Below are 57,671 nucleotides of genomic sequence, written 5' to 3'. Positions count from 1 at the left end.
GTTCCGCCATCGCCGGCGCGATCACCGCGATGCCCGCGCAGGAGTGGTAGATCCGGCGCATGGTGGCGGTGAGCAGGCGGTCCAGCGCCCGGCCGGCCACCCCGCTCGGCGCCATCCCGGACGTCGTCACCGACTCCGGCCACAGGTCCTGCACGTGCAGCACTGTCGGTACGCCCCGCAGCAGGCTCAGCAGGCCGGCGGCGGCGTACGAGGTGGGCGGCGGGTGGTAGACGTACAGCGCGTCGACGCCGCGCAGGTGTCGTGGGGCGGCAACGGTGCTGGTGGCCGCGAACGAGAGATAGCTCGCCGCCCGGCGCAGACCGGACCGGTCGTGACTCGGGTACGCCGGCACCCGGCGTACGGTCACACCCCGGTCGGAGGCCCGATGGTTCCACCGCTGCCGCCAGCCGGGATAGGTACGCCCCAGCGGCAGGCTCGGAAAGGTGGTCAGCACCCGGACGTCGTGGCCGCGTCGGGCCAGCTCCGTGGCCAGTTGACCGGGCACGAACGTGCTCTCCGGCGGATACCACTGACTGATCAGTCCGATTCGCATGCCCGGCTCTCCCGTCGACTCGGCCACCCGGGGCACACAACGGACGGACGGCGACGAAAGACACGCGACACGAGGTCCGTTTTGCGTGACTTGCGGGAACAGGGCTCGTTGTCACACTGGTGGGCCGTCGCGGTCACCGCCACCGTGCCGCCGGGCGGGCATCGCGCCGCCGGGCGGCTCGCCAGCCGAGCCGAAACGGGGAGATCGTTGAGAGTAGTGGTGACCGGGGGCGCCGGCTTCATCGGCGCCAACCTGGTGCGGGCGCTCGCCGAGACCCCACAGGTGACCGAGATCGTGGTCGTGGACGACCTCTCCACCGGCCTGCTCGACAACCTGGACGGCCAGCCGGTCCGGCTGCACCGGGGCACCGTGCTCGACCCGGATCTGCTCGACGAGGCGTTCGCGGGCGCGTCCAGCGTCGTGCACCTGGCCGCCCTCGGGTCGGTGCCGCGCTCCATCGACCGGCCGCTGCCCAGCCACCACGCCAACGCCACCGGGACGCTGATGGTGCTGGAGGCGGCCCGCCGCCACCACGTGGGCCAGCTGATCCTCTCGTCCTCCTCGTCGGTCTACGGCACCAATCCGGTACTGCCCCGGCAGGAGGGGCTGCGGCCCATACCGGTCTCGCCGTACGCGGTGTCCAAGCTGGCCGCCGAGGCGTACGCGGTCGCCTACGCGGCCTGCTACGACCTGCCGGTGCTGCCGTTCCGCTTCTTCAACGTCTTCGGCCCACGGCAGGCCGCCCACCACACGTACGCCGCGGTGCTGCCGCGCTTCGTCACCGCCGCGCTCGCCGGCGAGCCGCTGCGGGTGCACGGCGACGGCCTGCAGACCCGCGACTTCACCTTCGTCGGCAGCGTCACCTCGGTGATCGTCGACGCCATCGTGCGCCGGGTATCCACCACGGACGTGGTCAACCTGGCCTTCGGCGTGCGGGTGTCGCTGCTCGACCTGGTGGCCGAGCTGGAGGACATCCTGGGTCGGCCGTTGTCGGTGGTGCACGAGCCGCCGCGCGTGGGCGACGTGCGGGACTCCCAGGCCGACTGTGCCCGCCTGGGGACGCTCTTCCCCGCCGTACGCCCGGTGCCGCTGCGCGCCGGCCTCGAACGCACGGTGGCCTGGATGTCCGATCACGTGCTCGCGGGTCAGTAGGGACGCCGATGTCGTCCGGGGTCGCCGAGCGGACCCGGCGCACCCGTCCACCGGGGGCACACCGCCGCCGCCCCGACCGTGGCCGCCGACTGCTCTCCGGAGTGGCCACCGCGCTGCTGAGCCGGTTGGCCGGGCTCGTCGTGCCGATCGTGCTGGTGCCGGTGACGCTGCCCTACTTCGGCAACGACCTGTACGGCCTGTGGATGGCTGTCGCCGCGCTGGCTGGCATGGCGGCCTTCGCCGATCTGGGGCTGGGCAGCGGGCTGATGACCAAGCTGGCCCCCTGCTACGCCCACGGCGACACCGTCCAGGCTCGTCGCTACGTCTCCAGCGCCTACCTGACCCTGTCGGTGCTCGCGCTCGTCCTCACCGGTCTGCTCTGGACCTGCTCCGGCGCGGTGCCGTGGTCGGCGCTGTTCAACGTGACAGGTCAGGTCACCCCGGAGCAGACCCGGATGATCTCGCTGATCTGTCTCACCGCGTTCGCGCTGAACGTTCCGCTCAGCCTGATCGCCCGGGTCCAGTACGCCTACCAGCAGGTCGGCCGGAGCAACGTCTGGCAGACCACCGGCAGCCTGGCCGCGCTCGGCGCGGTGCTCGGCGTGGTCCGGGCCGGCTGGTCGCCGATCCTGGTGGTGGCCGTCTCGGTCGCCACGCCGCTGCTTGTCAACCTGCTCAACACGCTGTGGTTCTTCGGCCGGCAGGAGCCGCGGATCCGGCCCGCGCCCGGCGCCGTGCGTCTCGACACCGCGGTGGAGCTGACCCGACTCAGCGGGCTGTTCTTCGTGCTCACCGTGGTCATCTCGTTCGCCACCAACGCCGACACGCTGATCATCGCGCATGCGCTCGGCCTCTCCGCGGTGGCCGGCTACGTGGTGCCGGCCAAGCTGCTGTCCCAGCTCGGCCAGCTCGTCGTCCTGGTCAACGTGCCGCTCTGGCCGGCCAACGGCGAGGCCCTGGCACAGGGGCAGGTGGACTGGGTGCGGCGGACCACGCGGCGGATGACAGTGCTGTCCGTGCTCGCCGCCGGCCTGCCCGCGGTGGCGGTGGTGGCCGTCGGCGACCGGCTGTTCGCCGCCTGGCTGCCGGTGCCGATGGGCGGCGACCGGTGGCTGCTCGCCGGCCTGGGCGTCTGGTGGCTGTTGCAGTCGGCGCTCTCGCCCCGGTTCATGGTGCAGAACGCCGGAGGCGTCCTCGTCCCGCAGTTGTGCGGTTGGGGAGCGTTCCTGGTGCTGTCGGTGCTCGGCAAGTGGTTCGCCGCCGACCGGCTCGGCGTTGCCGCCGTGCCCTGGGTGGGCGCCGTCGGGTACGCGCTTACCGTCGCGCCGGCGGCGCTGTACGGATATCGCCGGACGCTGCGGCGCCACCGCGGCCCGGCCGTCGAGGAGGAACTGGTGGACAGTGCACGCTGACGACCATCCCCGCGTGCTCGTGGTGAGCGCGGCCGTGTTCGACCGCTCCACCGGCACCGGCATCACCCTGTCGAACCTGTTCACCGGCTGGCCGGCGGACCGGCTCGCGCAGCTCTACGCCGAGGACCGCGCCCCGGGCCCGGACGCCGTCGGCGCGTTCGCCCGGTTCGCGCCGCGCAACGCGCCTGTGGAGTACCACCTGTTCCGGCAGTGGGAACGCGTCCGCCGGCCGCTGCGGACCGTCCTGAAGGCACCTGTCGACGTGGTGGGTACGCCCAGCCCGGCAGGTGGAACGGTCGCCGTGGCCCAGGTTCCGGCGCCGGGTGCGCTGCGTGTCCACCTGCGTACCCAGCTGCGGGCCTTCGTCGACCTCAGCCCGGTCCGCGTTCCTCCGGACGTCCGTCGGTGGCTGCGTGACCAACGGCCGGACGTGGTCTACACGACGCTGGGAAGCATCCGGATGATGCGCCTCGCGGTCGCCGTCGCGCAGGAGTGCCGGGTGCCGCTGGTCCCGCACTTTATGGACGACTGGCCCACGACGCTCTACACGGGTGGCCAGGTGCTGGGTCTGCCCCGGCTCGCCGTCCGCGCCGGGCTCCGCGACGTTCTGCGGCACTCGTCGTACGGGATGGGGATCAGCGAGGCGATGGCGCGGGAGTTCGCACGCCGCTACGGGTTGCCGTTCGCCGCCTTCGGCAACTGTGTCGACGCCGCCGACTTCGCTGATCCCCGTCAGCCCGCGCCGGATCGGCCGGCGGGGACCCCCGTCGAGCTGGTCTACGTCGGTGGGCTGCACCTGGACCGGTGGCGGTCGCTGCGCCAGGTCGGTGCGGCGGTCGGCCGGCTGGCCGCCCGGGGCACGCCGGCGCGGCTGACCGTGCACGCCCCGGCCGTCGACGTCGGCCGCTACGGTGGCGCGTTCGCCGGGATGCCCGCCGTCCACCTGGGCCGGTCGCTGGCCAGCGGGGAGGTCTCCGGGGTGCTGCGCCGGGCCGACGTGCTGGTGCACGTCGAGTCGTTCGCCGCCGAGCACCGCAGGTACACCCGCTACTCGCTCTCCACCAAGATCCCGCAGTACCTCGCGGCCGGCCGTCCCGTACTCGGGTTCGGCCCGGCCGAGGTGGCGTCGATGGCGCACCTGGCGGCGGCCGACGCCGGTGCGGTGGTCGGACACGACGACCCGGCCGCCCTCGCCGAAGCGCTCGGCCCGCTCTGCGCCGACGCGGAGTTGCGGGCCCGTCTGGGCCGGCGAGGGCTGGCGTACGCGGAGCGTCATCACCGCACCGACCGGGTGGCGGCCCGCTTCGCCCAGGTGCTGCGGGAGGCGGCGGGTCGACCGGCTGGCGCGGCGGTGACGCCCCGACCCGGGCGGGCTGCCGCGTTGGAGGGGTCGGACGTCGGTTGAGGACCCGTCCCGCCGGCGGTGCTACCGGCTGGTCGCCACCGTCCGCCCGCCGACCGTGACGATCGGCGCGACGGTGCTCGGGCGTCGGCGACGGCTGCGGGCGTGCCGCGCGACGATGCCCGCGTGACGTCGCGGGCCCCAGATCCCCGGCAGGACTGTGACAAGCGCGAGCACCAGCCAGAAGGCGAGCGACGTCTCCCACTGGCCGGTCAGCCAGATCGGCAGCATGACCCCGACGCACGCGCAGGCGGTCAGGAGCCCGGCCCGGCCCGTGCGGGCGGTGCCGACGAGCGCCCCGGCCATCGTCGCGAAGTAGAGTGCGACGCCGACCAGACCCAGATCGTTGCCGACGGTGAGCAGTAGGTTGTGCGGGCCGATCTCGAAGGGGTTGGTGCCGATGAACACGCCCGCCCCGGAGCCGGCCAGCGGCGACTCGGACCAGGTCGACAGCGCGTACGGCCAGATCGACAGGCGGCCGGAGATGTCGCCGGTGGGCCGTCCGTAGAGGCCGTCGAGCCAGAGCAGCTCGGCCCTCGGCGCCAGCCCGAACGGCACCAGCGCGACAAGCGCGGCGGCGAAGCCGGCCAGGGTGACCGCTGTCAGTCGGGGCGCGATCCGGGTGGCGAGCGCGACGACGAGACCGAACCCGACGCCGATGGCGGCCCCCCGCGAACCGGTGAGCAGCACGGCGTACCCGAGCAGGACGATCAACGCCAGTGGGGCCAGGCGCAGCAGCGGCCGGTGCGCGCCGGCCGCGGCGAGCACCAGGGCCAGCACCACCCCGGCGGCCAGGGTGTACGCGGTGACGTTCACCTCCTTGCCGGCGACGCCGTACCGCTCGGCGAAGAGCAGCACCTGCCCCTGGGACCGGGCGCCGGTCGCCACCTCGACGGCCACCACCGCGCATCCGCCGAGGAACGTCCAGCCGACCAGCAGCAGGTCCCGCCGTCCCCGCACGACGTGCCGGCAGGCCACGAACAACACGCCTACCGAGATGTAGCGGTAGGCGGCGGGGCCGGTGAGGTCGGTCCGGCTGCTCCAGAGCAGGCTGGCGGCGGCCCAGCCGCCGGTGAGCAGCGCGGCGACGTCGAGAGGGCGCAACCTGGGCAGTCGGCCGGTCAGCACGATCGCGAGGACCGCGAGGAGCGCGCCGTAGTTGAACGACCACCACGGCGGGCGGGCCGCCAGGAAGGCGACCACGCACAGGGCCAGGACGGCGGGCAGGCTGCCGGCAGGTGGGGATGGTGGGGATGCGGGGCGGGCATCCGCCGCCCGGCGGCGTCGACCGATGGCCGGCGCCAGCGGTTCGGTGGTGGCGCGGTAGCGGGGGCCGGTGGTGGGCCCGCTCTCCGTCGGCGCCGCGCTCATCGGCCACGCTCCGACTCAGGGTCCCGCATCGGGCCGGAGAGGTGACCGCGCGGCATGGGACTCCTTCTCTGGAACGACCGGGTGCCACCCCTCCTGGCGGCGGACCCGGGAACGGTCCGCGGCGGCCAGGGCCGGGCAGCGGCACGGGACCGTTTCTATCAGGTAACGGGCCACGAAGAGGTCAATTCATCGCATAAGCGTATGGTCTTTATGGCTCTGATGGGTAATTGCACCCCTTTGCCACTGAACGCGTATCTGCTCCTCAGAGCACTCGTTGACCCGGGTGCCGAATCCGTCGCGGAGTCGAACCTGACCGCCGGAGGCCGGTGCCCCGGAACGTGGCGCGTCGTGCTCCGCCCGGGGGTGGCGGGTGGAAGCCGCCCGTCGGATGACGAACGGGAGAACCAATGAGCGTGATGACCGCGGGTCGCCGGGTGCTGATCACCGGCGGGACCGGATCCTTTGGACAGACCATGGCCCGGCGGTTGCTCGACCGTGACGTCGCCGAGGTGCGGATCCTCAGCCGGGACGAGGCCAAGCAGGACGCCATGCGACGGTCGATAGGCGACGAGCGGGTGCGCTACCACATCGGCGACGTCCGCGACGTCGACACCGTGGTGCGCGCCACCCGGGGCGTCGACTTCGTCTTCCACGCGGCGGCGCTCAAGCAGGTGCCCTCCTGCGAGTTCTTCCCCCTCGAAGCGGTACGCACAAACATCCTCGGCAGCGGCAACGTGGTCGAGGCCGCCGCGTACAACGGGGTCAGCTCGGTGGTCGTCCTCAGCACCGACAAGGCCGTCTACCCGGTGAACGCCATGGGCATGAGCAAGGCGCTGATGGAGAAGGTCGCCCAGGCGTACGCCCGGAACAACCCGAACAGCGCCACCACCGTCTCCTGCGTCCGGTACGGCAACGTGATGTACTCCCGCGGCTCGGTGATCCCGCTGTTCATCGAGCAGATCAAGGCCGGCCGCGCGCCCACCGTCACCGAACCCGCGATGACCCGCTTCCTCATGTCGCTGGCCGACTCGGTCGACCTGGTCGAGCACGCGTTCCACCACGCCCGTCCCGGCGACGTGTTCATCCGCAAGGCCGCCGCCTGCACCATCAGCGACCTCGCCGAGGCGGTCTGCCAGCTCTTCGACGTGCCGTTCAAGCTGGACGTGATAGGTGTACGGCACAGCGAGAAATGGCACGAGACCCTGGCGAGTCGCGAGGAGTTGGCCCAGGCCGAGGACTTCGGCGACTTCTTCCGGGTGCCGCTTGACGCCCGGGACCTCAACTACGCGCTCTACGTCTCCGAGGGCGACCTGGGCGACACCCCCCGCGAGGACTTCAACTCGGCAAACGCCACCCGGCTCGGCGTACCCGAGGTGGTGGAGCTGCTCCGCGCGCTGCCGGAGGTCCGGGCGGAGCTGGCGCTGCGCGATCCGGTGTTGGCGTGCTGAGGCTCGCCCTCACCGGCGGCGGCGGTTTCCTCGGCTGGCACGTGCGCGTCCTGCTGCACGCGCTCGGCTGGCCCGAGCCGACCGTGCTCACCCGCGCCGACCTGGCCGACCCGGCGGTGGTCGCCCGCAGGATCGCCGGGGTGGACCGGGTGCTGCACCTGGCCGGAGTCAACCGCGGCGAGCCCGCCGACGTGGCGGCCGGCAACGTTCAGCTCGCCGCCCAACTCGCCGACGGCCTGCGGGCCTGCCCGCAACCGCCGGCCGGAGTGGTCTTCGCCAATTCGGTCCAGGCCGGCAACGGCACCCCGTACGGCGACGCCAAGGCCACCGCCGCCGGCATCCTCGCCGAAACCGGCGTGGCCCTGGACGACGTGCTACTGCCCAACCTGTACGGCGAACACGGCCGCCCCTGGTACAACTCGGCGGTCGCCACCTTCTGCCGGGTGCTCGCCGAGGGCGGCCGGCCCGAGGTGCACACCGATCGGGAGATGGACCTGGTGCACGTCACCGACGCGGCGGCCCGACTGGCCACAGTGGCGGCGGGCGGCTCCTGGGACCCGGGAATGCCGGCGCTGCGCATCGGGGTCCGCGATCTCGCCGACCAGCTCACCTCGTACGCCGACATCTACCGCACCGGCGAGATCCCGCCGCTGCGTGACAGGCACGACGTACGGCTGTTCAACACGTACCGGTCGCACTGCTTCCCGGCGCACTATCCGCTCGCCCTGCCCCGCCGGGCCGACGCCCGTGGCGCGCTTGTCGAGACGGTCAAGACCCACGGGGGAGCGGGGCAGACGTTCTGCTCGACGACCCTCCCCGGCGTCACCCGCGGTGAGCACTTCCACCTGGCCAAGGTGGAACGGTTCGTGGTGCTGCGCGGCAGCGCCGAGATCAGCCTGCGCCGCGTCGGCGACACCGATGTCCTCCGGTTCCCGGTCAGCGGCGACGAACCGGTCGTCATCGACATGCCGACCATGTGGGCGCACAACATCACCAACACCGGCCCGGACGAGCTGCTCACCCTCTTCTGGACCAACGAGCTGTTCGACCCGCAGCGACCGGACACCTGGCCGGAGCCGGTCGGCGGCGAGCACCGCGTGCCAGCCGGCGTCCGGTGAGCGACAGGCCAAGGGAGACCCCATGACCCGCGTGATGACAGTCGTCGGCACCCGCCCGGAGATCATCCGACTGTCCCGGGTGCTCGCCCGGCTCGACGAGACGGTCGACCACGTGCTGGTGCACACCGGGCAGAACTGGGACAGCAGCCTCTCCGACGTGTTCTTCTCCGAGCTGCGCCTGCGCGAACCGGACCGGTTCCTGCGCGTCGACACGTCCTCGCTGGGCCGGGTGCTCGGCGGGGTACTTGTCGGCATGGAGGCGGCGATCGCCGAGGTGCGGCCGGACGCCCTGCTGGTCCTCGGTGACACCAACAGCTGCATCGCCGCCCTGATGGCCCGCCGGATGCGGGTGCCGGTCTACCACATGGAGGCCGGCAACCGCTGCTTCGACCTCAACGTGCCGGAGGAGACCAACCGCCGGCTGGTCGACCACGTGGCCGACTTCAATCTCGTCTACACCGAACACGCCCGGCGCAACCTGCTCGCCGAGGGTCTGCACCCGCGCCGGATCCTGCACACCGGCTCGCCGATGCGGGAGGTCCTGGAGCACTACCGGGCGCCGATCGCCGGCTCGACGATCCTGCGTCAGCTGGAACTCGACCGAGGCCGGTACTTCCTGGTCAGCGCGCACCGCGAGGAGAACGTGGACCGGCCCGACCGGCTCCAGCGGCTGCTCGACTGTCTCGTGGCCGTCCGCGACAGGTGGGGTTTCCCGGTGCTGGTCTCCACCCACCCCCGCACCCGCAAGCGCCTGGAGGCGCTCGCCCCGGACGCCACCGCCCTGGACGGCATCGCCTTCCACGACCCGTTCGGCCTGCTCGACTACGTACACCTGCAGACCGCGGCGTACTGCACGCTGTCGGACAGCGGGACGATAAGCGAGGAGGCGGCGATCCTCGGCTTCCCCGCGGTGACCCTGCGCGAGTCGATCGAGCGCCCGGAAGCGCTCGACGCCGGTGGCATCATCATGACCGGCCTGGACCCGCAGGGGGTCGTCGAGGCGGTCGAGGTGACGGTGGCCCAGGTCGCCGCCCAGGGCGTGCCCTGTCCGGTCGACTACCAGGTGCCCGACACCTCCCGGCGGGTGGTCGACTTCATCCTCTCCACCGTGCGCCGCCACCACGACTGGGCCGGCATCCGGCACTGACGCGCGGGGGCGGTCGGTGGTCCGGCGGGACCGGCCACCGGCCGCCCGCCGTCGTGCACAGCGCCACTGTGCACGACGCCGTCGTGCGCAGCGCTCAGCGCCGTCGGGCCGCCACGTCCTCCACTATGTCGGCCACCTCCGCCGCGGCCCCCAGGTCGTCGAAGGACGCCAGCACGTGCCGACGGGCCAACCGGCCGCGCAGGCGCAACGTGCCGCCGGCCCAGGCGCGGTACGCCGCGTCGAGCGCGTCCACCAGAGCCGCCGGGTCGGCCGGCGGAACCACCCAACCGGAGCGGTCGGTGACCGCCTCGGGCAGGCCGCCGGCCCCGCTGACGATGCTCGGTACGCCCATCGAACCGGCCTCCACCGCGGCCCCCGGTCCGTCGCAGAGCGACGGGGAGACGCTGACGTCGGCCGCGGCGTAACACGGTCGTACGTCCGGGACGGATTCCACCCAGGTCACAGCCGGATCGTCGGTGACACCGAAGCGATCCCCGAGCTGCCGCCGGTAGCTCTCCCCGGCGGCCGTCCAGCCGCCCCCGACGAGCAGCAGGTGCGCGTCCGGGTGTCGACGGCGAAACGTCCGCCAGGCGGTCAGGAGCACATCGTGACCCTTCACCCCGCGACCGGAGTGGACCAGCCGCTTGGGCGGGTAGACGTAGCTGACCAGCACCGCCAGGAACGCGGACTGGTCGATGCCCAGCTCGGCGCGGAGCTTCGCCCGCTGGTCCGGACCGGTGGCGTCCGGGCTGAACGCGTCGGTGTCCACCCCGTACACGGCGACCGGTCGCCGCTGCGGCGGACAGCCCAGCTCCCCGTACCGGGCGGAGGCGTACCGGCAGCCACACACCACCACGTCGTCGAGCCGCCACAGCATCCGCTCCACCGAGCGGACCAACCGCGACTCCAGGTACGCCGGGCCGGCCACCATGTGCACCCGGCGCACCGGCAGGCCCAGCGTGGCCAGTCGCACCGCGTACGCCGAGGCGATCAGGTGGTACTGCACCACGTCGGAGCGCAGCCGACGCAGCAGCGACCGCAGTCGCAGCAGCCCGATCGGCGCCGACCACCCCAGTGTGAAGTCGTACGGCGACGGCAGCACCTCGACGCCCCGGCGCTCCAACTCGTCGGTCAGCCGGCCGGCGCCCGCGGGCAGCACGACAGTCACCTCGTGGCCGCGATGGCGCAACTCGTCGACCTGGGGCAGCAGCCAGGTCCCGCCCGCGTTGGTCTTGACCAGTACCGCGATCCGTAGCCGGCGCACACCGTGCGGGTGGCCCACGCGTGGGCCACCGGAGGCGCCGATCGCGCTCACCGGGCCGGGACTCCCTTGACGACGACGCCGGCCGGCACGTCCCGAACCACGCAGGCGCCCGCGCCGACTGTGGCGTCGGCCCCGACCCGCAGCCCTTGCAACACCACCGCGCCCGCTCCGATCAACACGCCGTCGCCCAGCCGGCAGTCGCCGGAGACCGCGCCGAGCGGGTTTACCGACACGTGGTCCCCGACCTCGCAGTCGTGTGCCACGGCGCTGTTCTGGTTGAGGTGCACGTGCCGCCCGAGCGTGACGTTCGTGGTGACCCGGGCGCCGGGAAACGCGATGAGGCCCTCGCCGTAGACGGCGTCCGGGCCGACCGTCGCGTCCGGGTGGATCAGCACCGCCGCGGGCAGTCCGTGGGCGGCCACCCGCCGGTCCACCGTCCGCCGGGAGGCCGGGTCCCCGATGCCCAGCGCCAGGTACGTGCCGGCGGGCTGGTCGGCGAGACGAGCAGTACCTCCCAGGTAGGGCACCTCCAGCCGCTGTACCCGCTTCAGGTTGACCTCGCTGGGCCGGTCGTCGACGAAGCCACGGACCCGCCAGACCGGGTCCCCGCCGGTGGCGGCGTTGACGGCCCGGACGATGCCCAGCACCTCCCGGCCGTGGCCTCCGCAGCCGACGACGACGATGTCCAGGCTCACCGGCGACCCGTCGTCGGAGCGTGACCGGTGCCGGCGGTGGCCAGTTCGGACGGGCCGAGGTACTCGCGGGCGGTGGCCACGCCCGGCGCCGTGATGCCCTCGCGGCGCAGCACGATCCGTACCGTGCGGAGCAGGATGCGCAGGTCCAGCGCGAGCGACCGGTGCCTCACGTAACGCACGTCGAGCGCGAACCGTTCCTCCCAGCTCAACGCGTTGCGCCCGTAGACCTGCTGGAGGCCTGTGATGCCGGGTCGGACGTCGTGGCGGCGGAGCTGCTCGGGCGTGTACCGGGTCAGGTACGCCGGCAGCAGCGGACGCGGCCCGACCAGGCTCATCTCGCCGCGCAGCACGTTCCACAGCTGGGGCAGCTCGTCCAGGCTTGTGGTCCGCAGCCACCTGCCGAACGGGGTGAGCCGCTCGCCGTCGTTGGCCGGCGCGCAGTCCTCGCCGCCGACGGTCATCGAGCGGAACTTGACCAGGTCGAACAATCGGCCGTGCCGACCCGGCCGGGCCTGCCGGAACAGCACCGGCCGGCCCATGGTGACAAGCACGGCAAGCGCCACGGCGGTGAGCACCGGGGCTGCCAGCAGCAGACCGGTGGCGGCCAGGAGCACGTCCAGCGCGCGCTTGAGGGCGTCGTAGGGGCGGGTTCCGCTCGTCATCGGTGCTCCTGGAGAAACTCGCTTATCGTCGCGAACACCCGGTCGACCTGGTCGTCGGTGAGCGCGGAGCCGCTGGGCAGGGAGAGGCTGGAGGCGAAGAGGCGGTCGGCTGCCCCGGTCAGGGCGGCCGGCTGGTCGGCGTACACCGGTTGGCGGTGCATCGGTTTCCACATGGGGCGGCTCTCCACGCCGCGGGCGACCAGGTGCTCGGCCAGGTGACCGGCCTGCCAGCCGGCACGTTCGGGCTCGACCACCACGGAGGTCAGCCAGCAGTTGGAGCCGGGGTCGCCGGCGCCGAGGATCCGGGTGCCGGGCACGGTGGCGAAGAGCTGGGCGTACCGGTCCCGCAGCGCCCGCCGTCGGGCGACCATCGCGTCCAGCCGGCTGAGCTGCGCCCGGCCGAGGGCGGCCAGCAGCGTGCTGAGCCGGTAGTTGTAGCCGACGTCGCGGTGCTCGTAGTGCGGCACCGGCTCGCGCGCCTGGGTGGCGAGGTGGCGGGCCCGGGCCACCAGGGCGGGGTCGTCGGAGACGAGCATCCCGCCGGCCGAGGTGGTCATCACCTTGTTGTGGCTGAACGAGTAGATCCCCACCCGGCCGAGGGTGCCGGCGTGTCGGCCCCGGTAGGTGGAGCCGAGGGCCTGTGCCGCGTCCTCGACGACTGGTACGCCGGTCGAGGCGCACAGCGGCAGCAGCCTGTCGTAGTCGGCGCACCGACCGTTGATGTCCACGCTCAGCACGGCGGCGACCCGCCGGCCGGCCTCGGCGAGTCGCCCGAGCAGGTCGGAGAGCAGGTCGACGTCGAGGTTGCCGGTGGCCGCGTCACAGTCGACGAAGACCGGTTCGGCGCCCGTGTAGGTGACCGCGTTGGCGGTGGCGGCGAATGTCAGGGTGGGCACGACCACCACCGAACCGGGTCCGGCTCCGACGGTGAGCAGCGCCAGGTGCAGCGCGGCGGTGCCGGAGGAGAGCCCCAGCGCGTGCCCGACGCCGACCCGCGCGGCGATCTCCCGCTCGAACGCGCCCAACTCCGGGCCCTCGGGGTCGAAGCGGCCGGCGCGGAAGGCGCGCAGCAGGTAGGACTCCTCCAGTTCGCCGACGTCCGGCGGGGAGAGGAAGACCGGGTCGGTGACAGCCGGGCCGCCCCCGCGCGCCTCGGGCGGACGGTGGTGGATGAGATCCACGGACGGCGCCTCCGATCAAAGGTGCTGAAAGACCACAATGGTTGTAGCAGCCGCTATAGCGGTGGATGGGCGGTTTAGCCGATCCTGCTCCGTTTCTACCCGATCGGCCTTCGCGTTCCGACGCCACGGCGCGGCCGGTAGAGTGCTGCCCGCCGCGGTACGTCCACACCAGGGAGAACGAGTGCTGCACCTGAGGGTGATCGTCCCGCCGGATCGGTCTGACCAGGTCGTCGACCTGCTGTCCGCGAACGCCGGGGTGACCCACCTGGCAGTGCTGCCCGGTGTGGCACGGCAGCCGAAGGGCGACCTCGTCCTCTGCGACGTGGTGCGGGAGAGCGCCGACGGGGTGCTGCACGGGCTCCAGCGCATCGGGGTGGACACCAGCGGCGGCATCGCCGCCGACGACGTCGAACTGACCATCTCGGCGGCGGCCGACCGCGCGGCCGAGCGGGCGCCGGGCAGCGGCGCGGACGCGGTGGTCTGGGACGAGATCGCCGCGAAGACCGGTGAGCAGACCGAACTGTCCGGCACCTACCTGGTGCTGATCGTGGTGGCCACCATGATCGCGGGCATCGGTGTGCTGCTGGACCAGCCGATCCTCATCGTCGGGGCGATGGTGGTCGGGCCGGAGTTCGGCCCCCTCGCCGCGCTCTGCGTGGCGCTGCTACGCCGCCGACTGTCGGTGATCGGCCGATCGGTACAGGCCCTGACCGTGGGCTTCCTGGCGGCCATGGTGGCGACAGTGCTGAGCACCTGGGCGCTTACCGCGGCCGGTCTGGTGAGCGAGGAGATGCTGCTCGCCAAGCGGCCCCTCACCGACTTCATCTGGCGACCGGACGCGCTGTCCTGGGTCGTCGGCCTGCTCGCCGGGGTCGCCGGCATGCTCTCGTTGACCTCGAAGAAGTCGGGCAGCCTGGTCGGGGTGCTGATCTCGGTGACCACAGTGCCCGCCGCGGCGAACGTGGCGGTCGCCGCCGCCTACGGCGTGTGGGGCGAGGCCGGCGGCTCGGCCCTCCAGTTGGTGATCAACCTGTGCGCGATAGTCCTGGCCGGGCTGCTCACGCTTCTGGTGCAGCAGCTCTGGTGGTGGAACCTGGGTCGTCGGTCCCGTCGTCAAGCAACCGGGTGAGCAGCGTCCGCAGCGGGATCGACTCGCCGTCGCGCCCTCCCGCCCCGACGACAAGCGGCGCCGGGCTGGGCTGCGGGTCGACGCCGAACAACCGGGCCCGCAGGCCACCCGGCACGGTCAGCAGGTGGAACCGACCGGCCGTGTCCACCGCCCGGGTCCCGGCCCGGTCGACGTACCAGCCGGTCAACCGGGTCCGGTAGCGACCGCGTCCGTCGTAGCCCCGGGCGACCAGCCGCGTGGTGGGCAGACCCCGCCGGGTCGCCTCGGCCACGAACCAGGCCACCAACTCCGCCGCCTGCGCCTGCTCGGCGGCCCGCCGCCGCGCCTCCGCGTCGGCGTGCGCCCGCACCGCCCGCTGCTGCCGCTCCCGCCACTCGCGGCCGTCGCCCTCACCCACGAGCCGACGGTACGCGACGCGACTCAGTCGAGCACGGCCCGCAGGGTGTGCCGGGCGATGCCCGCCATCACCGGGTTCGTCTCGACGTAGTACGGCAACGCGTTGATCGCCTGCGCCAGGGCCCACCCGCGCCCCCGCTCCCAGGTGGCGTCGTCCACACCCAACGCCCGCCGGTACGTCTCCCGCGACCCCGTTTCGAGCAGGTTCCACGCCGGCATCAGATCCACCGCCGGGTCGCCCACTCCGACCGTGCCGAGGTCGATGACCGCCACCAGTCGACCGTCGCGAACCAGCAGGTTGCCCGGCATCAGGTCGGCGTGGATCCACACGTCGGGGCCATCGCGGCGGACATCCCGGCACCGGCCCCACAGCTCGGCCAGCGCGGCGGTGTCGGTCAGTTCGCCGCTGACGGCCAGGGCTGCCCGCACGTCCGCGTCCTGGTCGGCGAGGGGACCGCCCCGACCGGTTCCCGGCCAGGACCGCCCGCCGGTGTCGATGCCGCGCAGGGCCACCACGACGGCGGCCAGGTCACTGGCGAACATGTCCGAATCGCCGACCCGGTCGAGCTGCGCCGTCGTACCGGGAATCCAGCGGTACGCCGCCCACGGCCCGGGGTACCCGTCGCCCGGCTCGCCCAGGCCGAGCGGCTCGGGCACCGCGACCGGCAGGTGCGCGGCGAGCAGCACTGCGTACTCCTGCTCCCGCGCCAGTTCCGCGCGCAGGTCGGCATCGGCCTCGGGGCGCAGCGGGAACCGCAGCACGACCTCCGCCCCGACCCGGAACAGGGCGTGCACGGTGCCCCCCGAGGGGAGCGGGCGGATGGGCAGGCCCCGCCAGTGGGGAAACTGCGCGGCCACCAGCCCGGCGACCACGTCCACGGGCACGTCCACCTGGTCGGCATGCATCCTCACCGCGAGATCATCACTCCGGCGCCCACCCCCGCGCGAGCCGATTTCCGGCCGCCGCGCCGCGCTCCCGCGCCGCTCAGCTCAGCTCAGCTCCAGATCTTGGACAGTTTCCGTTCGCGGGGCGGAACGGAAACTGTCCAAGATCTGGACGGCACCGCGCGAGGTCGACGGATCAGGCCAGTCCGGCGCGGCGCAGGGCCTCGGCCATCGCGTCGTTGGCCGGCGCCGGCGCGCCCTGGCGCTGCTGCCCGCCTCGGCCACCCTGCCCGCCTCGGCCACCCTGCCCGCCGCGTCCGCCGGACCCGCCCTGGCCACCCGAACCGCTCTGGCCGCCGCGTCCGCCGGACCCGCCTCGGCCGTCCTGGCCGCCGCGTCCGCCGGACTCGCCGCGGCCGCCCTGTGGTCCGCGCTGCGCCGGGCCGCCTCGACCCTCCTGGCTCGTCCGCCCGCCACCGGCGGCGGCCGGCTCGTCCTCCAGACGCAGGGTCAGGGAGATCCGCTTACGGGGTACGTCGACGTCGAGCACCCGGACCTTGACCACGTCGCCGGACTTCACCACCTCGCGGGGGTCCTTGACGAACGTCCGGGACATCGCCGACACGTGCACCAGACCGTCCTGGTGCACACCGACGTCGACGAACGCGCCGAACGCGGCCACGTTGGTGACCACGCCCTCCAGCACCATCCCGGGCGTCAGGTCACCGATCTTCTCCACCCCCTCGACGAAGGTGGCGGTGCGGAACTCCGGCCGCGGGTCACGGCCCGGCTTCTCCAGTTCGGCGAGGATGTCGGTGACGGTGGGCAGGCCGAACCGGTCGTCGACGAAGTCGGTGGCCCGCAGTCCCCGCAGGATCGCGCTCTTACCGATCACCGCGCGCAGGTCCTGGCCGGTGCTGGCGAGGATGCGCCGCACCACCGGGTACGCCTCGGGGTGCACGCTTGACGAATCCAGTGGGTCGTCCCCGCCGGGGATGCGCAGGAAGCCGGCGCACTGCTCGAACGCCTTCGGCCCGAGCCGGGCCACCTTCTTCAGTTCGGTCCGCGAGCGGAACGGGCCGTTGGCGTCCCGGTGCAGCACGATGTTCTCGGCCAGCCCGGCGCCGATTCCGGAGACCCGCGTCAGCAGCGGCGCGGAGGCGGTGTTGACGTCCACCCCGACCGCGTTGACGCAGTCTTCCACTACCGCGTCCAGCGACCGGGAGAGCTTCACCTCGGACAGGTCGTGCTGGTACTGGCCGACCCCGATCGACCGTGGGTCGATCTTGACCAGCTCCGCGAGGGGATCCTGGAGGCGGCGGGCGATGGAGACCGCGCCGCGCAGCGACACGTCCATCCCGGGCAGTTCCTGCGAGGCGTACGCGGAGGCGGAGTAGACCGACGCGCCGGCCTCGGAGACCATCACCTTTGTCAGGTTGAGCTGCGGGTGCCGGGCGATCAGATCACCGGCGAGCTTGTCGGTCTCGCGGGAGGCGGTGCCGTTGCCGATCGCGATCAGCTCCACGCCGTGCGCGCCGGCCAGCCGGGCGAGGGTCTCGACCGACGCGTCCCACTGCCGGCGCGGCTCGTGCGGGTAGATGGTGTCGGTGGCGAGCACCTTGCCGGTGGCGTCCACCACTGCCACCTTGACGCCGGTCCGCAGGCCCGGGTCCAGGCCCATCGTCGGCCGGGTGCCGGCCGGCGCGGCCAGCAGCAGGTCCCGCAGGTTGGTGGCGAAGACCCGGACAGCCTCCTCCTCGGCCGCCTGCCACAACCGCATCCGCAGGTCCGCGCCGAGGTGGATGAGGATCCGGGTACGCCACGCCCAGCGGACCGTGTCGGTCAGCCAGCGGTCGGCCGGACGGCCCGCGTCGGACACCCCGAACCGGCCGGCGATGACCGCCTCGTACCGGCTCGGACCGGTCGGTGCGGCATCCGCCTCACCCGCCTCCTCCGACTCCATGGTCAGGTCGAGCACGCCCTCCTTCTCGCCCCGGAACATCGCCAGGATCCGGTGCGAGGGCAGCCTCGGGTACGGCTCGGAGAAGTCGAAGTAGTCGGAGAACTTGGCGCCGGCCGTCTCCTGGCCCTCGCGTACCCGGGAGGCCAGGCGGCCCCGCGACCACATCTGCTCGCGCAGCGTGCCGATCAGGTCGGCGTCCTCGGCGAAGGTCTCGATGAGGATCGCCCGCGCGCCCTCCAGCGCGGCGGCGACGTCGGCGACACCCTTCTCCTCGTCGACGAACCCGGCGGCCGTGACCTTCGGGTCCTGGCTGGGGTCGGCGAGCAGCGTCTCGGCCAGCGGCGCCAACCCGGCTTCCCGGGCGATCTGCGCGCGGGTCCGCCGCTTCGGCTTGTACGGCAGGTAGATGTCCTCCAGCCGCGACTTCGAGTCGGCGGCCATGATCTGTGCTTCCAGGGCCTCGTCCAGCTTGCCCTGGCCGCGGATCGACTCCAGTACGGCGGCCCGCCGCTCGTCCAGCTCGCGGAGGTAGCGCAGTCGCTCCTCCAGGGTGCGCAGCTGGGTGTCGTCGAGCAGGCCGGTGGCCTCCTTGCGGTAGCGGGCGATGAAGGGCACGGTGGCGCCGCCGTCGAGCAGCTCCACGGCCGCCCGCACCTGACGCTCGGCCACGCCGAGCTCGTCGGCGATCCGCTGATGAACAGACTGGGTCACGATCTCGATCCGCCTTCGGGAGTGGGTACCGCCTGCATTCTGCCGGGCCACCCCGACGCTTGTCGCCGCGCCCGGCCGGGGTGACCGGCCGCGGCCCCCGCGGGCCTGCGCTAGCGTGGCGATCATGGAATCACCTGCGGAGCCGCGCGCCCGGCGGCTCTTCGGCGGCAGCGCCCGAGCCCTCGGCGACCTCACGGCCAACCCGTTCCGCGCCGACCGGGACCGGATCGTCGGCTCGCCGTTCTTCGCCCGCCTCGGCGGGGTCACCCAGGTGATCAGCCCGGTCGGTTCCGGGCTGCTGGTGCACAACCGGCTCACCCACAGCCTGAAGGTCGCCCAGGTGGCCCGGGCCATCGCCGAGCGCCTGACGGCAGACGACCGGTGGCGCGACCTGCTGGACAAGCTCGGCGGCTGCGACCCGGACGTGGTGGAGGCCGCAGCGCTCGCCCACGACCTCGGCCACCCGCCGTTCGGGCACCTGGGGGAGCGGGTTCTCGACCGGCTCGCCCGCCAGCGCCTCGGCCTCGCCGACGGGTTCGAGGGCAACGCGCAGTCGTACCGGATCGTCACGAGCACCGAGATCCGGGGCGCGGCCACCACCGGGCTGGACCTGACCGCCGCGGTCCGCGCGGCGATGCTGAAGTACCCGTGGACGCGGCTGGACTACCCCGACCCGCACCCCCGCCTGCTCGACCCGCCGCCCCGCGGCGCCACCCCGCCGCCGGACGACCCGGAGAGCGGCTCGTTGAAGTTCGGGGCGTACCGGACCGAGCTCGACGACCTGCGCCAGGCCCGGGAGCCGTTCGCCGGCCGCATCCCGGACTGGCAGCAGACCGTGGAGGCGTCCGTCATGGACACCGCCGACGACATCGCGTACGCCATCCACGACGTGGAGGACTTCTACCGGGTCGGGGTGCTCCAGCAGGGTGCGGTGTCGGCCGAGCTGATGGCCTGGCAGCGCGAGAGCGGGCACTTCCGGGCGATCACCGACGCGGCACTGGCCACGGCGGCCCGGCGGCCCGGAGCGGCGATCGAGCGGCTCCGCCGCCAGCTGCACCGCAAGGACGCCTGGATCGCCGACGACGACGCGTTCGCCGCCGCCGTCGAGCACGTCCGCGAGGAGCTGGTGGACGGGCTGCTGGCGATGCCGTTCGACGGTTCGATCGAGGCGGAGCAGTACGTGTCGCGGTTCTCCGCCCGCTGGTCCACCCGCTTCGTCGAGGCGATCACGGTGACCGACCAGCCGTCGGTGCGCTCCGGGTACGTGCTGCTGGGCTGCGCCCAGTGGCACGAGGTACAGGTGCTCAAGTTCGTTCACCACCGGTTCGTGCTGGCCCGCCCCGACCTGGCCCTGCACCAGCGTGGTCAGGCCCGGCTGCTGGGCACCCTGGTGGAGGCCCTGTGGGAGTGGCTGCTCGACCCGGAGGAGGAGTCCCGGCTGCCTCGCCGGCTGCACGACCTGGTCGAGCTGGCCGAGGCGGAGCTGCACCCGCGTACGCCGCACCGGATCGGCCGTGCCCGGGGCCGCGCCATCGTGGACTTCGTGGCGCAGCTCACCGACGGACAGGCGGTGGCCATGCTGGATGCGCTGTCCGGGCGCTCCGGCGCGCTGTGGACCGACGCGTTCGTGCTCTGACCCGACTCAGGCTCTGACCCGGTTCAGGCGACGGACTGCCACCAACCGTCGACCGCGGGCGGCTCGTCGACCACCACCCGCTCGCCGGGGCGGGGCACGGCGAGCCGGACGTCGCGGGCCTTGGCCTCCGCCCAGAGCCGGTTCACCGGTTCGGACCAGTCGTGCAGCGCCAGGTTGAACGTCGCCCAGTGCACCGGGATGAACAGCCCGCCGCGCAGGTCGACGTGGGCGTCGACCGCCTCCTCCGGGAACATGTGGATGGTCGGCCACGCCCGGTCGTACGCGCCGATCTGCATAAGCGTCACGTCGAACGGTCCGTGTTCGGCGCCGATCGCCGCGTACCCGGGGAAGTAGCCGGAGTCGCCGGTGTAGAAGACCTTGCGCCGGGCCCCGGCGACCACCCAGGAACTCCAGAGCGTGCCGTCGCGGCGCAGCCCCCGGCCGGAGAAGTGCTGGGCGGCGGTCGCGGTGATCTCCAGCCCGCCGACCCGGTGGCACTCGGACCAGTCCAGCTCGATGATCCGGTCGGCGGGCACGCCCCAGTGGTCCAGGTGTGCGCCCACGCCGAGCGGCACCAGGAACGGCGCCGACTGCCCGGCCACCAGCGCCCGCACGGTGGGCATGTCCAGGTGGTCGTAGTGGTCGTGCGAGATCAGGATGGCGTCCAGCGGCGGAAGCTCGTCCAGGCGTACCGGAGGCTCGTGCAGTCGCCGGGGGCCGACCAGGCCGGACGGGGAGCAGCGGTCACTCCACACCGGGTCGAGCAGCACCCGCCGACCTTCGATCTCGATGAGCGCGGAGGCGTGGCCGTACCAGATGATGTTCAGCTCGTCGGCGCTGTCGGCGGCGGGCGGCGCGCTGGGCCGCAGCAGCGGCACGGGCGCGGTGGGACGCCGCTTCTGCTTGCCGAAGATCAGCTCGCGGACCAGGTTGCGACCCGGCTCGGCGGTCATCGTGCGGGTGTCGGCCTGGTTGTGGAAGGTGCCGTCGCGGAACTGCGGCGAGCGGGCAGCCCGTTCGGCGCGGGCGCCGGCGAGCCGACCGCCGAGCGCCGCCGGCACGTCCCGGGCCACCCAGGCCAGGCCGGCCAGCGCTGCCAGCCCTGCCGTTCCCCGCATCCGTCGCCCGAGCGACCGTTGCCCGTCCGTGCGTTTCGCTGCCGCCATCGCCGTCCCTCCGCCGTGTCCCGCAGTACACGGTAGTTCCCCGTGGCGTTTCCCGCCCCGGCGGTGGCCCGCACCGGGCCGGCCGTCCTCCGACGACCGGCCCGGGAACGGTGTCAGCCGCCGTTGCTGGGCCGCCGGGTGGGCGCCCGGAACGTCTTGCCCGTGCCCGCTATCCGGTCCACCGCCGCCAGGAACTTCGGACCCATGGCGGCCCGGGCCTGCACCGCCGGGTGGGTCGCGCCGAAGTTGTCCGGGTCGGCCTGCCCGTCGGCGAACAGCGCGTAGGTAAGCACCGCCGCACCGGACCGGTCGAAGATCACCCCGGCCTCGTGTCGGGCGTCGGCGAACCAGCCGGCCTTGGTGGCGATGCGGGCCCGATCCTCCGAGGACATGGTGCGCCGGATGCCGTCGGTGAAGGCCACCGGGGAGCGCAGCAGCCCGAGCAGGTGCGTCGTCGAGGCCGGCGAGAGCAGCGTGCCGGCGACCAGGGCGCGCAGCAGGTCGTGCGTCTCCCGCGGGGTGCTGGTGCCGAGGAAGAACCGGTTCGGGTTGGCCACCGGCTCGACCTGGGTGTTCGGGAAACCCTTCGCGACCAGGATCGAGTTGATCTCGGCGGCCGGTGCGACCAGCCCGCACAGCCGCACCGCCGTGTCGTCGGAGACGGTCAGCAGGTTGGCCAGCACGTGCCCGAGGGTCACGCTGCTCGGGTACGCGCCGTCCAGGCTGAAGATGCCGTCGCCGCCCGGCACGACGATCGCGGCGGTCACGTCGACCCGCTGGTCCAGCGTCAGCAGCCCTCGGTCGACCTTGTCCAGGACCGCGGTGGCAACCGCGATCTTGTTGACGCTGTACGCCTCGATCCGTCGGTCCGCGTCGGCCGCGACCGCGACGACCGGCGGGCCCGCCGGGTCGGCCACGCTGACGTACGCCTGCCAGTTGCCGCCGGCCTCGGTGCTGTGCCTGTCGAAGACGGCGGCGATCCGGCTGGCGGCCCGGGCCGGGGTGGTCGGGCTCGCCTCGGTGCTGTCGGCGGCGCTGGCCGGGGTGGCCGCGCCGAGCATTGTGCCGGCGGTGGCCACTGTCCCCAGCCCGAGTGCCGTCCTGCGGTTCAGTCGGATGGTCATTCGTCTCTCCCGTCGTGGGGCGCCGGAGCGCTTGCCGGCCCACCACCCTAGGCGAGTTGATCGGTCCACAATGGCCCCCCGCTGTCCCGAACAGTCCCGAACGGTTCAGCCCAGCCGTCGACGCAGCGCGGCGCCCACCGCCCCGGCCGGTCCGGACAAAAGCTGCCGCAGGTCGGGCAGGTGGCCGCCGCGGACCGCCTCGCCGGCCGGATTCGGGGCGAACACCGTGCCGTCATGCGCCGCGACCGACCGGCCGCTCAGGCCGGCCAGCCGCATCAACGGCCCGACCAGTACGTCGTAGACGCCCGGCAGCACTGTGAAGCCAGCCCGCAGCACCACGTTCAGCCGGCCCACCGACACCTCCCGGCGGGGCCGGTCCACGCAGTCGACGATCGCCCGGGCCACCCGCTGCGAGCCGGCGACCGGAGGTGGGGGCCGGCCGATCCGACCAAGGTAGTTGGCCGCCTGCTGATACACCGGAGTGTCCACACTGCCCGGGTTGACCAGGCACAACCGGATGTCCGGACTGTCGCGCAACTCCTGTTGCAGCGTGCGGGCCAACCCCTGCAACCCCCACTTGCTTGTCACGTAGGCGCTCATGTACGGGGCGGTGATGTGCCCGAGCACCGATCCGGTGAGGATCAGGGTGCCGGCGCCGGTGGCCCGGAAGTGCCGCAGCGCCACCCGGGCGGCGCCGGCCGCGGCCAGCAGATCGGTCCGTACCACCTGGTCGAACACCCGCTCCGGCAACTCGTCGAAGCGTCCGTAGGCCATCACCGCCGCCGTGTGCACCCAGACGTCGATGCGGCCGAACCGCTCGATCGCCGCCTCCGCCAGCGCCTCCAACGCGCCCGGTTCGGTGACGTCCGTCGGCACGGTCAGCACCTCGACGTCCGCGCACTCCTCGCGTACCTCGGCGAGGGTCTGCGGCGCGCGGGCCGCGAGCACCAGGCGGTCGGCGCGCTCGGCGAACGCCCGGGCCGTCGCCCGGCCGATCCCGCTGGTCGCGCCGACGACCACCACCACCCGGCTCAAGGTGCGAGCACGACCTTGATGCAGCCGTCCTCCTTCTTCTGGAACATGTCGTACGCCCGCGGCGCCTCGCCCAGCGGCAGGCGGTGGGTACGCAGGTCCTCCACACCCAGGGGGTCGTCGTCGCCGGAGAGCAGCGGCAGGATCTCGTCGGTCCACCGGCGCACGTGACACTGCCCCATGCGCAACTGGATGCCCCGGTCGAACATCTCCATCAGCGGCATCGGGTCCAACTCGCCGCCGTAGACACCGGAGATCGACACGGTGCCGCCGCGACGGACCGCCTTTACCGCGGCATGCAGGACCGAGAGCCGGTCCATGGCCGCCTTGTCGGTCATCGTCCGGGCCAGCTTGTCCGGCAGAAGCCCGACAGCCGCGTGTGCCAGCTTGCCGCCCGGCGAGCCGTGCGCCTCCATGCCCACCGCGTCGATGACGGCGTCGGGGCCACGCCCGTCGACCAGGTCGATAAGCGCGCCCGGCACGTCCGACAGCTCGCGGACGTCGAGCACCTCGATGCCGTGCCGCCGGGCCAGCTCCAGCCGCTCGGGCACCAGGTCCAGCCCGATCACCCGCCCGGCGCCGAGGTGGCGGCCGATCCGGGCGCAGAACTGACCGACCGGGCCCAGCCCGAAGACGGCCAGGGTGCCACCGGGCGGCGTGTCCGCGTACTTCACGGCCTGCCAGGCGGTGGGCAGGATGTCGGAGAGATAGAGGTAGCGCTCGTCGGCGCCGGTCTCGGGAATCTTGATCGGTCCGAAGTGGGCCTGCGGCACCCGCAGGTACTCGGCCTGGCCGCCGGGCACCGAACCGTAGAGCGAGGTGTAGCCGAACAGCGACGCGCCCTTGCCCTCGCTGGTCACCTGGGTCGTCTCACACTGGGCGTAGAGCTGACGGCTGCACATCCAGCAACTGCCGCACGAGATGTTGAACGGCACCACCACCCGGTCGCCGGGTTTGAGCCCGGTGACCTCCGACCCGACCTCCTCGACGATGCCCATCGGCTCGTGGCCGAGGACGTCGCCGGGCTTCAGGTACGGCCCCAACACCTCGTACAGGTGCAGATCCGAACCGCAGATCGCCGTCGACGTGATCTTGACGATCGCGTCGGTCGGCGCCTCGATCCGGGGATCCGGCACCTCCTCCACCCGTACGTCCCGCTTGCCCTGCCAGGTCAACGCCTTCATGTCTGGCTACCTCCCTCGGTCCTGCCTGACTTGCTACCCGGCAAGGAGCAGTTGAACCGACTCCGTTCCGGATGGCGTCCGGGCTCGGCGGTCCGGGCTTGGCGGTCTGGGCTTGGGGGTCCGGGCTTGGCGGTGTCGGCTCGGTGGTCTCGGTCTTGTCGCTTGCCTCGGCCTTGTCAGTGGTTGCGGTTGGGGCTGGGGGCGACCGTCCCCGGCTCCGGGCGGTCAGGCTTGATCCCTCCGCCGGGCACGGTCGCCCCCAGCCCGTGGCCGGGCGCTGTCCGTGGCCGGGCCTTGTCCGGGACCGGGCGCTGCCCGTGGCCGGGCCTTGTCCGTGGGCGCATTCGCTTTGATCGACTCGTCTTCCTTGAAGTCGCGGTATCCCAGCCGTGACGACAGGCCGACTTCCTGGAACCCGAGTGGATCAAGCCGTCGCGGCCGCCTGTGCGGAGCTCAGCCGAGCGATTGGCACCTTACGACCGTTCTCGGTGCGGCTACTGGTCGCGCGAAAACATGATCGACTCCGTATCGGCGACATGGCGGGTTTCCCAACGACAGGACCCCGCCACATCGGCGCCCTGAAGTCGGTCACGCGACCGGCTGGGCTGTGACCGGCTGGGCTGTGCCTGTCCCTGATCCCGGCCCGTCCGCTTATTCATTGCGGTACCGCTGGTGCCGCGCGGACGGACGGGTGCGGCGTGGGCAGGTCCGTTTGATCGACTCGCGTTTCTTGAAGTCGCGGTATCCCAGTCGTGACGACAGGCCGACTTCCTGGAACCCGAGTGGATCAAGCCGGCGTACCCCCGCAGGAGCGCAACGGGCGGACGCACGGTGACCAGGGCCAGGGTTGGGGCGACCGTCCCCGGCGCAGGGATCAAGCCTGACCGCCCGGAGCCGGGGACGGTCGCCCCAACCCGCCACGGCGGTCAAGGATCAACCCGCCACGGCGGTCAAGGATCAACCCGCCACGGCGGTCAAGGATCAACCCGCCACGGCCGCCGAAGACCAGACCGCCGTAACCCGAGGCGCGGGGTACGGCGGTCTGGATGAGGCGGTGGTGTCAGGCGCCGGGGGTATTGCCGGTGCCCTTCGTGGTGGCCGCGAGGTAGTCGCGGTTGAGGCGGCCGATGGTGTTCAGCGGGATGCCCTTCGGGCAGGCCACCGTGCACTCGCCGGCGTTCGTGCAGCCGCCGAAGCCGGCCTCGTCGTGCGCGTCGACCATGCCGATCACCCGGGTGTAGCGCTCCGGCTGGCCCTGCGGCAGCAGCGAGAGCTGGGTGAGCTTGGCGGCGGTGAAGAGCATGCCAGAGCCGTTCGGGCAGGCAGCCACGCAGGCACCGCAGCCGATGCAGGCGGCCGACTCGAAGGCGGCGTCCGCGTTGGCCTTGGCGACCGGTGTGGAGTGCGCCTCGGGCGCGCTTCCGGTCGGCGCGGTGATGTAGCCGCCGGCGGCGATGATCGTGTCGAAGGCGCCCCGGTTGACCACGAGGTCCTTGATGACCGGGAAGGCGCTGGCCCGCCACGGTTCGATGTCGATCGTCTCGCCGTCGGTGAACTGTCGCATGTGCAGCTGGCACGCGGTGGTGCCGCGCTGCGGGCCGTGCGCGTCCCCGTTGATCATCAGGCCGCACATGCCGCAGATGCCCTCGCGGCAGTCGTGGTCGAACGCCACCGGGTCCTCGCCGGCGAGGATCAACCGCTCGTTGAGTACGTCGAGCATCTCCAGGAACGACATGTCCGGGGAGACGTCGTCGACCGGGTAGGTCACCATCCGACCCTTGTCCTCGGGGCCCTTCTGGCGCCAGATGCGCAGGGTCAGGTTCACTTGTAGCTCCGCTGCGTGGGGTGGACGTATTCGAACTTCAGGTCTTCCTTGTGCAGCACCGAGGGCTCACCGGTCGCGGTGAACTCCCAGGCCGCCACGTACGCGAACCGGTCGTCGTCGCGCTGCGCCTCGCCGTCGGGGGTCTGGTGCTCGGCCCGGAAGTGACCGCCGCAGGACTCCTCGCGGTGCAGGGCGTCGATGCACATCAGCTCGGCCAGCTCGAAGAAGTCGGCCACTCGGCCGGCCTTCTCCAGGGACTGGTTGAGCTCCTCGCCGGTGCCGGACACCTTGACCCGCTGCCAGAACTGCTCGCGCAGGGCACGGATCTCGTCGATGGCCTTGCGCAGCCCGGCCTCGCTGCGCTCCATGCCGCAGTGCTCCCACATGATCTGGCCCAGCTCGCGGTGGAACGAGTCCACGGTCCGGTCGCCGTTCACCGCCAGCAGCCGCTGGATGCGGTCCTCGACGTCGGTACGTGCCTCGACCGCCGCCGGGTGGCTGGCGTCGACCTTCTCCAACCCGCCCGCGGCCAGGTAGTTGGCGATCGTGGTGGGTAGCACGAAGTACCCGTCGGCCAGGCCCTGCATCAGCGCCGAGGCGCCGAGCCGGTTCGCGCCGTGGTCGGAGAAGTTCGCCTCGCCGATCACGAACAGGCCGGGGATGCTCGACTGGAGGTCGTAGTCGACCCAGAGGCCGCCCATCGTGTAGTGCACGGCGGGGTAGATGCGCATCGGCACCTCGTACGGGTCCTCGCCGGTGATGCGCTCGTACATCTCGAAGAGGTTTCCGTACTTGGCCTCGATGGCCTTGCGGCCGAGCCGGCCGATCGCGTCGGCGAAGTCGAGGTAGACGCCGAGCTTGGTCGGCCCGACGCCCCGGCCCTCGTCGCAGACGTTCTTCGCGGCGCGGGAGGCGATGTCGCGGGGGACCAGGTTGCCGAAGGAGGGGTAGATCCGCTCCAGGTAGTAGTCCCGCTCGTCCTCGCCAATGTCGCGTGGGTTGCGGTCGTCGCCCTTGGTCTTCGGCACCCAGACCCGGCCGTCGTTGCGCAGCGACTCGCTCATCAGGGTCAGCTTCGACTGGTGGTCGCCGGAGACCGGGATGCAGGTGGGGTGGATCTGCGTGTAGCAGGGGTTGGCGAAGTACGCGCCCTTGCGGTGCGCCCGCCAGGTGGCGGTGACGTTGCAGCCCTTGGCGTTCGTGGAGAGGTAGAAGACGTTGCCGTAGCCGCCGGAGGCGAGCACGACGGCGTCGGCCATCTCGGTGGTGATCTCGCCGGTGACCAGGTCGCGGACGACGATGCCCCGGGCCTTGCCGTCGACGATGACCAGTTCCAGCATCTCGTGCCGGGCGTTCATCTCGACGTTGCCCAGGCCGATCTGCCGCTCCAGGGCCTGGTACGCGCCGAGCAGCAGCTGCTGGCCCGTCTGGCCCCGGGCGTAGAAGGTGCGCTGCACCTGGGCGCCACCGAAGGAGCGGGTGTCCAGCAGGCCGCCGTACTCGCGGGCGAACGGCACACCCTGGGCGACACACTGGTCGATGATGTTCACCGACACCTCGGCGAGGCGGTGCACGTTCGACTCGCGGGAGCGGAAGTCGCCGCCCTTGACGGTGTCGTAGAACAGTCGGTGCACCGAGTCGCCGTCGTTGCGGTAGTTCTTCGCCGCGTTGATGCCGCCCTGTGCCGCGATGGAGTGCGCGCGGCGCGGGCTGTCCTGGTAGCAGTAGGACTTGACGTGGTAGCCCTGCTCGGCAAGCGTCGCCGCGGCCGAACCGCCGGCCAGGCCGGTGCCGACGACGATCACCGTCATCTTGCGGCGGTTGGCCGGGTTGACCAGCTTGGCCTCGAAGCGGCGGGTCTCCCAGCGCTTCTCGACCGGGCCGGCGGGAGCCTTCGTGTCGGCGATCGGGTCGCCCTCGGTGAAGAGTTCCATGTCAGGACACCAATCCGGTGAGAACGGCGAACGGGACCGCCAGGTATCCGGCGCAGAGCCCCACGGCGAGGACGAGCGCGCCGGCGCGCGCCCGGCGCTCGCCCCGGGGCGTCTGCTGGCCGAGGCTGCGGAACGCGCTGAACGCGCCGTGGCGCAGGTGGAAGCCCACCGTGACGATCGCCAGGGTGTAGAAGAGCGTGACGTACCAGCGCTCCGGCGCGAAGTCGGCGACGACGTTGCCGTACGGGTTGCTGGCGTCGCCCTGCGGGTTCAGGTGACCGGTGGTCAGGTCCAGGATGTGGTAGATCACGAAGAGCAGGATGATCACGCCACCCCAGCGCATGGTGCGGGCCGCGTAGCTGCCCCGGACCTTCTTGCGGTGGGCGTACTTGACCGGGCGGGCGGCGCGTGCGCGTCGGGCCAGCACGGTGGCGGCGACGATGTGGGCCACCACGGCGACGGTGAGCACGGTGCGCTGGATCCAGAGGTACCAGGTGTGGGGCAGCAGCGGCGTGCCGATGTCGCGCAGCCAGTGCGCGTAGTGGTCGAACGAGGTCTCCCCCGTGAAGATCTTCAGGTTCCCCAGCATGTGCACGATGAGGAACAGCACCAGCAGGATGCCCGTCACCGCCATGACGGCCTTGAGGCCGACGTTCGAGCGGATGGGCGACCGAGTTCTCGTGATTACCACGAGACCGACGCTAGGAGCACTTCGATCAGTCGTCCAATGCATCAAACTCGCAGTGTTGATAGCCGTAGGCTATGTAGATGCAGCTCCATCAGCTCCGGTACTTCGTTGCGGTGGCCGAAGTACGACATTTCACCCAAGCCGCCGACATCGTGGGCATCACGCAGCCGTCGCTGAGTAAGCAAATTCACGCGCTGGAGACCGACCTCGGGGCTCCCCTGTTCGAACGGGTAAGGGGCAACATTGCCCTCACCGCGGCCGGTGAGGTGCTGCTTCCGCTGGCGACCCGGATCCTCGCCGACGTCGAGACCGCGACGCGGGAGGTGCAGGAGCTGGTCGGGCTCCGGCGGGGTCGCGTCCGGCTCGGCGCGACGCCGAGCCTGGCCACCTCGCTCGCCCCGCCGGTGCTGCGCCGGTTCCGCGACGCGCACCCCACCGTCGACCTCCGCGTCGAGGAGGGCGGCTCCCAGGATCTCGTCCGGAACCTGCTCCGCGGAGATCTCGACCTGGCCCTGATCATCATGCCGGCCGGGGGCGCGGACCCGGGGCTGCGCGTCGATCCGATCCTGCGCGAGAGCCTGGTCGTCGCCTCGGTGGGGGAGGTGCCGACCGCCTCGGCCACCGGAGAGTTGCACATCACCGACCTGCGCGACCAGCCGATGGTGATGTTCCGCGAGGGCTACGACCTGCGCGACGCCACCATCCAGGCGTGCCGCGAGGCGGGCTTCGAGCCCACCTTCGCGGTGGACGGCGGTGAGATGGACGCGGTGCTCAGCTTCGTCGAGGCGGGGCTCGGCGTCGCGCTGGTGCCCGGCATCGTGCTGGCCCGCAGGCCCGGGGTGCACATCACGCCGCTGGCGCCGCCCGGGGTGCGCCGGACCATCGCCGTGGCCCGTCGGCGGGACGTGGTGCCGACGCACGCCGGCCGCGAGCTGCGGCGGATCCTGCTCGACTACGTCCAGTCCGCGATCGACAACGACGACCTCCCACCGGGGGTCGATCCCCGCTGATCAGGCCCGGTAATCGACCCGATGGGCCAATTCGCGCTCAAGGTCGGAATATCACCGTCGGTGTTCAAGATGGTCACCTAAGGTGGGTTCTTGCGCGGGCAAAAGCCCCATTCAACGCAGCAGAGCTCGCCGGTGGGCGCTTGACGCCGGGCAGGAGGGCCACACATGAGGATCCTGGTCACCGGAGGCGCCGGCTTCATCGGTTCGCACTTCGCGCGCAGTCTGCTCGGTGGCGGTTACGCCGGGTTCGAGCACTGCGACGTCACGGTGCTCGACAAGCTGACGTACGCCAGTGATCGGGCCAATCTGCCGGCCGTCCACCCCCGCCTGACCTTCGTCCGCGGGGACATCTGCGACAGGCAGTTGCTCGCCGACGTGGTTCCCGGCCACGACGCGGTGGTGCACTTCGCCGCCGAGTCGCACGTCGACAGGTCCATCGACGACCCCGCCCCGTTCTTCGAGACCAACGTGATGGGCTCCCACCTGCTGCTCGCCGCCTGCGCGCGCAGTGGCGTCGGCCGGGTCGTGCACGTCTCCACCGACGAGGTGTACGGCTCGATCAGCGAGGGCTCCTGGAACGAGACCTGCGTGCTGGAGCCCAACTCCCCGTACGCGGCGTCGAAGGCGGCCAGCGACCACATCGTCCGCTCCTACTGGCGCACGTACGACGTGGACGTCTCCATCACTCGCTGCGCCAACAACTACGGGCCGTACCAGCACGTGGAGAAGGTGATTCCCCGCTTCGTCACCAGCCTGCTCACCGGCCAGGACATCACCCTGCACGGTGACGGCAGCGCCGTGCGCGAGTGGCTGCACGTCGACGACCACTGTCGGGCCATCGCGCTGGTCCTGGCGAAGGGCCGCGCCGGCGAGGTCTACAACATCGGCGGCGACGTCGAGCTGACCAACCGGGCGCTCACCGAGCGGATCCTGCGGCTGGCCGGCGCCGGCTGGGAACGGGTCCGGCACGTGCCCGACCGTAAGGTGCAGGACCAGCGGTACTCGCTGGACTATCGCAAGATCTCCGAGGAGCTCGGCTTCGAGCCGCAGATCCGGTTCGCGGAGGGACTGAGCGAGGTCTTTCACTGGTACCGGGAGAATCGGGCCTGGTGGACGCCCACCGCCGCGGAGTCCCACGGTGCCGCGCTGACCAGCTCGGTGCGCGGCGTCCCGGCGAGCCGGGGTCTGTCCGTCCAGGCGCGCTGACGGCAGTCCCGGCCCGCCCGGCTCGGCTCAGCGGCCCTCCGCGTCGTCCATCGCCCGGTAGATCCGCTGTTCGGAGACGGGGTACGGGGTGCCCAGCGCCTGGGCGAAGACGTTCACCCGCAACTCCTCGATCATCCAGCGGATCTGCCGGAGGGCCGCCTCCTGGCGGCGGGCCGGCGGGAGGGCGGCGAGCAGGTCGTCGTACTCCTTCTGCACCACGGTGATCCGCTCCTGCTGCTGGCGGTCGCGTTGCGGGTTGCCGCCCAGGCGGTCCATTCGGCGCTCGATGGCGGTGAGATAGCGCAGCAGGTCGGGCAGGCGGGCGTACCCGGTCTCGGTGATGAAACCGGCGTGCACCAGCCCGGCGAGCTGCTTGCGGATGTCGGCGAGCGCCGCCACCACGGCGAGGTTGCGGGTCGCGCCGAGCCGCTGCTCCACGGCGTACGCGGCGGCGAGCACCCGGCGTACCCGGTCCATGACCTCGACCACCGTGTCGACCAGGTCGGCGCGGACCTTCTCCCGCAGCGCCGCGAACCCCTCGGCGTCCCAGGCCGGCCCACCGGCGTCGCCGATCAGCCGGTCGATGGCCGCGCCGGCCGCGTCCTCGATCAGCTCCTGCACACCGCCGTGCGGGTTGCGGCTGAGCGCCAGCTTCGCCTCGTTGCTGAGCCGGCCCTGCAGGAACCGCGCCGGGGACGGGACGGTGAGCCGCAGCAGCCGTCGGGTGCCGGCCCAGTGCGCCGCCTCCGCCTCGGCGGGGGAGTCGAACACCTTCACCCCGACCGTGGCGCCCTCGTCGACAAGCGCCGGGTACGCGGTCACCGCGTAGCCGGCGCGCACCTGCTCGATGGTCCGTGGCAGCGTGCCGACGCTCCACTCCCGCAGCCCGGTACGGGCGATCTCCGGCGCGGCGGCCGCCACCACCTGGCGTACCTCCTGGCGGAGTTGACGTTGCAGGGCCGGCAGGTCCTTGCCCTCGGCGACCGGCTTCTCGTCGTCGCCGAGCACCCGGAAGGTCACCCGCAGGTGGGTGGGCAGCTTGGCCGGCTCCCAGGCGTCACGGGGCACCGTGACGCCTGTCATCCGCCGCAGTTGGCGGGTGAGCGCGTCCAGCAGCGACTCCTCGCCCGGGGTGATCGCGGCGAGCGCGGCGCGGGCGTAGTCCGGCACTGGCACGAAGTTGCGGCGGATCGCCTTGGGCAGCGAGCGGATCAGCGCGACCACCGTCTCCTCGCGCAGCCCCGGCACCTGCCAGTCGAAGCTCTCCGCCGGCACCTGGTTGAGCAGCGGCAGCGGGATGTCCACTGTGACGCCGTCGTCCGGTGTGCCCGGCTCGAAGCGGTAGGTAAGCGGCAGACGCACCCCGTCGGCCTGCCACTCGTCCGGGTAGTCGCTCTCGTCCACCCCGGGTCGGCCGTCGTTGACCAGCACGTCGCGGGTGAAGGTGAGCAGGTCGGGCTGGTCCCGGCGAGTCTTCTTCCACCAGCTGTCGAAGTGCCGCCCGGACGAGACGTCGGCGGGGATCCGCTGGTCGTAGAAGCCGAAGATGGTCTCGTCGTCGACCAGGATGTCCCGGCGTCGAGCCCGGCTCTCCAGCTCCTCGATCTCGGCGAGCAGCCGCTTGTTGTCCGCCCAGAACTGGTGGTGCGTCTGCCAGTCACCCTCGACGAGGGCGTGCCTGATGAACAGCTCCCGGCTCAGCGTCGGGTCGATCCGCCCGAAGTTCACCTTGCGGGAGGTGACCAGCGGGATGCCGTACAGGGTGACCTTCTCGTAGGCCATCACCGCGGCCTGCTTCTTCTCCCAGTGCGGCTCGCTGTAGCTGCGCTTGACCAGGTGCTGCGCGAGGGGCTCGACCCACTCCGGTTCGACCCGGCCGGCGATGCGGCCCCACAGCCGGGAGGTCTCCACCAGCTCGGCGGCCATCACCCAGCGCGGTGGCTTCTTGAACAACGCCGACCCGGGGAAGACCGCGAACTTCGCGCCCCGCGCGCCCAGGTATTCGTGTTTCTGGGCGTCCTTCAGGCCGATGTGCGAGAGCAGGCCCGGCAGCAGCGACTGGTGCACCTTCGGGGTGTCGATCTCCTCCGGCAGGTCCGCGCCGCCCCGGCGGCTCGCACCCCGGCCGGCGTCCGCGTCGTCAGCGGTGTCGCGCGCCGGCCGCCCACCCCGCCGGTCGCCCTCCTGCTGAGGGGTACGCAGCACCTGGCGCAACTGGCTGACGATGTCCTGCCACTCGCGGATCCGCAGGTAGTTCAGGTACTCCGCCTTGCACATCCGGCGGAACGCGCTGGACGACAGCTCCCGCTGCTGCTCGCGCAGGTAGCGCCACAGGTTGAGGTACGCGACGAAGTCCGACTCCTTGTCGGCGAACCGGGCGTGCGCCTGGTCGGCCTGGGCCTGCTTCTCCGCCGGCCGCTCGCGCGGGTCCTGGATGGAGAGCGCGGCGGCGATCACCAGCACCTCGGTGGGGCAGCCGTTGCGTTCGCCCTCGACCACCATCCGGGCCAGCCGCGGGTCGACAGGCAGCTGGGCCAGCCGACGGCCCAGCGCGGTGAGCCGCTTGGCCGGGTCAGCCTCGGTCGGATCCAGCGCGCCCAGCTCGTGCAGCAGGTTGACGCCGTCGGTGATGTTGCGCTTGTCCGGCGGGTCGATGAACGGGAACGCGGCCAGGTCGCCGAGCCCGATCGCGGTCATCTGGAGAATGACGGACGCCAGGTTGGTGCGCAGGATCTCCGGGTCGGTGAACTCGGGCCGGGACAGGAAGTCCTGCTCGTCGTAGAGGCGGATGCAGATGCCGTCCGAGGTACGGCCGCAGCGGCCCTTGCGCTGGTTGGCCGACGCCTGGGAGACCGGCTCGATCGGCAGCCGCTGCACCTTCAGCCGGCTGGAGTAGCGGGAGATCCGGGCGGTGCCCGGGTCCACCACGTACTTGATGCCGGGCACGGTCAGCGAGGTCTCCGCGACGTTCGTGGCGAGCACCACCCGACGCGAGGAGTGCGCGGCGAACACCCGGTGCTGCTCGGCGCTGGACAGCCGCGCGTACAGCGGCAGGATCTCGGTGCCGAGCAGCGAGCGCTTGGACTGCACCAGCTTGCCCAGCGCGTCGGCGGTGTCGCGGATCTCCCGCTCGCCGCTGAGGAAGACGAGGATGTCGCCGGGGCCCTCGGCGGCCAGCTCCTCGACGGCGTCGCCGATCGCCTGGATCTGGTCGCGGACGTTCTCCTCGTCGGCGTCGCCGTCCTCCTCACCCTCGGCGAGCTCGACAAGCGGCCGGTAGCGCACCTCCACCGGATAGGTGCGCCCGGAGACCTCCACCACCGGCGCGGGCACGCCCTGCGGCTCGTCTGCTGTGGGCGGGCCGGCGAAGTGCCTGGCGAACCTGTCGGTCTCGATTGTCGCCGAGGTGATGATCACCTTGAGGTCGGGTCGGCGGGGAAGCAGCTCGCGCAGGTACCCGAGGATGAAGTCGATGTTGAGGCTGCGCTCGTGCGCCTCGTCGATGATCAACGTGTCGTACTGGCGCAGCATCCGATCCGTCTGCAACTCGGCCAGCAGGATGCCGTCGGTCATCAGCTTCACCAGGCTGCGCTCGCTGACCTGGTCGGTGAAGCGGACCTTGTAGCCGACCACGTCGCCCAGCTCGGTGCCCAGCTCGTCGGCGATGCGGTCGGCCACCGTCCGGGCGGCCAACCGCCGGGGCTGGGTGTGCCCGATCAGGCCGTGCACGCCGCGCCCCAGCTCCAGGCAGATCTTGGGGATCTGGGTGGTCTTGCCGGAGCCCGTCTCGCCGGCCACGATCACCACCTGGTGATCACGGATGGCGGCGGCGATGTCGTCCTTACGGTCGCTGACCGGCAGCCCGGCCGGGTACGTGATCACCGGCACCGCCGCCCGCCGGACGGCCAGCCGTTGCTCGGCCCGGGCCAGCTCGGCGGTGATCTCGGTCAGCGCCGCTTCCCGGCGCTGCGGGTCGCGCAGCTTACGGGCACCGTCGAGGCGCCGCTGAAGCCGGCGTTGGTCGCGGAACATCAGGGGAGTGAGGCGGCGGTGCAGCTCGCGGACGGGATCGGTCGCGGCGGAGGCGGCTGGATTCTGCATGTCGTGCCCAAGGATAGGCAGCGCGGCGGCGGACCGCCCCTGGGTTACCCGCGCGAGGGATCGGTCGGCGCTCGGACGGCGGTCTAGAGTTGCGGCCGACGTCGAGCGCTGGGGGGCCGGGATGGAGCTGCGGGACACCGACCGGGCGTTGGTGCAGGCCGCCACGGCGGTCGCCAAACTGCGGTGCCGTAGCCAGCGCCACACCGTCGCCTCGGCTGCCCGGACCGCCGACGGTCGGGTGTTCTCCGGCGTGAACATCCGGCACGACAGCGGGGACACCTGCGCGGAACTGGTCGTGATCGGCGCCGCCGCCACGCAGGGCGTGACCGAGCTGGAGACGATCGTCACGGTCACCGACCGGGGCCGCGAGGTCGTCGCGCCGTGCGACAGCTGCGGGCGAGTGCTCGCTGCCTACTTCCCGTCGCTGCGGGTGATCGTCGGCGAGGCGGAGGACCTGCGGGTGGTCCCGATCGAGGACCTGCGCGGCTGACCGCCGAGGGCCCGCGCGGCTGACCGCCGAGGGCCCGCGCGGCTGACCGCCGAGGCCCCGCGCGGCTGACCTCAGTCGCCCGCGGCCGCCTCCAGCATCGACCGGGGCATCGGCACGCTCTCGAACCGCACGGTGCCCTCCGGCACCATCCAACTCGTGACCCGTGCGACGAGCAGGCCGGCGCGGACGGCCGGGTCGTCGGCGTAGAGCCCGCGTACCTCCTCCGGGGAGATCGAGAACACGACGAACCCCCGCAGCTGGTCGTCGTCGGCGTCCAGCAGCGGTCCGGCCGCCAGCACCAGACCCTGCTCCACGAACCCGGCCTGATGGGCCAGGTGCGCGCTCTGCACCCGGTCGAAAGCCTCCGGTGGCAGGTCCGGCGGATCCGACGGCCGGACCAGGAGGACGACCGTGTGCCTGTCGAATCGCATGCTTCCACCCTATGGCGCGACTGAAGCGGAATGTTCCTCTTACGGGTGTCATCGGCGTTCTGTCGCACATGAACCCTTCCGCGAAACTCATTCTCTTATCGAGGATCGGACGCGAAGGGGAGGTGTGACATGGTCACCAGACGAGGGCTGCTCGCCGCCGGTGCCGCCGGTGGTGCCGCGGTGCTGGTACCGGAGGGTTCCACGGCCGCGGGCCGCGCGCTCGCCGGGCCGGTGCCGCTGGATGCCGCCGACATCCCGAAGTACGTCGCGCCGTTGCACATCCCACCGGCCATGCCAGCGGTCTCGACCGGACCGGAGCGGGACACGTACGCCATCGCGGTGCGCCAGTTCCGCCAGCAGATCCTGCCGCCGTCCTGGCCGCGTACGACGGTGTGGGGTTACGGCTCCACCGCCCACCCCGGCAGCTTCGGCTACCCCGCGCCGAGCATCGTTGCGCGGGTGGACCACCCGGTGCGCGTGACCTGGGTCAACCAGCTCGTCGACCGCCGGGGCGACTTCCTGCCGCACCTGCTGCCGGTAGACCCCACCCTGCACTGGGCCAACCCGGGCGGTGGAAACGCGGGTCGAGACCAGCACGGCCACCGCGACCGGCGCGGATACCGCGGGCCGGTGCCCCAGGTGGTGCACCTGCACGGTGGGCACAGCCCGCAGGAGAGCGACGGGCACGCCGAGGCGTGGTACCTGCCGGTCGCCCGCGACCTACCGTCCGACTTCGCCGTCTGCGGCAGCGCGTACGACGAGTTCCGCTCCCGCTTCGCCGAGCGTTGCGGCCTGCGCTGGTCCGCGGGCTCGGCCACCTTCGAGTACGCCAACGACCAGGCGCCCGCCACCCTCTGGTACCACGACCACACGTTGGGGGTCACCAGCCAGAACGTCTACGCCGGACCGGCCGGGTTCTACCTGCTCGGCGGTGCCGGCGACCTGCCGGACGGGGTGCTGCCCGGCCCGGGGCCGGCGCACGACGACGCGCCGGACGCCCGGTACCACGACATTCCACTGATGATCCAGGATCGGAGCTTCACCGCCGACGGCGATCTGCTCTACCCGAGCGGGCACTCGTCGCCCGGCCTCGGCTCGACAATCGTCGTCAACGGCCGTACCTGGCCCAGCCTGACGGTGCAGCGCCGCCGCTACCGGTTCCGCCTGCTCAACGCCTCCAACAACCGCTTTCTGCTGCTGAGCGTGGCCGCCCACGCCACGGCGCGGCCGGCCCGCCCGGTGCTGCCGGTCTGGCAGATCGGCAGCGACGGCGGGTTCCTGCCCGAGCCTGTGGCACACGAGCGCGTGGGTCTCGGCCCCGCCCAACGGGTCGACGCCATCGTCGACTTCACCGACGTGCCCGCCGGCACCGAGCTGTACCTCGTCAACGAGGGGCCCGACTGGGCGTACCGGGGTGGGCGGCCCGGGGTGGACTTCCCGCCAGCCGACCCGCGGACCACCGGGCAGGTGCTGCGCTTCGTGGTCACCGACGCGACCGGCCCGGACCCGAGCGTGCCACCGGAGCACCTGCGGCTGCCGGTACGTCCTCGGCTGCCGGCGGCCGACCGGGTCCGGCGGTTGTCACTCAACGAGCGGATGTCCGGTCCGTCGGGGTCGATGACGATGCTGCTCGGCACTCTCGACGAGCGTGGCCGGGGTCGGCCGATGCGCTGGAGCGATCCGGCGACCGAGCAGCCCACCCTGGGGGCCACCGAGGTGTGGGAGGTGCGCAACTTCACCCGGCTCGTCCATCCGATCCACCTGCACCAGGCCCAGTTCGAGGTGCTCGGCCGCGGGCACTCGGGTCGGGCGCGGCCCGGTTCGGGGGAGCGGGGGTGGATGGACACGGTGCTCGCGTACCCGTGGGAGGTCACGCGGATCAAGGCGCGCTTCGACCTGCCGGGCCGCTACGCCTGGCACTGTCACCTCCTGGAGCACGAGGACAACGAGATGATGCGGCCACTCATCGTGCTGCCGGGCGGCGGTGCGGCCGCCGGGGACGGTGGCGCGGCGAGCGGGGACGGTGGCGCGGCGAGCGGGGACGGAAGCGCCCGGGTCGGTATCGACAGACGCCGGTTAGGTCACTTTCCGCAGGTCGGCTAAGGTTAGGCGAACCTAAGCTCGAACGTGCAGGAGACTCGTGACCACCCTCGTCGCCCGGCCGACGTCGACCCGCAGCCGGTCCGGTACCCGTACCGGCCGACGCGTGGCCGTCACCGTCGGGGCCGCGCTGGTGCTGCTGCTCGCCGTGCTGGCGAGCTTCGCGTTGGGCAGTCGGCAACTGGGCGTCGGCGCGGTCTGGCACGCCCTCGTCGCGCCGGACGGCAGCGACGCCAGCACGATCGTCCGGGAACTGCGCATGCCGCGTACCGCGCTCGGCCTCGCCGTCGGGCTCGCGCTCGCCGTGGCCGGGGTGCTGTTCCAGGCGCTCACCCGCAACCCCCTCGCCGAGCCCCGCATCCTCGGCATCAGCGCCGGCGCGTCGTTCGGCGTGGTGCTCGCCATCTCCGTCTTCGGCGTCGGCACGCTCGCCGGCTACGTCTGGTTCGGCATCGCCGGCGCGCTGATCGCCGGCCTGCTGGTCTTCGCCGTCGCCAGCCGCGCCCGCGACGGCGCGAGCCCGGTCACCCTCGCGCTTGTCGGCGCGGCGCTCGACGCCAGCCTCGCCTCCGGGGTGTACGCGCTGCTCAGCATCGACGCCCGCACCTTCGAGGAGTACCGGTTCTGGGTGGTCGGCGGGTTGGCTGGCCGGGACCTCGGCGTCACCGCCCAGGTGCTGCCGTTCGTCCTCGTCGGGCTGCTGCTGGCGGCCATGGTGGCTCGGGGCCTGGACGCGCTGGCTCTCGGCGACGACGTGGCCCGCGGCCTGGGCCACCGCATCGGCCTGGTCCGCCTCGGCGGTGGCCTCGCCGCGGTGCTGCTGACCGGCGCCGCCGTGGCAGCCGCCGGGCCTGTCGCCTTCGTCGGGCTGGCCGTGCCGCACCTGGCCCGCGCCCTGGTCGGCGCGGACCACCGCTGGACCCTCGCCGTCTCGGCCCTACTCGGGCCCGCGCTGCTGCTCGGCGCCGACGTCGTCGGCCGGCTCGTCGCCCCGCCCGGCGAGATACCGGCCGGGATCATCACCGCTCTGATCGGCGCGCCGCTGCTGGCCGTGCTGGTCCGCCGCGCCCGGGTGGTGACCGCGTGACGACCACCGGCCGCGCCTCCGGCTCCGCCGAAACGCCCAGCCCTTCCGGCCTGCCCGGTTCGGCTGGCCCCGCCGGTTTGTCGGCCATCGCGGCCGCCGCCTCGGCCGGTGTCGATCGTGCCCGGCTGCCGGGGCGGTCGCTGCTGCGGTTCGGCCCGGTCAGCCTCCAGATCCGCCGCCGGGCGGTGCTCGTCGCCGCCGCGCTGACCGTGCTGCTCCTGCTCGCGATGCTGCTCAGCCTCTCCCTCGGCACCCCCTACGTCGCACCGGCCGACGTGCTGCGCGCGCTCTCCGGCGCCGGCACCCCGTACGACCTCGTCGTCTTTGATCTGCGGTTGCCCCGGATCGTGCTGGCCGCGGTGGCCGGGGCGGCCTTCGGCGTGGCCGGCACGCTGATCCAGAGCGTGGCGCGCAACCCCCTCGCCAGCCCGGACATCATCGGCGTCACCCAGGGCGCCGGCCTCGCCGCGACCGTGGCCCTGACCAGCGGTACCGCGGCGGTGCTGGTGGCGCCCAGCGCGCTGGTCGGCGGTCTGCTGGCGGCGGTGCTGCTGTTCGCCCTCGGCGCCCGGCACGGTCTTGCCGCCCAGCGGTTCGTCCTCGCCGGCGTGGCTGTCGCGTTCGCCTTCCGGGCGCTCACCGAGGTGGTCATGCTCACCGCCGACCCGATCGACGGCCTGCGGGCGCAGATCTGGCTGATCGGCACCCTCGCGGGCAAGGGTTGGACCGAGGCAGCCTGGATCGCCGGCACCCTGCTCGTACTGCTGCCGGTGCTGGCCTGGGCCGGCTGGGCCCTGAACAGCACCGCCCTGGACGACGACACCGCACGCGGCGTCGGGTTGCGCCCGGTAGCCCGCCGAATCGGGCTGGCCGGCACCGGTGTGCTCGTCGCCGCGATGGTCACTGCCCAGGTCGGCGCCGTCGACTTCGTGGCGCTTGTCGCACCGCAGCTCGCCCGCCGGCTGGTCCGCGCCGAACGGCCTCCGCTGGTCTGCGCGGCGCTGCTCGGCGCGCTGCTGCTGGTGCTGGCCGACCTGGCCGGCCGGCGACTGTTCGCACCCACCCAACTGCCGGCGGGTGTGCTGACCGCCGCGATCGGCGGCCCGTACCTGATCTTCCTGTTGCTTCGTGGACGGCGGCGGTCGTCGTGACGCCTGCAAGGAGTCGTGTGATGCTCTCCACCCGGGACCTGGTCGTCGGCTACGACGAGAGGACCGTGCTCGACGGGCTCACCCTGGACCTGCCGACCGACGCGTTCACAGTCATCGTCGGGCCCAACGCCTGCGGCAAGTCCACGCTGCTGCGCACGATGGCCCGGCTGCTCACCCCGCGACGTGGCACGGTCCTGCTGGACGGCACCGCCATCCGTGACCTGCCCACCCGCGACGTGGCCCGCCGGCTCGGCGTCCTGCCGCAGAGCCCGCTGGTGCCCGAGGGGGTCACCGTGGCCGACCTGGTCGGGCGCGGCCGGCAGCCGTACCAGCGGTGGTGGCGGCAGTGGTCGTCCGACGACGGCGCGGCGGTGGACGAGGCGATGGCTCTGGCCGACGTGGCCGACCTGGCCGACCGGCCGGTGGACAGCCTCTCCGGCGGCCAGCGGCAACGCGTGTGGATCGCCATGACCCTGGCCCAGGACACCGACACCCTGCTGCTGGACGAGCCGACCACCTTCCTCGACCTGGCACACCAGGTGGAGGTGCTGGACCTGCTGCACCGGTTGCGCGTCGAGCGCGGCCGCACCGTGGTCGCCGTGCTGCACGACCTCAACCAGGCCGCCCGCTACGCCGACCACCTGATCGCGATGCGCGCCGGCGCGGTGGTGGCCGCCGGGCCGCCCCGGGAGATCCTCACCGCCGACCTGGTCCGCGACGTCTTCGGGCTGGCCTGCGTCGTCGTTCCCTGCCCGGTGACCGGAGCGCCACTGGTGGTGCCCGCGCACACCGGCGGCACCTCCGTCCCCGCCGCTGCCGCGAGCGACCCCGACTCGTCGACGGCGTCCGTACCGGACGCCCGATCCGCCACCGGCGACGCGGCCAACCCGCTCGCCGACACGCACCCTTCGAAAGGACTCTGATGCGTCGTCTCGTCGCCGCTCTCGCCGCGGCCGTCGCCCTCGGGGCCGGCCTCACCGCCTGCGGTGAGAGCGACCCGGTCGCCGGCTCCACCACCGGGGAGACCCGGGAGATCACCCACGCCATGGGCACCACAAAGGTCCCGGCCGAGCCGAAGCGCGTCGTCGTGCTCGACACCGACAAGATCGACACGGCGCTCTCGCTGGGCATCACGCCGGTCGGCGCCGCCACCGCCGGCGAGGCGAAGAGCTGGCCGACGTACTTCGGCGCGGACAAGCTCGCCGGCATCAAGGAGGTCGGCGTGCTCGCCGAGCCCGACCTGGAGGCGATCAACGCCCTCAAGCCGGACCTCATCCTCGGCAGCAAGTTCCGCCAGGAGAAGTTCTACGACGAGCTGGCCGCCATCGCGCCCACCGTGTTCACCGACAAGGTGGGCATCACCTGGAAGGACAACTTCCTCCTCGACGGCAGGACGCTCGGCCGGGAGCAGCAGGCCAAGGACCTCCTCGGCGCGTACGAGAAGCGGGCGAAGGACTTCGGCGCCACCCTCGGCGACCCGGCCGCCCGCAAGGTGTCGATCGTGCGGTTCATCCCGGGCAACATCCGGGTGTACGGCCCGGACTCCTTCTCCGGCATCGTCATCGGCGACACCGGCCTCGGCCGCCCCGAGCGGCAGATGCTCGCCAACAAGGAGGACAAGCGCTTCGACCTGGTCAGCCCCGAGCGGATCAACGAGGTCGACGGCGACGTCATCTTCGTGACCGCGTACGGCGACAAGGCCGCCGCCGAGCAGGCCAAGGTGGCCGGCGGCACCCTCTGGAAGGGCTTGGGAGCGGTCAAGGCCGGTAAGGCGTACCCGGTCTCCGACGAGGTCTGGATGACAGGCATCGGCGTCGGCGCCGCCAACAAGATCCTCGACGACCTCGCGAAGTATCTCGCCGGCTGATCTCGGCGTACACCGCACAGGAGTGGCTGTCCGTGTCGGACAGCCACTCCTTCTCTTTGCGCTGCTGCGTCCGGGCTTGCTGATGGCGCATCATCGCGTGAGCTGTCGCCTACCGGACGTCCACGAACTGCGGATCGGCCTACGCTGCGGCAATAGAACCTCATGGCTCTCATGGGTCTCAGGGCGAGGAGCGGGACGTGAATCCTCCGCAGCGCACGATTCGGACCCGCTTCTGGGTCGAGGTCGCATCAGCGGCGCTCTTCGCGGTGCTGTTCGTGCTGACCCTCCTCTGGAAGGACTGGCTCGAGGCGTTCGGTTTCGAGCCCGACAACCACGACGGCACGGTCGAGTGGCTGATGGTCGCGGGGCTGTTCGTCCTGTCCGCCCTGTTCGCGGTGTCCGCCCGCTTCGAATGGCGGCGTACGGCACTCGCGCAGTAGGGACTCACCCGGGAGGGCCTCGTGCCAACCATCAAGGATGTCAGCCCGACCCGGTCCAACACGCCGAACCGGAAGTCGGGCCAGTTCACGACGGGGCGGATGCTCTCCCTCGACAGCTCCGACGACGGTCAGTTGGTGTTCGCCGGCTCCTTCTCGAGCAACCTCTGGGTCTCCGAGGACGGCGGGGAGTCGTGGTCACAGGTCGACCGGCCGCAGCCGAGTGCGGGTCAGTTCGGCGTACCGGGCGCGATGGGCGGCTACTGCGTGACGTCGATCGCCGTCGCGCCGGACTCGGCGCGCTGGGCGGTCGAGCGCAATCCGCGTCTGCTGGGCGAGATCTCCGGCGATCCCGGCGCCGGCATCGTCGGCTTCGGGGACACCGGCTTGTGGACCGCGACGAGCAGATCAGACGGTACGTTCGCCGCGCCGCGGCTGTTGTCGGCGGACTTCGGGACGCAGGCCGGCGGTTGGCAGGTGGACAGGCACCCCCGCTTCGTGGCCGACCTGACCGGTGACGGCCGTGCCGACATCGTCGGTTTCGGCGATGCGGGTGTCTGGGTCGCATTGAACAACGGTGACGGCACGTTCGGCCAGGCGCGGTTCGTGTTGGCGGATCTGGGTTACGAGTCCGGTTGGCGGGTGGAGAAGCATGTTCGGGTGTTGGCGGATCTGACCGGTGATGGTTGTGCCGACATTGTGGCGTTCGGCGACGACGGCGTGTACGTGGCTCTGAACCGGGGTGACGGCACGTTCGCGTTCACTCCGGTGCCGGCGATTCCCGATTTTGGGTTTGACGCTGGTGGTTGGCGGGTGGAGAAGCATGTTCGGGTGTTGGCGGATCTGACCGGTGATGGTTGCGCGGACGTCGTGGCGTTCGGTGACGACGGTGTGTGGGTCGCGTTGAACAACGGTGACGGCACGTTCGCGGGGCCGCGCTTCGTGTTGGCGGATCTGGGTTATGAGTCTGGCTGGCGTGTGGAGAAGCACGTACGGACCCTGGCGAACCTGACCGACGGCCGCGGCGCGGACATCGTCGCGTTCGGCAACGCCGGCGTCTACGTCGCACTCGGACAGGGCGACGGCACGTTCACGTTCACGCCCACACCCGCCCTCGCCGAGTTCGGCCACAACGCGGGTGGCTGGCGGATCCCCCGACACCCGCGCCTCGTGGGCGACGTGACAAGCGCCGGTCACGCGGACATCGTCGGCTTCGGCAACGCGGGTGTCCACCTCGCCCGTAACAACGGGGACGGCACCTTCCAGCCGTCGCAGCTGGTGGTGCGCGACTTCGGCTACGACTCGGGCTGGCGGGTGGAGAAGCATCCCCGGTTCCTCGTCGATGTGACCGGCGACGGCCACGCCGACATCGTCGGCTTCGGCGAGGCCGGCGTCTACGTCAGCCGCGCCAGCGGGACCTCCTTCGAGCCACCGCGGCTCGTGCTACCCAACTTCGGGGCCGGGGCGGTCGTGCTCGCCCTGGCGCAGTGCGACCGCGAGTCACAGGATGCCGGCGTGTGGCGTTCGAGCGACCGAGGGGCGAACTGGACACGCGTACACGGGTTCCCCCGCTCCACCGGTCAGGCGCGGCTGCCCGGCGCCGGTCAGCTCGTCTGGGCGCCGGGCACCGCGAATCTGGTCTACGCCGCGGGCGGCAGCTCCCTCGCGGTCAGCACCGACGGCGGTGCCACCTTCACCGACGTCATGCCCAGGCCGGGCGGCGGCTTCCAACAGGTCAACCACGTCGCGGTCGCCGCCACGCCTCCGGGCGCTCTCCAACCCCCGATCGTGTACGCGCTCGCCAGCCGAAAGGTCTTCGTCTCCGCCGACGCCGGCCTGACCTGGGTTCCCGACGTCGGGCCGGTCCCGGCCACCATCGGCGGCGCGACGGGGCTCGCGAACGCGCCGAACGAGCGGGTCATGGTGGTCTCACCCCGCTCGCCCCTGGAGGTCTTCGCGACTGCCGACGCCAACCTGGTCCCACCCGAGCTGTGGCGCGGCGACTACACACAGTTCACCCAGACGAACGCGTCACGGTGGACCCCGATGCCGCTGCCTGACCTGGTAAATCAGAAACAGTTCAGCGGTAACGTCTTCGTCGCCGCCACCCAACCCGGCCACGGCGAGGTGCTGTTCTACGGCCCGCAACGCGCGAAGGTCTTCGCGGCCCCGCTCGATCCCGCGTCCGCCGCGGACTGGCACGAACTCGACGACGGCCAACACGCGCATGTCGACCTGCACGGGATCTTCCTGTCGCCCGACTTCGCGGCAACGGTCCAGGACGGGTCGTACGTGTCGACCTCCGGCACCGTCTGGATGGCAAGCGACGGCGGCATCTTCCGCAGCACCGACGGCGGTCGGAACTTCCACGCCGCAGGCAGCATCAGCACCCTCTCCGTCGTGAACATCGCAGGCGTGGCGAACCCGGGCCGTGGCCCGGTCATCTCGCTCAACACCGGCGACAACGACGGCTTCGCCTCAGCCGACGGCGGGCAGACGTGGCGGCCGCAGGACTACGGCGGCGGCGACAACGACTGCTCCTTCGCCGATCCGCTGCGGCCGTCCTCGATGTTGGTCTTCACGCCGCGCTGGAACACCGACGGTCAGTTCGCCACCGGGGGAACGGGCCAGACGCTGGCCGTCTACGGTGCCCCACCCGGCGAGCTGCCGGACGTCACCAGCAGGACGCGACGGCAGATGATTCCGGGGCCATCCCTGCGCCCCGGCTCGACGATCTGGAATGCGACGAGCGGGTTCGTCATCCGCGGGTACCGCCCCATCGTGCACGACCTGCCCGGTGACGCCCCGCAGCCCGACGACCAGGTCTTCATCCGCTTCTTCGGCAACTTCTCGTCCCGGGAGCTGGGGACGTTCCCCAACAACCTGGCCGTGCTCCTGCGCGTAAGGAACCTGCGCGCCGTCACGAAGCGCACGGACTGGGACACCCCCGGCGGCTGGCGGGTGGACAGGCACCTCCGTCTGCTCGCGGACGTCACGGGAGACGGCCACGCGGACGTCGTCGGCTTCGGTGACGCCGGCGTGTGGACGGCGTTGAGCACGTCCCGCGGCTCGTTCGCCGACCCGCGGCTCGTCCTGGCGGACCTCGGTTACGAGTCCGGCTGGCGGGTCGAGAAGCACCCACGGCTGCTCGCCGACCTGACCAACTCCGGTGGTGCCGACATCGTCGCCTTCGGCAACGCGGGCGTCTACGTGGCGCTGAGCAACTCCGACGGCACCTTCAGCTTCACCCCGGTGCCCGTGGTCACCGACTTCGGGCACGATGCGGGCAGTTGGCGGGTCGAGAAGCACCTCCGGTTCGCGGTGGACCTGACCGGTGACGGCTGCGCCGACATCGTCGGTTTCGGCGACGACGGCGTCTCCGTCGCGCTGAACAACGGTGACGGCACGTTCGGTGCGGTGCAGTTCGTGTTGGCAGATCTGGGTTATGAGTCTGGTTGGCGGGTGGAGAAGCATGTTCGGGTGTTGGCGGATCTGACCGGTGATGGTTGTGCCGACATTGTGGCGTTCGGGGACGACGGTGTGTATGTGGCTCTGAACCGGGGTGACGGCACGTTCGCGTTCACTCCGGTGCCGGCGATTCCCGATTTTGGGTTTGACGCTGGTGGTTGGCGGGTGGAGAAGCATGTTCGGGTGTTGGCGGATCTGACCGGTGATGGTTGTGCGGACGTCGTGGCGTTCGGTGACGACGGTGTGTGGGTCGCGTTGAACAATGGTGATGGCACGTTCGCGGGGCCGCGGTTCGTGTTGGCGGATCTGGGTTACGACTCCGGCTGGCGGGTCGAGAAGCACGTCCGGACCCTGGCGAACCTGACCGACGGCCGCGGCGCGGACATCGTCGCGTTCGGCAACGCCGGCGTCTACACAGCCCTCGGCAACGGCGACGGCACGTTCGCCTTCACCCCCGTTCCCGCCGTCCCCGACTTCGGCTACGACTCCGACTGGCGGGTCGAGCAGCACCCGCGGTTCGTTGCCGACGTGACAAGCGCCGGTCACGCCGACATCGTCGGTTTCGGCGACGCGGGCGTCCTCATCGCTGTCAACAGGGGCGACGGCACCTTCCCGCCGCGCCCGCTGTTCGTCATTCCCAACTTCGGCGCTGGCGAGGGTGGGCCGTTCGAACAACAGGGGCCGTTCCTGCCCGACCCGAACGTCGGCATCGTCCAGGCGGCCGGGGGGCACAGCGGCACGGTTTTCGTCGTCGGCGGCGATGACGCGCGTCGGCTCTGGAAGTGGACCGACGGGATGCCCGCGTGGCAGCAGTTGGTGCCTGGTGGGGGCGCCGGGCAGGCTCGCCGGTTCTTTGTGGACCCGTACCGGCCCAACCTGCTGTACCTGTTGGACCGTGAGCACGTCATGCGCTCGGACGACGGCGGTGTCACCTGGCGTGTCGACGCCAGCCTGGAGCAGATGCTCACCTGCGGCGGCCGCATCGGCGCCGACCGTGACGAGGATGCGGACGGTCAGGGCGACCACTACGGCTCCATTCTCAGCGACATGCAGTTCGACCCCGTCAACCCGAGGCGTCGCTTCGCCGTCGGACTCGCCGGGGCGTTCATGACCACCGACGGCGTGGTCTGGACTCGTCTGCTCGACACGGGCGCAGTCCGTGGCCGGCCCGCCAACTGCTACTTCGACTGCGTCTCGAATCCCGCCGACCCGGCGCTGTACGTGTCGTTCGCGGGGCGGAGCATCATGCGGATCAGCGGCTTCGCGGTGACCGGCCCCGTGGCGGCGACCAGCGCCACTCCTGCGGTTTTCGAGGATCATCCGCCGGCTTCGTCTGACCTGCGACGCTCTCTGGTCCGCACGAGGGACGGACAGGTCGGCACGGCACAGGCCATGCCGGACGACCGCGTGCTTGTCACCTTCGACGACGGCCGGTCGATCGTCGTCGACGCCGACGAGATCACGCCGCACGACGACCGGCTCTGACGCCCGGCCGGCTCTGACGCCCGGCCGGCTCTGACGCCCGGCCGGCTCTGACGGCCCGCTCTGACGGCCGGCCCGGGGACCGACCGTCACGGCGGGCAGGTGTGCTGTCGTGAATGGCCGAAGCGCCCCTCGCTGCCCCCGCCGCACAGCTCGGGGGGGACAGCGACGGTGAGAGGCTGTGCCGAGCTGCCCGTCCGGGTCGATGGCTGGACCCGGACGGGCTGCGACGATCAGGCGGCGGTGGACCAGATGGCGCGGAAGGCGGCGGCCTCGCCGGAGAGCCAGCGTTCGATCTGGTCGGGCTTGGCGCCGGTGGGCATGCGGTGGGCCTCACCGCGTCGGACGTCGACCAGCACGGGTTCGGCGTGCGGGAGGACGGCGTCCATGTGTCGGGCCATCAGGTGCAGGGTGGCGAGCACCGACTCCTCGCTCGGTGGGGCCTCGTCGAAGTGCAGGCGGACCGCGTCGGCGTGGCCGTCGGCGTGACGTACGCCGAAATGGGGGTTGATCTTGACGGGTAGGTCACCCAGCATGGCCAGGGCGTCGCGGGTCTGGGCGAGGTCGACGGCGGCCGGATCGCCGAGGGAGTGCAGCCAGGCCGTGGCGCCGGGCACCAGCGCCTGGTAGAGCGGACGCCAGCGTGGCTTGACGATGTCGACCACCCCGGTGAGGTGGGTGCCGCCGGTGTGGAAGGCGATGTCGGCCTTGAGCGCCTTGACGAACTGGCCGTGCGGGTTGAAGCCGGAGCGGCTGGCGCGCTGCTTGCGCAGACCACCCACGAAGGTCGCCTTGGTGGGGCCGGTGCGGTCGACGTAGCGGGTGAAGCCGAGCAGCGTGGCGTACGGGGTGAGCGGCGTGGAGGCGGGAGCGGTCACGGGCGTCCTCCCTAGTCGTAATCCTGCAGGTCAGGAACTCGATTAGTACATACATTCTAATCGACACCTCTGACATCGCCCAGTGAAAACGACTGTGCGGAAGACGCGACAAAGGGGGCCTCCCGGCGTGCGGAAGACCCCCTGTCGAGACGGCTGCTAGAGCTGGCCGACGTCCGTGATCCGGACGACCGCCGCGCCGACCTCGTCCGAGGCGACGAGGTCGATCTCGGCGCTGATGCCCCAGTCGTGGTCGCCGTTGGGATCGTCGAAGCTCTGCCGGACCGTCCACCGCTCCCGGCCCTGTTCGATCATGAGCAGTGCCGGCCCCCGGGCGTCCGGCCCGACGCCGATCGAGTCGTACTCCTCGAAGTACGGCGCGAGGGCGTCGGCCCACGCGTCGTAGTCCCAGCCGTCCTCGGCGTCCAGCTCGGCGAGCAGGTCCCAGCGGCGCAGCGCGGCCAGCTCGACGCGGCGGAACAGCGCGTTGCGCACCAGCACCCGGAACGCCCGCGCGTTGCGGGTCACCGCCGGCGGCCGATCGGTGAGGGAGGCGTGGGCCTGGGCCACCTCGGCCACGTCGGACGGGTTGCGCAGCCGTTCCCACTCGTCGATGAGGCTGGAGTCGACCTGGCGGACCAGCTCGCCGAGCCACTCGATGAGGTCGATCAGCTCCTCGGTCTTGGCGTCCTCGGGCACGGTCTGGCGCAGCGTCTTGTACGCGTCGGCCAGGTAGCGCAGGACGAGGCCCTCCGAGCGGGTCAGCCCGTAGAACTGCACGTACTCGGTGAAGGTCATGGCCCGCTCGTACATGTCGCGGACGACGGCCTTGGGGGAGAGCTGGTGGTCGGCGACCCACGGGTGGCCCTGCCGGTACATCTCGTACGCGGCCTCCAGCAGCTCCGCGAGGGGCTTCGGGTGGGTCACCTCGTCGAGCAGTTCGAGGCGTGCCTCGTACTCGATGCCCTCGGCCTTCATCGCGGCGACCGCCTCGCCGCGCGCCTTGAACTGCTGCGCGGACAGGATCTGCCGGGGGTCGTCGAGGATCGACTCGACAACGCTCAGCACGTCGAGCGCGTACGACGGGGACTCGGCGTCGAGCAGCTCGATGGTGGCCAGGGCCAGGGGGGAGAGCGGCTGGTTGAGCGCGAAGTCGAGCTGGAGGTCGACGGTGAGCCGGATCCGCCGGCCGGTCTCGTCCGGCTCGGGCAGCTCCTCGACCACACCACCGGCCCGCAGCGCCCGGTAGATGGCGATGGCCCGGCGGATGTGCCGGCGCTGGGCGGCGGGCTCCTCGTGGTTGTCGGTGAGCAGGTGCCGCATCGCGGTGAACGCGTCCCCGGGCCGACCGATGACGTTGAGCAGCATCGAGTGGCTGACCTGGAAGCTGGAGGTCAGCGGCTCCGGCTCGGCGTCGACGAGTCGGTCGAAGGTGGGCTGCCCCCAGCCGATCGAGCCCTCCGGCGGCTTCTTGCGGACCACCTTCCGCCGCTTCTTCGGGTCGTCGCCGGCCTTGGCGAGGGCCTTGGAGTTGTCGATGACGTGCTCGGGGGCCTGCACCACGACCCGGCCGATGGTGTCGTACCCGGCCCGACCGGCCCGCCCGGCGATCTGGTGGAACTCCCGGTTCTTGAGCAGCCGGGTACGGACCCCGTCGTACTTGGACAGGCCGGTGAACAGCACGGTGCGGATCGGCACGTTGATGCCGACGCCGAGGGTGTCGGTGCCGCAGATGACCTTGAGCAGGCCGGCCTGCGCGAGGGTCTCCACGAGGCGGCGGTACTTGGGCAGCATGCCGGCGTGGTGCACGCCGATGCCGTGGCGGACCAGCCGGGACAGCGTCTTGCCGAAGCCGGAGGTGAACCGGAAGCCGCCGATCGCCTGGGCGATCATGTCCTTCTCGGCGCGGGTGCAGACGTTCACGCTCATCAGCGCCTGGGCGCGTTCCAGCGCGGCGGCCTGGGTGAAGTGCACGACGTACACCGGGGCCTGCTTGGTCTCCAGCAGCTCTTCCAGCGTCTCGTGCATCGGCGTCATCGCGTACGAGAAGATCAGCGGAACCGGCCGCTCCGCCGAGCGCACGACGGCGGTCGGCCTACCGGTGCGTCGGGTCAGGTCGTCGACGAACCGGGTGGTGTCCCCCAGGGTGGCGGACATCAGGACGAACTGGGCCTGCGGCAGCTCGATGATCGGCACCTGCCACGCCCAGCCCCGGTCGGGCTCGGCGTAGAAGTGGAACTCGTCCATGATCACTTGGCCGACGTCTGCCTTGGCGCCCTCGCGCAGGGCGAGGTTGGCCAGGATCTCCGCCGTGCAGCAGATGATCGGGGCGTCGGCGTTCACGCTGGCGTCGCCGGTGAGCATGCCGACGTTCTCGGCGCCGAAGACCTCGCAGAGCGCGAAGAACTTCTCCGACACCAGGGCCTTGATCGGCGCGGTGTAGAAGGTCGTCCGGCTGTCCGCGAGGGCCGCGAAGTGCGCGGCGATGGCCACCAGGCTCTTGCCCGAGCCGGTGGGCGTGTTCATGATCAGGTTGGCGCCGGAGACGATCTCGATGACCGCCTCCTCCTGATGGGGGTAGAGGTCGAGGCCGCGCTCCTTCGCCCAGCTGGCGAACGCGTCGAAGAGGGTGTCGGGGTCGGCGCTTGTCGGCAGCGCGGCGGTGAGCGTCATATCCCGTCCATGGTGCCTGGATCATGCCCCCGCGCGCCAACCCGGCCTTCGCCGGGCACCCGTCCGGGCCGGCTCGTCACCGTCGGCGGTAGATCAGGTCAGCGACCGGCCGGCCAGCGGTGATCGCCCGGCGCTCGAACTTCGTCACCGGGCGGTGCGCCGGACGCGGCGCGAAGCCGCCGTACGCGTCGACGAGCCCCGGGTCCGCGTCCAGGGTCTCCCGCATCGCCTCGGCGTACTCGGCCCAGTCGGTCGCGCAGTGCAGCGTCCCGCCGGGGGCCAGCCGGGAGCGCAGCAGCGCCACGTGCGCCGGCTGGATGATGCGCCGCTTGTGGTGGCGAGACTTCGGCCAGGGGTCGGGAAAGAAGATGTGCACGGCGTCCAGGACGCCCTCCGGCAGGCCGCTGACCAGCTCCAACGCGTCGCCCTGGGCCACCCGCACGTTTCCGAGGCCACCGCGGTCCACCAGGTCGAGCAGGTTCGCGATTCCCGGCGTGTGGACCTCGACCGCCAGATAATCTCGATCCGGGTCGGCGGCGGCCATCGCGGCGGTGCTGTCGCCCATGCCCGAGCCGATCTCCAGCACCACAGGGGCCCGGCGACCGAACAGGGCGGCCAGGTCGACCGGTTCGGCCGACACGTCCCGGCCGTAGGAGGACCAGAGCCGCTCCAGCGCGTCGGTCTGGCGGCCGCTCATCCGGCCCCGGCGGGGGTGGAAGGTGCGGATCGGCCGGTCCGCGGGCGGGACGGCGGCGGGTTCAGGGTCGGTGATGGTCACAGCGACCCGAGCGTACGCGACGTCGTCGGCGGATCGGGTGTGATGTGCGACCGGGAATGAGAGAATCGATCTGGTACGGCAGGCCGGGCGGTCCGCTGCCCGGCGCGGTCCTACGGCGTCGAGAGGGGGCATCGTGGCAGTGACCCGCGGCGGCGTGACCCTGTCGGTGGTGACCGTGCTCGCCGGCCCCCTGCTGGCCGCCTCCCCCGCACACGCCGCGCCCGCGCCCGTCGCCCGCCCGCTCGTGTTCGTCGCGCCGGCGCCCGGGGGGCAGCCCGAGAGTCAGCCCGGCGGCACCCAACCCCAGCCCGCTCCGGCGGTGGACGTCTTCGTCGAGGTGAGCCCCAGCACCGTGCAGCCCGGCTACCTGGTCGGCATCCGGGCCAGCTGTCGGGACAACTCGGTGGGCGCCACAGTCGTCTCCGACGCGTTCGGCGCCGTCGGCGTGCAACCGCAGCGGGGCGTGCTCACCGCCGCGCCGATGGTGCGCGAGCGCACCCGCCCCGGCAACTACCGGGTCAAGTTGGAGTGCCGCGACGGCGAGACCGCGTCGACAATGCTCCAGGTGGTCAAGAAGGTGCCGACCCAGCCCAGCCGAGGCCCGGCCACCGGCTTCGGTGGCGGTGCCGGAGGGACGACCGGCAAGTTGCTGCTGCCCGGCGGTGCGGCACTGACCATCACCGGGTTGATCCTCGCCGTGGTGGCCCTGCGTCGGCCACGTGCCGTCCATGGCGTCACGCGCCGCTGAGCCCGCCATGGAGATCTTCCGCCCCACTCCACCGCCCTCCGGCTCCCGCCCGCCCAGGGGCTCCCGCCCACCTCGCGGTCAGTGGTCGCCGGACGACGCGGAGTCGACCGCTGGCTCCCGTCCGCCCGACGATGCGCGGCCGTCCGCCGGCTCGCGGGGCCCCGACGACGCATGGCCGTCCGGGAATTCGCGCCGGCCCGACAGCTCGCGGCAGGCCGCTGGGTCGCGGCAGGCCGCTGGGTCGCGGCAGGCCGCTGGGTCGCGGCCGGTCCGCGATTCGCGTGCCTCCGCGGACCGACCGTCGGGGGCCGCCCGGCCAGCGGTGGCCTCCCGTCCGCCGACCGCCGTCGCTCCCCGGCGCAGCCGTCCATCCGGCCGTAGCCCCTGGTCCGTGCCGCTGGCAGTGGTGCTGGTGCTGCTGGGGGTCTTCGCCACCGGTGCGGGGCTGGGCCGCTCGGTCGGCCCGTTCGACTGGGCCCCGGCCGGCGGTGACCGCCCGGCCCGCAGCGAGACGGTCGGGTTGTCGGCCAGTCGCCCGGTACGGCTCACCGTCCCGGCGATCAAGGTGGAGGCGCCGGTGGCACCCGTCGGGCAGGCGCGGGACGGCTCGATAGCCGTACCGCCGTTGGAACGGCACAACGAGACCGGCTGGTACGACCGCGGGCCCACACCCGGCGAGCCCGGTCCGGCGGTCATCGTCGGGCACGTGGACACCAAGAGTGGCCCCTCGGTCTTCTACGACCTGGGCAAACTCAAGCCCGGTGACCTGATCGAGGTGGCTCGGGCGGACCGGTCGACGGTGGTGTTCACTGTCGACACCGTCGAGCACTTCCCGAAGGACCGGCTGCCCGCCGAGCGGATCTACGGCCACGACGGCCCCTCCGGCCTGCGCCTGATCACCTGCGGTGGCCAGTTCATCGGCGGACGTACCGGCTACGCCGACAACGTGATCGCCTTCGCCACCCTCCGGTCGTCCCGCAAGCCCTGAGCCGAGTCCGCTCGCCCGCCGGTGGTTGATCGACTCGGGATCAGTGAAGTCGCGGCATCAGGCTGCTCCGGACACCCCGGTTTCGCCGAACCCGAGTGGATCAACGGCGCGGCCCGCCGTCAGCGCAGAAAATCCAGGAGGTGGCGAAGGGTCGGACGCTGCGCGGACTCGCGGCCGGCTAGGGCTGGGGCACCTGGAGCGCCACTTCGAACTCCAGCAGGCTCGCTCCGGTGGAGACCGGCGGGCGGGGCTTGTCACCGGGGGCGGCAGCGTGGGCCTCCCGCGACGGGCCGGCGGCCCAGGCCTGGTACGCCTCCTCGCTCTCCCACCTGGTGTAGACGAAGTAGCGGGTCTCGCCGGCCACCGGCCGGAGCAGTTCGAAGCCGAGGAAGCCGGGGGAGTTCTCCACCGCGCCGGCCCGCGCCGCGAACCGCTTCTCCAACTCGGCGCCGGCGCCCGGCGGAACGTCGATTGCGTTGATCTTCACGACTGCCATCTGTCCACCCTAGCCAGCGACGGCCGGCTCAGAACGCCTCGACCGCCGGGACGAGGTCCGCGTCGACGACGATCGGGGCGTGGTCGGAGGGGCCCTTGCCCTTGCGGGCCTCCCGGTCCACGTACGCCGAGCGGACCGCCCGGGTGAACGGCGCGGAGGCGTACACCAGGTCGATCCGCATGCCCTTGTTCTGGTGGAACATCCCGGCCCGGTAGTCCCAGTAGGTGAACGGGTGCGGCCCCTTCATCGGGGTCGGTACCACGTCGGCGAGCCCGAGGTCGCGCAGCGCGGCCAGGGCGGCCCGCTCGGCCGGGGTGACGTGCGTGGAGTGGGTGAAGACGGCCGGGTCCCAGACGTCCGCGTCGGTCGGGGCGACGTTGAAGTCGCCGCACACGGCCAGCGGCAGGCCGCCGGCCAGCTCCGCTTCCAGCGCGTCGCGCAGCGCCGCGAACCACGCCAGCTTGTACGCGTAGTGCGGGTCGTCGGGTGTCCGGCCGTTGGGCACGTACACCGACCAGACCCGCAGCCCGTCGCAGGTGGCGGAGATCGCGCGGGCCTCCGGGGCGGGGAAGCCCGGCTCACCCGCGAACCCGACGCGGATGTCGTCCAGGCCGACCCGGGACAGGATCGCGACCCCGTTCCACCGGCCGTCGCTGTGGCTGGCCACGGTGTAGCCCAGCTCGCCCACCTCGGCCACCGGGAAGGCGCCGTCCGGGCACTTCGTCTCCTGCAGGCAGACGACGTCGGGCCCGGTGCCGGCCAGCCACTCCAACAGCCGGGGCAGCCGGGCCTTCACCGAGTTCACGTTCCAGGTCGCCAGGCGCATGCCTCCACCCTGCCGCATCCGCGCCCGTATCGCCGGGTCAGCTGCCCGGGGTGTCGCCGGGACGGGTCTGTTCGGCCAGGAACCGTTCCAGCTCCGCGCCGAGCTCGTCGGCGGTGGGCAGCGGACCGGCGTCGGGGGCGAGCAGGTTCCGCTCGCCGCGACCCCGGGCGAACGCGTCGTACTGCTCCTCCAGGGCCTGGACCAGGGCGGCGGCGTCCTCGGTCTGGGCGACCTGCCTGTCGATCTCCACCCGGACCACCTCGGCGGCCGAGCGCAGGCCGTCGCCGGGCAGCAGCAGCCCCGTGCTGCGGGACACCGCGCTCAGCAGCACCTCGGCGGCGGCCGGGTACTCGGTCTGCGCCACGTAGTGCGGCACGTGCGCGGCGAACCCGAGCGCGTCACGGCCCTGCTCGCCGAGGCGGAACTCCAGCAGGTGACCGACGCTGCCGGGCACCTGGACCCGTTGCAGCCAGGGCTCGTACCCGCTGATCAGCTCCGGACGGGTGGCGTGGGCGGTCACGCCTGTCGGCCTGGTGTGGGGCACCGCCATCGGGATCGAGTTGAGCCCGACGGTGAGCCGGACGTCCAGGCGGGCGGCGAGCCCCGCCACGGCGGCGGTGAACCGCTCCCACTGCAGGTCCGGTTCGGGGCCGGTGAGCAGCAGGAAAGGGGTCTCGTCGTCGTCGTGCAGGAGGTGCAGCTCCAGCTTGGGGGCGTCGAAGCTCTCCCAGTGGTCCTCGACGAAGGTCATGACCGGTCGTCGGGACCGGTAGTCGAAGAGCTGGTCCACGTCGAAGGTGGCGATCGGCCGGCCCTCGAGCGAGGTGAGCAACTGCTCGCGGGCCAGCCGGCTGGCGTTGCCGGCGTCCACGAACCCGGTCAGGGCCTGGACCAGGACCGGTTGCCCGAGGTCGGGCAGATCGTCGGTGAGCTGATAGAGCTCGTGTGGGTCGAGCACCGGTGCGGACCTCCCTGGAATGTGCCTGTTCGGATGGCGACGCGATGGACGCCACCCGATTCGGGAAACGTACCTGCCATCCTGGTGCATTCCTGCGTCGGGCGATCCGTCGGCCAACGGGTGGGCGTGATCGGACGAACCACCCGATTACGCCGTTCGGCCGATGGGCGGTTCGGCCCAAAGGCCGAGTTTGTCGATCATGTCGGTCCGCGCGGCCCGATGTCCGCCCCTGTCGCCGTCCGTGCCGGCCCACGTGCCGCGCCGGTTTCCTCCGGTACGCGAGGTCCGTTCCCCGGGCGGGTCGAGCCGTCCCGCTCGTCCACCCGAGGGACCCGATTCTGTGGTGAGGACCACGTGATCACTGTGCGTGATCGGGGTTTCCGTCTGCCTAGCCTCGGCTGATGCGTGACGACGGCACCCTCGACGACCCGTACGCCCCGAGCAGCCCCACTACCGGAACGGAGGAAGGCACCTCAGCCGAACGGACAACCGCCGCGAGTCGGCTTCGGGCGTACGCCCGCGACCTGACCGGTCGACGCCGGGCCCAGGTGGCCCTCGCCACCGGCGTGGTGTGCTGCCTCGGTCTGGCCGCCGTCGCACAGGTGCACGGTGAGACCGCCGGCGCGGCGACGCCTGTGGACAGCAGCGCCGAGCTGGCGCAGCGCGCCGAGCAGCAGCGCGCGTCCCGGGCTCTCGACCGTGCCGCCACTCCCTCCGCCAGCCCGTCCGTCTCCGCGACCTCCGCCGACCCGGACACCACAGCGCGTGCCCGCAAGGTCGTCCCGGCGCGGCCTACCGATCCGGCGCCGGTCGCCGGACTGGACGACGACCAGATGGAGAACGCCGAGGCGATCGTCCGCGCCGGGCGCAAGATGGGCATCCCGCGCCGTGGTCTGGTCATCGCGGTGGCGACCGCCATGCAGGAGAGCAACCTCTACAACGTCGCCAGCGGCGTCCTGCCGGAGTCGCAGGACTACCCGCACCAGGGCGTCGGCTGGGACCACGACTCGGTCGGGCTGTTCCAGCAGCGCTCCAGCAGCGGCTGGGGCCCGGTCGGCCGGCTGATGGACCCCGAGTTCGCTACCCGGCAGTTCCTCACCGCGTTGGAGCAGGTGCCCGGCTGGCAGCAGATGCGGCTCACCGACGCCGCGCAGGCGGTGCAGGTCTCCGCGTACCCCGAGCACTACCAGCAGCACGAGTGGCGTGCCACCCGGGTCGTCGACGCCATCGTGCCGGCCGGGCGGTAGCCTACCGACCACTGTGGACGGTGAGGGTTGAGCCTGTCGCGTCCCGGGTACATCAGTTGCGGGTTCGGGGTACACATGACTGAGGGACCACCGACAGGAGGACGTTATGTCTTTGATGCAGCGGATCAGCACGTTCCTGAGATCGCCGAAGGGTCAGCAGTTGGTGGACCGGGG

The 57,671-nt window shown here is 72.0% G+C and carries 46 protein-coding genes (2 of these 46 only partly in view); 22 read left to right on the top strand and 24 right to left on the bottom strand.

Translation table 11 applies throughout. The features are described from left to right. On the bottom strand, positions 1 to 553 hold the beginning of the coding sequence (locus ACLQ26_RS05665) for a glycosyltransferase family 4 protein (RefSeq protein ID WP_425743405.1). It extends 683 nt beyond the left edge of the window; 553 of the gene's 1,236 nt are visible here — the first part of the coding sequence; it begins with the start codon at positions 551 to 553; its stop codon lies off the left edge, out of view. A gap of 216 nt (positions 554 to 769) precedes the next feature. On the opposite strand from ACLQ26_RS05665, the gene ACLQ26_RS05660 reads away from it, so the two are divergent. The 3 genes from ACLQ26_RS05660 to ACLQ26_RS05650 are packed head-to-tail and all read left to right on the top strand — an operon-like array spanning position 770 to position 4,522. Next, a complete protein-coding gene (locus ACLQ26_RS05660) occupies positions 770 to 1,705 on the top strand; it encodes an NAD-dependent epimerase/dehydratase family protein (protein WP_425743779.1) in 936 nt (311 codons plus the stop codon). Positions 1,706 to 1,713: 8 nt separating this feature from the next. Next, entirely contained in the window at positions 1,714 to 3,117 is a 1,404-nt protein-coding gene (locus tag ACLQ26_RS05655) for a lipopolysaccharide biosynthesis protein (protein WP_425743404.1), read from the top strand. A 13-nt stretch (positions 3,118 to 3,130) separates the two neighbouring features. Next, positions 3,131 to 4,522 carry a glycosyltransferase gene (locus ACLQ26_RS05650; RefSeq protein ID WP_425743403.1) on the top strand — a complete coding sequence of 464 codons (1,392 nt, stop codon included), beginning with the start codon at positions 3,131 to 3,133 and terminating at the stop codon, positions 4,520 to 4,522. Positions 4,523 to 4,543: 21 nt separating this feature from the next. Here ACLQ26_RS05650 and ACLQ26_RS05645 read toward each other — a convergent pair whose 3' ends face one another. Next, positions 4,544 to 5,890, bottom strand: coding sequence for an O-antigen ligase family protein (locus ACLQ26_RS05645; RefSeq protein ID WP_425743402.1), 1,347 nt, complete (start codon positions 5,888 to 5,890; stop codon positions 4,544 to 4,546). A gap of 407 nt (positions 5,891 to 6,297) precedes the next feature. Between ACLQ26_RS05645 and ACLQ26_RS05640 the strand changes: the two genes are divergently transcribed. The 3 genes from ACLQ26_RS05640 to wecB are packed head-to-tail and all read left to right on the top strand — an operon-like array spanning position 6,298 to position 9,603. Next, complete coding sequence (locus ACLQ26_RS05640; RefSeq protein ID WP_425743401.1) at positions 6,298 to 7,338, top strand: polysaccharide biosynthesis protein; 1,041 nt, start codon at positions 6,298 to 6,300, stop codon at positions 7,336 to 7,338. Beyond that, a complete protein-coding gene (locus tag ACLQ26_RS05635) occupies positions 7,332 to 8,456 on the top strand; it encodes an NAD-dependent epimerase/dehydratase family protein (protein ID WP_425743400.1) in 1,125 nt (374 codons plus the stop codon). Before ACLQ26_RS05640 ends, ACLQ26_RS05635 begins: the two co-directional genes overlap by 7 nt. Before the next feature lie 22 nt (positions 8,457 to 8,478). Then, positions 8,479 to 9,603, top strand: a complete 1,125-nt coding sequence (gene wecB, locus ACLQ26_RS05630; protein ID WP_425743399.1) for a non-hydrolyzing UDP-N-acetylglucosamine 2-epimerase — start codon at positions 8,479 to 8,481, stop codon at positions 9,601 to 9,603. A 94-nt stretch (positions 9,604 to 9,697) separates the two neighbouring features. On the opposite strand, the gene ACLQ26_RS05625 is transcribed toward wecB, so the two are convergent. The 4 genes from ACLQ26_RS05625 to ACLQ26_RS05610 are packed head-to-tail and all read right to left on the bottom strand — an operon-like array spanning position 9,698 to position 13,405. Continuing rightward, positions 9,698 to 10,918, bottom strand: coding sequence for a glycosyltransferase (locus ACLQ26_RS05625; RefSeq protein WP_425743398.1), 1,221 nt, complete (start codon positions 10,916 to 10,918; stop codon positions 9,698 to 9,700). Then, positions 10,915 to 11,562 carry an acetyltransferase gene (locus ACLQ26_RS05620; RefSeq protein ID WP_425743397.1) on the bottom strand — a complete coding sequence of 216 codons (648 nt, stop codon included), beginning with the start codon at positions 11,560 to 11,562 and terminating at the stop codon, positions 10,915 to 10,917. The genes ACLQ26_RS05625 and ACLQ26_RS05620 overlap by 4 nt, the downstream gene beginning before the upstream one ends. Further along, positions 11,559 to 12,224 (bottom strand): sugar transferase, encoded by a 666-nt coding sequence (locus tag ACLQ26_RS05615; RefSeq protein ID WP_425743396.1) that lies wholly within the window; start codon positions 12,222 to 12,224, stop codon positions 11,559 to 11,561. Before ACLQ26_RS05615 ends, ACLQ26_RS05620 begins: the two co-directional genes overlap by 4 nt. Continuing rightward, entirely contained in the window at positions 12,221 to 13,405 is a 1,185-nt protein-coding gene (locus tag ACLQ26_RS05610) for a DegT/DnrJ/EryC1/StrS family aminotransferase (protein WP_425743395.1), read from the bottom strand. The genes ACLQ26_RS05615 and ACLQ26_RS05610 overlap by 4 nt, the downstream gene beginning before the upstream one ends. Before the next feature lie 181 nt (positions 13,406 to 13,586). On the opposite strand from ACLQ26_RS05610, the gene ACLQ26_RS05605 reads away from it, so the two are divergent. Continuing rightward, on the top strand, positions 13,587 to 14,534 hold the full coding sequence (locus ACLQ26_RS05605; RefSeq protein WP_425743394.1) for a DUF389 domain-containing protein: 948 nt from the start codon (positions 13,587 to 13,589) through the stop codon (positions 14,532 to 14,534). On the opposite strand, the gene ACLQ26_RS05600 is transcribed toward ACLQ26_RS05605, so the two are convergent. From ACLQ26_RS05600 to ACLQ26_RS05590, 3 genes are all read right to left on the bottom strand, one after another. After that, a complete protein-coding gene (locus ACLQ26_RS05600; RefSeq protein ID WP_425743393.1) occupies positions 14,464 to 14,931 on the bottom strand; it encodes a hypothetical protein in 468 nt (155 codons plus the stop codon). The genes ACLQ26_RS05605 and ACLQ26_RS05600 overlap by 71 nt on opposite strands. Before the next feature lie 23 nt (positions 14,932 to 14,954). Then, positions 14,955 to 15,836, bottom strand: coding sequence for an aminoglycoside phosphotransferase family protein (locus ACLQ26_RS05595; RefSeq protein ID WP_425743778.1), 882 nt, complete (start codon positions 15,834 to 15,836; stop codon positions 14,955 to 14,957). 175 nt (positions 15,837 to 16,011) lie between these two features. Next, positions 16,012 to 18,489 carry a Tex family protein gene (locus ACLQ26_RS05590; protein ID WP_425743392.1) on the bottom strand — a complete coding sequence of 826 codons (2,478 nt, stop codon included), beginning with the start codon at positions 18,487 to 18,489 and terminating at the stop codon, positions 16,012 to 16,014. 124 nt (positions 18,490 to 18,613) lie between these two features. Here ACLQ26_RS05590 and ACLQ26_RS05585 point away from each other — a divergent pair, with 124 nt between their 5' ends. After that, complete coding sequence (locus ACLQ26_RS05585; RefSeq protein ID WP_425743391.1) at positions 18,614 to 20,125, top strand: deoxyguanosinetriphosphate triphosphohydrolase family protein; 1,512 nt, start codon at positions 18,614 to 18,616, stop codon at positions 20,123 to 20,125. Positions 20,126 to 20,148: 23 nt separating this feature from the next. Here the strand turns inward: ACLQ26_RS05585 and ACLQ26_RS05580 are convergent, their stop codons facing one another. The 7 genes from ACLQ26_RS05580 to ACLQ26_RS05550 all read right to left on the bottom strand — a co-directional run bounded on the left by ACLQ26_RS05580 (position 20,149) and on the right by ACLQ26_RS05550 (position 29,123). Next, positions 20,149 to 21,291 (bottom strand): MBL fold metallo-hydrolase, encoded by a 1,143-nt coding sequence (locus ACLQ26_RS05580; protein WP_425743390.1) that lies wholly within the window; start codon positions 21,289 to 21,291, stop codon positions 20,149 to 20,151. Positions 21,292 to 21,404: 113 nt separating this feature from the next. Further along, the gene (locus tag ACLQ26_RS05575; protein ID WP_425743389.1) at positions 21,405 to 22,415 is read right to left on the bottom strand and encodes a serine hydrolase; all 1,011 of its coding nucleotides are present in this window, start codon (positions 22,413 to 22,415) and stop codon (positions 21,405 to 21,407) included. Positions 22,416 to 22,520: 105 nt separating this feature from the next. Beyond that, positions 22,521 to 23,441 carry an SDR family NAD(P)-dependent oxidoreductase gene (locus ACLQ26_RS05570; RefSeq protein ID WP_425743777.1) on the bottom strand — a complete coding sequence of 307 codons (921 nt, stop codon included), beginning with the start codon at positions 23,439 to 23,441 and terminating at the stop codon, positions 22,521 to 22,523. A 5-nt stretch (positions 23,442 to 23,446) separates the two neighbouring features. Beyond that, positions 23,447 to 24,631: a zinc-dependent alcohol dehydrogenase gene (locus ACLQ26_RS05565; RefSeq protein WP_425743388.1), complete on the bottom strand. Its 1,185-nt coding sequence runs from the start codon at positions 24,629 to 24,631 to the stop codon at positions 23,447 to 23,449. A gap of 1,060 nt (positions 24,632 to 25,691) precedes the next feature. Continuing rightward, a complete protein-coding gene (locus ACLQ26_RS05560; RefSeq protein ID WP_425743387.1) occupies positions 25,692 to 26,456 on the bottom strand; it encodes a succinate dehydrogenase/fumarate reductase iron-sulfur subunit in 765 nt (254 codons plus the stop codon). Then, on the bottom strand, positions 26,453 to 28,390 hold the full coding sequence (locus ACLQ26_RS05555; protein ID WP_425743386.1) for a fumarate reductase/succinate dehydrogenase flavoprotein subunit: 1,938 nt from the start codon (positions 28,388 to 28,390) through the stop codon (positions 26,453 to 26,455). The genes ACLQ26_RS05560 and ACLQ26_RS05555 overlap by 4 nt, the downstream gene beginning before the upstream one ends. A gap of 1 nt (position 28,391) precedes the next feature. Continuing rightward, positions 28,392 to 29,123, bottom strand: coding sequence for a succinate dehydrogenase cytochrome b subunit (locus tag ACLQ26_RS05550; RefSeq protein ID WP_425743385.1), 732 nt, complete (start codon positions 29,121 to 29,123; stop codon positions 28,392 to 28,394). A 35-nt stretch (positions 29,124 to 29,158) separates the two neighbouring features. On the opposite strand from ACLQ26_RS05550, the gene ACLQ26_RS05545 reads away from it, so the two are divergent. Together ACLQ26_RS05545 and rfbB are read left to right on the top strand one after the other, a co-directional pair. Next, entirely contained in the window at positions 29,159 to 30,088 is a 930-nt protein-coding gene (locus ACLQ26_RS05545) for a LysR family transcriptional regulator (RefSeq protein ID WP_425743384.1), read from the top strand. 165 nt (positions 30,089 to 30,253) lie between these two features. Further along, a complete protein-coding gene (gene rfbB, locus ACLQ26_RS05540; RefSeq protein ID WP_425743383.1) occupies positions 30,254 to 31,294 on the top strand; it encodes a dTDP-glucose 4,6-dehydratase in 1,041 nt (346 codons plus the stop codon). Between the two features lie 27 nt (positions 31,295 to 31,321). Here rfbB and hrpA read toward each other — a convergent pair whose 3' ends face one another. Next, positions 31,322 to 35,395 (bottom strand): ATP-dependent RNA helicase HrpA, encoded by a 4,074-nt coding sequence (gene hrpA, locus ACLQ26_RS05535; RefSeq protein WP_425743382.1) that lies wholly within the window; start codon positions 35,393 to 35,395, stop codon positions 31,322 to 31,324. A gap of 121 nt (positions 35,396 to 35,516) precedes the next feature. Between hrpA and ACLQ26_RS05530 the strand changes: the two genes are divergently transcribed. Continuing rightward, on the top strand, positions 35,517 to 35,885 hold the full coding sequence (locus tag ACLQ26_RS05530) for a cytidine deaminase (RefSeq protein ID WP_425743381.1): 369 nt from the start codon (positions 35,517 to 35,519) through the stop codon (positions 35,883 to 35,885). A 71-nt stretch (positions 35,886 to 35,956) separates the two neighbouring features. Here ACLQ26_RS05530 and ACLQ26_RS05525 read toward each other — a convergent pair whose 3' ends face one another. Next, positions 35,957 to 36,316, bottom strand: coding sequence for a YciI family protein (locus tag ACLQ26_RS05525; protein WP_363687587.1), 360 nt, complete (start codon positions 36,314 to 36,316; stop codon positions 35,957 to 35,959). 129 nt (positions 36,317 to 36,445) lie between these two features. Here ACLQ26_RS05525 and ACLQ26_RS05520 point away from each other — a divergent pair, with 129 nt between their 5' ends. From ACLQ26_RS05520 to ACLQ26_RS05490, 7 genes are all read left to right on the top strand, one after another. Beyond that, a complete protein-coding gene (locus tag ACLQ26_RS05520; RefSeq protein ID WP_425743380.1) occupies positions 36,446 to 38,419 on the top strand; it encodes a multicopper oxidase family protein in 1,974 nt (657 codons plus the stop codon). A gap of 37 nt (positions 38,420 to 38,456) precedes the next feature. Next, on the top strand, positions 38,457 to 39,503 hold the full coding sequence (locus tag ACLQ26_RS05515; RefSeq protein ID WP_425743379.1) for a FecCD family ABC transporter permease: 1,047 nt from the start codon (positions 38,457 to 38,459) through the stop codon (positions 39,501 to 39,503). Next, the gene (locus ACLQ26_RS05510) at positions 39,500 to 40,654 is read left to right on the top strand and encodes a FecCD family ABC transporter permease (protein ID WP_425743378.1); all 1,155 of its coding nucleotides are present in this window, start codon (positions 39,500 to 39,502) and stop codon (positions 40,652 to 40,654) included. The genes ACLQ26_RS05515 and ACLQ26_RS05510 overlap by 4 nt, the downstream gene beginning before the upstream one ends. A 20-nt stretch (positions 40,655 to 40,674) precedes the next feature. Further along, a complete protein-coding gene (locus ACLQ26_RS05505) occupies positions 40,675 to 41,577 on the top strand; it encodes an ABC transporter ATP-binding protein (protein ID WP_425743377.1) in 903 nt (300 codons plus the stop codon). Next, positions 41,577 to 42,521, top strand: coding sequence for an ABC transporter substrate-binding protein (locus tag ACLQ26_RS05500; protein ID WP_425743376.1), 945 nt, complete (start codon positions 41,577 to 41,579; stop codon positions 42,519 to 42,521). The genes ACLQ26_RS05505 and ACLQ26_RS05500 overlap by 1 nt, the downstream gene beginning before the upstream one ends. Before the next feature lie 197 nt (positions 42,522 to 42,718). Then, entirely contained in the window at positions 42,719 to 42,961 is a 243-nt protein-coding gene (locus ACLQ26_RS05495) for an ABC transporter permease (RefSeq protein WP_425743375.1), read from the top strand. A 21-nt stretch (positions 42,962 to 42,982) separates the two neighbouring features. After that, positions 42,983 to 47,911 carry an FG-GAP-like repeat-containing protein gene (locus ACLQ26_RS05490; RefSeq protein ID WP_425743374.1) on the top strand — a complete coding sequence of 1,643 codons (4,929 nt, stop codon included), beginning with the start codon at positions 42,983 to 42,985 and terminating at the stop codon, positions 47,909 to 47,911. A 230-nt stretch (positions 47,912 to 48,141) separates the two neighbouring features. Here ACLQ26_RS05490 and ACLQ26_RS05485 read toward each other — a convergent pair whose 3' ends face one another. From ACLQ26_RS05485 to trmB, 3 genes are all read right to left on the bottom strand, one after another. After that, positions 48,142 to 48,786, bottom strand: a complete 645-nt coding sequence (locus ACLQ26_RS05485) for a hypothetical protein (protein ID WP_425743373.1) — start codon at positions 48,784 to 48,786, stop codon at positions 48,142 to 48,144. A gap of 156 nt (positions 48,787 to 48,942) precedes the next feature. After that, the gene (locus tag ACLQ26_RS05480; protein WP_425743372.1) at positions 48,943 to 51,456 is read right to left on the bottom strand and encodes a DEAD/DEAH box helicase; all 2,514 of its coding nucleotides are present in this window, start codon (positions 51,454 to 51,456) and stop codon (positions 48,943 to 48,945) included. A 76-nt stretch (positions 51,457 to 51,532) separates the two neighbouring features. Then, a complete protein-coding gene (gene trmB / locus ACLQ26_RS05475; protein ID WP_425743371.1) occupies positions 51,533 to 52,234 on the bottom strand; it encodes a tRNA (guanosine(46)-N7)-methyltransferase TrmB in 702 nt (233 codons plus the stop codon). A gap of 130 nt (positions 52,235 to 52,364) precedes the next feature. Between trmB and ACLQ26_RS05470 the strand changes: the two genes are divergently transcribed. Together ACLQ26_RS05470 and ACLQ26_RS05465 are read left to right on the top strand one after the other, a co-directional pair. Further along, the gene (locus ACLQ26_RS05470) at positions 52,365 to 52,982 is read left to right on the top strand and encodes a hypothetical protein (protein WP_425743776.1); all 618 of its coding nucleotides are present in this window, start codon (positions 52,365 to 52,367) and stop codon (positions 52,980 to 52,982) included. Between the two features lie 322 nt (positions 52,983 to 53,304). Continuing rightward, on the top strand, positions 53,305 to 53,970 hold the full coding sequence (locus ACLQ26_RS05465) for a class F sortase (RefSeq protein ID WP_425743370.1): 666 nt from the start codon (positions 53,305 to 53,307) through the stop codon (positions 53,968 to 53,970). A 178-nt stretch (positions 53,971 to 54,148) separates the two neighbouring features. Here ACLQ26_RS05465 and ACLQ26_RS05460 read toward each other — a convergent pair whose 3' ends face one another. Genes ACLQ26_RS05460 through ACLQ26_RS05450 form a run of 3 tightly spaced genes read right to left on the bottom strand, consistent with a single transcriptional unit; the run spans position 54,149 to position 56,250 of the window. Then, positions 54,149 to 54,466 (bottom strand): antibiotic biosynthesis monooxygenase family protein, encoded by a 318-nt coding sequence (locus ACLQ26_RS05460; RefSeq protein ID WP_425743369.1) that lies wholly within the window; start codon positions 54,464 to 54,466, stop codon positions 54,149 to 54,151. A gap of 28 nt (positions 54,467 to 54,494) precedes the next feature. Next, positions 54,495 to 55,292 carry an exodeoxyribonuclease III gene (locus ACLQ26_RS05455; protein WP_425743368.1) on the bottom strand — a complete coding sequence of 266 codons (798 nt, stop codon included), beginning with the start codon at positions 55,290 to 55,292 and terminating at the stop codon, positions 54,495 to 54,497. A 37-nt stretch (positions 55,293 to 55,329) separates the two neighbouring features. Continuing rightward, the gene (locus ACLQ26_RS05450; protein WP_358104605.1) at positions 55,330 to 56,250 is read right to left on the bottom strand and encodes a proteasome assembly chaperone family protein; all 921 of its coding nucleotides are present in this window, start codon (positions 56,248 to 56,250) and stop codon (positions 55,330 to 55,332) included. 401 nt (positions 56,251 to 56,651) lie between these two features. Between ACLQ26_RS05450 and ACLQ26_RS05445 the strand changes: the two genes are divergently transcribed. Then, on the top strand, positions 56,652 to 57,497 hold the full coding sequence (locus ACLQ26_RS05445; RefSeq protein WP_425743367.1) for a peptidase M23: 846 nt from the start codon (positions 56,652 to 56,654) through the stop codon (positions 57,495 to 57,497). 106 nt (positions 57,498 to 57,603) lie between these two features. Further along, positions 57,604 to 57,671, top strand: the 5' end (the start) of a protein-coding gene (locus tag ACLQ26_RS05440; RefSeq protein WP_007457988.1) for a hypothetical protein. Its footprint extends 79 nt past the window's final position; only the first 68 of its 147 coding nucleotides appear in the window; it begins with the start codon at positions 57,604 to 57,606; the stop codon falls past the right edge of the window.

This window comes from Micromonospora sp. DT43 (assembly GCF_049841645.1).
In the GTDB taxonomy this organism is placed as follows: domain Bacteria; phylum Actinomycetota; class Actinomycetes; order Mycobacteriales; family Micromonosporaceae; genus Micromonospora.
This window is presented reverse-complemented; position numbering and strand designations above follow the sequence as displayed.

Bases quoted from the DNA above. Each gene is read 5' to 3' on its own strand.
- ACLQ26_RS05655 (WP_425743404.1), top strand. From the start codon at position 1,714: ATGTCGTCCGGGGTCGCCGAGCGGACCCGGCGCACCCGTCCACCGGGG.
- ACLQ26_RS05645 (WP_425743402.1), bottom strand. From the start codon at position 5,890: ATGAGCGCGGCGCCGACGGAGAGCGGGCCCACCACCGGCCCCCGCTAC.
- ACLQ26_RS05640 (WP_425743401.1), top strand. From the start codon at position 6,298: ATGAGCGTGATGACCGCGGGTCGCCGGGTGCTGATCACCGGCGGGACC.
- wecB (WP_425743399.1), top strand. From the start codon at position 8,479: ATGACCCGCGTGATGACAGTCGTCGGCACCCGCCCGGAGATCATCCGA.
- ACLQ26_RS05615 (WP_425743396.1), bottom strand. From the start codon at position 12,224: ATGACGAGCGGAACCCGCCCCTACGACGCCCTCAAGCGCGCGCTGGAC.
- ACLQ26_RS05595 (WP_425743778.1), bottom strand. From the start codon at position 15,836: ATGCATGCCGACCAGGTGGACGTGCCCGTGGACGTGGTCGCCGGGCTG.
- ACLQ26_RS05585 (WP_425743391.1), top strand. From the start codon at position 18,614: ATGGAATCACCTGCGGAGCCGCGCGCCCGGCGGCTCTTCGGCGGCAGC.
- ACLQ26_RS05580 (WP_425743390.1), bottom strand. From the start codon at position 21,291: ATGGCGGCAGCGAAACGCACGGACGGGCAACGGTCGCTCGGGCGACGG.
- ACLQ26_RS05575 (WP_425743389.1), bottom strand. From the start codon at position 22,415: ATGACCATCCGACTGAACCGCAGGACGGCACTCGGGCTGGGGACAGTG.
- ACLQ26_RS05565 (WP_425743388.1), bottom strand. From the start codon at position 24,631: ATGAAGGCGTTGACCTGGCAGGGCAAGCGGGACGTACGGGTGGAGGAG.
- ACLQ26_RS05555 (WP_425743386.1), bottom strand. From the start codon at position 28,390: ATGGAACTCTTCACCGAGGGCGACCCGATCGCCGACACGAAGGCTCCC.
- ACLQ26_RS05550 (WP_425743385.1), bottom strand. From the start codon at position 29,123: ATGCATTGGACGACTGATCGAAGTGCTCCTAGCGTCGGTCTCGTGGTA.
- ACLQ26_RS05545 (WP_425743384.1), top strand. From the start codon at position 29,159: ATGCAGCTCCATCAGCTCCGGTACTTCGTTGCGGTGGCCGAAGTACGA.
- rfbB (WP_425743383.1), top strand. From the start codon at position 30,254: ATGAGGATCCTGGTCACCGGAGGCGCCGGCTTCATCGGTTCGCACTTC.
- hrpA (WP_425743382.1), bottom strand. From the start codon at position 35,395: ATGCAGAATCCAGCCGCCTCCGCCGCGACCGATCCCGTCCGCGAGCTG.
- ACLQ26_RS05530 (WP_425743381.1), top strand. From the start codon at position 35,517: ATGGAGCTGCGGGACACCGACCGGGCGTTGGTGCAGGCCGCCACGGCG.
- ACLQ26_RS05525 (WP_363687587.1), bottom strand. From the start codon at position 36,316: ATGCGATTCGACAGGCACACGGTCGTCCTCCTGGTCCGGCCGTCGGAT.
- ACLQ26_RS05520 (WP_425743380.1), top strand. From the start codon at position 36,446: ATGGTCACCAGACGAGGGCTGCTCGCCGCCGGTGCCGCCGGTGGTGCC.
- ACLQ26_RS05505 (WP_425743377.1), top strand. From the start codon at position 40,675: ATGCTCTCCACCCGGGACCTGGTCGTCGGCTACGACGAGAGGACCGTG.
- ACLQ26_RS05500 (WP_425743376.1), top strand. From the start codon at position 41,577: ATGCGTCGTCTCGTCGCCGCTCTCGCCGCGGCCGTCGCCCTCGGGGCC.
- ACLQ26_RS05480 (WP_425743372.1), bottom strand. From the start codon at position 51,456: ATGACGCTCACCGCCGCGCTGCCGACAAGCGCCGACCCCGACACCCTC.
- ACLQ26_RS05460 (WP_425743369.1), bottom strand. From the start codon at position 54,466: ATGGCAGTCGTGAAGATCAACGCAATCGACGTTCCGCCGGGCGCCGGC.
- ACLQ26_RS05455 (WP_425743368.1), bottom strand. From the start codon at position 55,292: ATGCGCCTGGCGACCTGGAACGTGAACTCGGTGAAGGCCCGGCTGCCC.
- ACLQ26_RS05445 (WP_425743367.1), top strand. From the start codon at position 56,652: ATGCGTGACGACGGCACCCTCGACGACCCGTACGCCCCGAGCAGCCCC.